Source organism: Streptomyces zaomyceticus (assembly GCF_014656215.1).
In the GTDB taxonomy this organism is placed as follows: Bacteria; Actinomycetota; Actinomycetes; order Streptomycetales; family Streptomycetaceae; genus Streptomyces; species Streptomyces zaomyceticus.
In genome coordinates, this window is the sequence record NZ_BNBZ01000008.1 from 230687 (window position 1) to 277975 (window position 47289).

General features: G+C 72.6%; 32 protein-coding genes and 1 pseudogene (1 of these 33 running past the window's edge). 13 read left to right on the forward strand and 20 right to left on the reverse strand.

The annotated features are described in order from the left end of the window. Positions 1 to 56, reverse strand: the 5' portion of a protein-coding gene (locus IE311_RS14005; protein WP_189831972.1) for a CoA transferase. The gene continues 1792 nt to the left of window position 1, outside the view; 56 of the gene's 1848 nt are visible here — the first part of the coding sequence; its start codon is at positions 54 to 56; its stop codon lies off the left edge, out of view. Positions 57 to 198: 142 nt separating this feature from the next. Between IE311_RS14005 and IE311_RS14010 the strand changes: the two genes are divergently transcribed. Then, on the forward strand, positions 199 to 1383 hold the full coding sequence (locus IE311_RS14010) for an acyl-CoA dehydrogenase family protein (RefSeq protein WP_229901906.1): 1185 nt from the start codon (positions 199 to 201) through the stop codon (positions 1381 to 1383). A 154-nt stretch (positions 1384 to 1537) separates the two neighbouring features. On the opposite strand, the gene IE311_RS14015 is transcribed toward IE311_RS14010, so the two are convergent. Beyond that, entirely contained in the window at positions 1538 to 2758 is a 1221-nt protein-coding gene (locus IE311_RS14015) for a sugar ABC transporter permease (RefSeq protein ID WP_308439809.1), read from the reverse strand. Then, complete coding sequence (locus IE311_RS14020) at positions 2755 to 3972, reverse strand: MFS transporter (RefSeq protein ID WP_229901915.1); 1218 nt, start codon at positions 3970 to 3972, stop codon at positions 2755 to 2757. The genes IE311_RS14015 and IE311_RS14020 overlap by 4 nt, the downstream gene beginning before the upstream one ends. 238 nt (positions 3973 to 4210) lie before the next feature. Here IE311_RS14020 and IE311_RS14025 point away from each other — a divergent pair, with 238 nt between their 5' ends. The 3 genes from IE311_RS14025 to IE311_RS14035 all read left to right on the forward strand — a co-directional run bounded on the left by IE311_RS14025 (position 4211) and on the right by IE311_RS14035 (position 6443). After that, positions 4211 to 4990: a hypothetical protein gene (locus tag IE311_RS14025; protein ID WP_308439810.1), complete on the forward strand. Its 780-nt coding sequence runs from the start codon at positions 4211 to 4213 to the stop codon at positions 4988 to 4990. 137 nt (positions 4991 to 5127) lie between these two features. Further along, on the forward strand, positions 5128 to 5811 hold the full coding sequence (locus tag IE311_RS14030) for a sigma-70 family RNA polymerase sigma factor (protein WP_189831975.1): 684 nt from the start codon (positions 5128 to 5130) through the stop codon (positions 5809 to 5811). A 332-nt stretch (positions 5812 to 6143) separates the two neighbouring features. Beyond that, the gene (locus tag IE311_RS14035) at positions 6144 to 6443 is read left to right on the forward strand and encodes a hypothetical protein (protein WP_189831976.1); all 300 of its coding nucleotides are present in this window, start codon (positions 6144 to 6146) and stop codon (positions 6441 to 6443) included. 7 nt (positions 6444 to 6450) lie between these two features. Here IE311_RS14035 and IE311_RS14040 read toward each other — a convergent pair whose 3' ends face one another. From IE311_RS14040 to IE311_RS14050, 3 genes are all read right to left on the reverse strand, one after another. Next, complete coding sequence (locus IE311_RS14040) at positions 6451 to 11448, reverse strand: DNA repair ATPase (RefSeq protein ID WP_189831977.1); 4998 nt, start codon at positions 11446 to 11448, stop codon at positions 6451 to 6453. Between the two features lie 142 nt (positions 11449 to 11590). Beyond that, positions 11591 to 13645, reverse strand: a complete 2055-nt coding sequence (locus tag IE311_RS14045) for a flotillin family protein (protein ID WP_229901907.1) — start codon at positions 13643 to 13645, stop codon at positions 11591 to 11593. 182 nt (positions 13646 to 13827) lie between these two features. Further along, a complete protein-coding gene (locus tag IE311_RS14050; RefSeq protein WP_189831978.1) occupies positions 13828 to 14052 on the reverse strand; it encodes a hypothetical protein in 225 nt (74 codons plus the stop codon). A gap of 227 nt (positions 14053 to 14279) precedes the next feature. Here IE311_RS14050 and IE311_RS14055 point away from each other — a divergent pair, with 227 nt between their 5' ends. Continuing rightward, the gene (locus tag IE311_RS14055; protein WP_373313849.1) at positions 14280 to 15356 is read left to right on the forward strand and encodes a PucR family transcriptional regulator; all 1077 of its coding nucleotides are present in this window, start codon (positions 14280 to 14282) and stop codon (positions 15354 to 15356) included. A gap of 5 nt (positions 15357 to 15361) precedes the next feature. Here IE311_RS14055 and IE311_RS14060 read toward each other — a convergent pair whose 3' ends face one another. The 3 genes from IE311_RS14060 to IE311_RS14070 form a co-directional block, all read right to left on the reverse strand. Then, the gene (locus IE311_RS14060; RefSeq protein WP_189831980.1) at positions 15362 to 15976 is read right to left on the reverse strand and encodes a DUF998 domain-containing protein; all 615 of its coding nucleotides are present in this window, start codon (positions 15974 to 15976) and stop codon (positions 15362 to 15364) included. 130 nt (positions 15977 to 16106) lie between these two features. Further along, a complete protein-coding gene (locus tag IE311_RS14065; RefSeq protein ID WP_189831981.1) occupies positions 16107 to 18152 on the reverse strand; it encodes a serine hydrolase domain-containing protein in 2046 nt (681 codons plus the stop codon). A 162-nt stretch (positions 18153 to 18314) separates the two neighbouring features. Then, positions 18315 to 18707 (reverse strand): hypothetical protein, encoded by a 393-nt coding sequence (locus IE311_RS14070; protein ID WP_189831982.1) that lies wholly within the window; start codon positions 18705 to 18707, stop codon positions 18315 to 18317. 183 nt (positions 18708 to 18890) lie between these two features. On the opposite strand from IE311_RS14070, the gene IE311_RS14075 reads away from it, so the two are divergent. Both IE311_RS14075 and IE311_RS14080 read left to right on the forward strand, forming a co-directional pair. Beyond that, on the forward strand, positions 18891 to 19364 hold the full coding sequence (locus IE311_RS14075; protein ID WP_189831983.1) for a GNAT family N-acetyltransferase: 474 nt from the start codon (positions 18891 to 18893) through the stop codon (positions 19362 to 19364). 34 nt (positions 19365 to 19398) lie between these two features. Continuing rightward, the gene (locus IE311_RS14080) at positions 19399 to 21357 is read left to right on the forward strand and encodes a sensor histidine kinase (protein ID WP_189831984.1); all 1959 of its coding nucleotides are present in this window, start codon (positions 19399 to 19401) and stop codon (positions 21355 to 21357) included. Between the two features lie 7 nt (positions 21358 to 21364). Here the strand turns inward: IE311_RS14080 and IE311_RS14085 are convergent, their stop codons facing one another. Continuing rightward, positions 21365 to 21973, reverse strand: a complete 609-nt coding sequence (locus IE311_RS14085) for a response regulator transcription factor (RefSeq protein ID WP_189831985.1) — start codon at positions 21971 to 21973, stop codon at positions 21365 to 21367. Positions 21974 to 22257: 284 nt separating this feature from the next. Between IE311_RS14085 and IE311_RS14090 the strand changes: the two genes are divergently transcribed. Beyond that, positions 22258 to 22875 (forward strand): RNA polymerase sigma factor, encoded by a 618-nt coding sequence (locus tag IE311_RS14090; protein ID WP_189831986.1) that lies wholly within the window; start codon positions 22258 to 22260, stop codon positions 22873 to 22875. A 3-nt stretch (positions 22876 to 22878) separates the two neighbouring features. Continuing rightward, a complete protein-coding gene (locus IE311_RS14095; RefSeq protein WP_229901908.1) occupies positions 22879 to 23232 on the forward strand; it encodes a hypothetical protein in 354 nt (117 codons plus the stop codon). 84 nt (positions 23233 to 23316) lie between these two features. Here IE311_RS14095 and IE311_RS14100 read toward each other — a convergent pair whose 3' ends face one another. Then, entirely contained in the window at positions 23317 to 25035 is a 1719-nt protein-coding gene (locus IE311_RS14100) for a hypothetical protein (protein WP_189831987.1), read from the reverse strand. Between the two features lie 143 nt (positions 25036 to 25178). Next, positions 25179 to 25652, reverse strand: coding sequence for a hypothetical protein (locus IE311_RS14105; protein WP_189831988.1), 474 nt, complete (start codon positions 25650 to 25652; stop codon positions 25179 to 25181). Between the two features lie 506 nt (positions 25653 to 26158). Between IE311_RS14105 and IE311_RS14110 the strand changes: the two genes are divergently transcribed. After that, positions 26159 to 29458 carry a S8 family peptidase gene (locus tag IE311_RS14110; protein WP_189832021.1) on the forward strand — a complete coding sequence of 1100 codons (3300 nt, stop codon included), beginning with the start codon at positions 26159 to 26161 and terminating at the stop codon, positions 29456 to 29458. Positions 29459 to 29551: 93 nt separating this feature from the next. Here IE311_RS14110 and IE311_RS14115 read toward each other — a convergent pair whose 3' ends face one another. The 4 genes from IE311_RS14115 to IE311_RS14130 form a co-directional block, all read right to left on the reverse strand. Further along, positions 29552 to 30637, reverse strand: coding sequence for a hypothetical protein (locus IE311_RS14115; protein WP_189831989.1), 1086 nt, complete (start codon positions 30635 to 30637; stop codon positions 29552 to 29554). A 34-nt stretch (positions 30638 to 30671) separates the two neighbouring features. Further along, a complete protein-coding gene (locus tag IE311_RS14120) occupies positions 30672 to 35453 on the reverse strand; it encodes a DUF6531 domain-containing protein (RefSeq protein WP_189831990.1) in 4782 nt (1593 codons plus the stop codon). 114 nt (positions 35454 to 35567) lie between these two features. After that, positions 35568 to 36833, reverse strand: coding sequence for an MFS transporter (locus tag IE311_RS14125; protein WP_229901909.1), 1266 nt, complete (start codon positions 36831 to 36833; stop codon positions 35568 to 35570). Next, positions 36830 to 38263: a glycoside hydrolase family 1 protein gene (locus tag IE311_RS14130; protein WP_189831991.1), complete on the reverse strand. Its 1434-nt coding sequence runs from the start codon at positions 38261 to 38263 to the stop codon at positions 36830 to 36832. The genes IE311_RS14125 and IE311_RS14130 overlap by 4 nt, the downstream gene beginning before the upstream one ends. 299 nt (positions 38264 to 38562) lie before the next feature. Between IE311_RS14130 and IE311_RS14135 the strand changes: the two genes are divergently transcribed. Then, positions 38563 to 40278 carry an RICIN domain-containing protein gene (locus IE311_RS14135; protein ID WP_189831992.1) on the forward strand — a complete coding sequence of 572 codons (1716 nt, stop codon included), beginning with the start codon at positions 38563 to 38565 and terminating at the stop codon, positions 40276 to 40278. Between the two features lie 609 nt (positions 40279 to 40887). On the opposite strand, the pseudogene IE311_RS14140 reads toward IE311_RS14135, so the two are convergent. The 3 genes and pseudogenes from IE311_RS14140 to IE311_RS14150 all read right to left on the reverse strand — a co-directional run. Then, positions 40888 to 42138: pseudogene (locus IE311_RS14140) on the reverse strand (PAS domain-containing protein); the annotation flags it as partial. Between the two features lie 563 nt (positions 42139 to 42701). Beyond that, positions 42702 to 43100 (reverse strand): hypothetical protein, encoded by a 399-nt coding sequence (locus IE311_RS14145; RefSeq protein WP_189831994.1) that lies wholly within the window; start codon positions 43098 to 43100, stop codon positions 42702 to 42704. Then, entirely contained in the window at positions 43100 to 44056 is a 957-nt protein-coding gene (locus tag IE311_RS14150; RefSeq protein ID WP_189831995.1) for a PAS domain-containing protein, read from the reverse strand. The genes IE311_RS14145 and IE311_RS14150 overlap by 1 nt, the downstream gene beginning before the upstream one ends. 823 nt (positions 44057 to 44879) lie before the next feature. Here IE311_RS14150 and IE311_RS14155 point away from each other — a divergent pair. Both IE311_RS14155 and IE311_RS14160 read left to right on the forward strand, forming a co-directional pair. After that, positions 44880 to 45374, forward strand: coding sequence for a BlaI/MecI/CopY family transcriptional regulator (locus IE311_RS14155; RefSeq protein ID WP_189831996.1), 495 nt, complete (start codon positions 44880 to 44882; stop codon positions 45372 to 45374). 304 nt (positions 45375 to 45678) lie between these two features. Further along, a complete protein-coding gene (locus IE311_RS14160) occupies positions 45679 to 46374 on the forward strand; it encodes a response regulator transcription factor (protein ID WP_189831997.1) in 696 nt (231 codons plus the stop codon). A gap of 45 nt (positions 46375 to 46419) precedes the next feature. Here the strand turns inward: IE311_RS14160 and IE311_RS14165 are convergent. Next, positions 46420 to 47289 (reverse strand): class E sortase (locus tag IE311_RS14165; RefSeq protein WP_229901910.1); only part of this gene is annotated, 870 nt, incomplete at its 5' end.

The window sequence follows — 47289 nt, forward strand, 5'->3', positions numbered from 1 at the left end:
ACCCGGACGTCGAGCGGGCTGCGGACCACGGTGTGCGCGGTCGCTGGTGACGCCATGCCTCTCCTCTCCTGGCGCGGCGACGGCCGCGCGCGGGGACTGTCTCGATCGCGGGAACCGGCGGGCCGGTGCGCCCGACCACTTCCACGGGCAGGCAGTCGGACGCGTGTTCTGTCGAGTTCCCGGGAGAGGGAGGAAACCGTGATCGATCATGACGTAACGGATGTCGACCTGCTGCGGAAGCGGCTGTCCGCGTTCGTCCGCGACCGGGTGTTCCCGTGCGAGCCCCTGCTCGACGCGGGCGGGCCGTCCGCCGCGATCCAGCGGGACCGGCTGCGCGCGGAGGCGCGTGAGGCAGGGCTGTGGGCGCTGCCCCTGCCGTCCGAACTGGGAGGCGGTGGACTGTCGTTGAGCGCCTATGGCGCGCTGGCCGAGACGGAGGGCGCCAGTGACCACGGTCCGGCCGCCGTGGGTTCGGCGTCCCTGCTCGATGCGACCATGCTGACCCGGCACGCTTCGCCGCGGGTGCGGACCGAGCGACTCCCCGGCCTGGTCTCCGGGGAGCTCCGCACCTGTTACGCGATGACGGAGCCGGACACGCCCGGCACCGAGCCCACGCTCGCGTCGACCCGGGCCGAGCGACGGCCCGGAGGCGGCTGGAGCGTCACGGGCCGGAAGTGGTTCGTGTCGAACGCGGCCGACGCGGACCTGGTGACCGTGCTCGCCCGCACGAGCGGATCGGCCGGTGACCGCGAGGGCCTGTCACTGATCCTCGTGCCCACCCGCTCCCCCGGCTTCCGGGTCGTGCGCGAGCTCCCCGTCCTGGGGGCCACCGGACAGTACGAGATCGAGTTCGACCGGGTCGAGGTCGACGAGGACCATGTCGTCGGCGAGCCCGGGCGTGCGCTCGCCGTCGCGGGAGAGCGTCTCCAACTGGGCCGCACCCTGCGGGCGTTGCGCTGGGTCGGCCAGGCACAGCGGGCCTTCGACCTGATGTGCGAGCGCGCCGGCGCGCGGCAGGGCATCCGAGGGCCGTTCGCCGACCGCCAGCTCGTCCAACAGCATGTCTTCGAGGCGCTGTTGGCGCTGCGGACCACGCGACCGCTCGTGCACGAGGCGATGGCGCTGGTCGCCGAGGGCCGGGACGCCCAGGTGGAGGTGGGCCTGGCGAAGACGGCGGCGGCCCGCACCCTCCAGGATGTCGCGGACCGCGCCGTCCAGGTCTTCGGCGCCGCCGGCCTCGGTCCGGACACGCCGCTTCCCGCGCTGTTCCGCACGGGGCGGACGGCCCGGATCCTCGACGGTCCCGACGAGCAGCACATCGCGTCGGTCGCCCGGCGCGTGCTGCGGAGCCGGCGGGACCGGGCCGTCGTGCCCGGCAGCTGAGGCCGGGCCCCGCCGCCCTGCCCGGCCGAGGTCGAGCCGGTGGTCGCACGGCCCGAGGTCGACCCGGTGTTCACACCTGATCGAGGTCGACCCGGCCCTCGTCCGTGCCCGAGGTCGACCCGGTCTTCATCCGTGCCCGAGGTCGATCGGACCGTCACACCTCGCCGAGGTCGACGCGGCCGAGGAGCGCGGAGAGGCCGAGAGCCAGGAAGAAGTCGCCCCAGACCAGTTCGTGCCGGACGGCCGTACCACCGGGCGCGTCGTAGCAGCCGTCGAGGAGCATGCCGACCGGCCGAGGACCGCCCGGCCGCGTGAGGTGGGCGTCCGCGAGCCGGTGCAGGACGGCCACCGCTCGGGCCGCGCACGCGGATGCCGAGGGCACCCCGGGAACGAGCGCGAGCTTCAGCAGGGCGACCGCGGTGATGGCCGCGGCGGAGGTGTCACGAGGACCGTCGGGGTGCCGGGTCTCGGCGGGCGGGACGAGCGGGCCGGTGAGGAACTCGCAGCGTTCGATGAGCAGTTCGGCCGCCTCGGTCAGCAGCCCGGAGCCCCCCGAGGGAGTCCCCCCGAGGAGCAGGCCGTCCGCGACCGCGAGGAGGAGCCAGGCCTCGCCGCGGGTCCAGCCGGGGGCCGGCTCCGGTTCGGGCTCCCAGTCGTGCTTGTCGTTCCTGCGCCAGGACGGGCGGGGCCTCCGGGAGCCCTCGCCGGGCAGGCACAGCTCCAGGTGGCGGTGCAGATGCGCGACGGCGGCCGCCCGGCCCTCGGGCCCCGCGGACGCCAGCAGGGGCACGAGGCCGGGGACTCCGTCCGCCCGCGCCCGCAGCCGGGGCCCGCCGAGAGCCGCGCCCCAGGGGACCAGGCCGAGCTTCGGCTCCCAGGCGGCGAGGGCGGCCCGCGCCGCCCGCTCGCGCAGGACTCCGGCGGCCTCGTCCCCGGTGGCCAGGGCGGTGCCGTACCAGAGGATGAGGCCTCGGGTCGCGGTGTCGGCGTCGGTCCAGGGGGCGAGCCCGGCGGTGGCGGCGGCCGCCGCCGAGCGATGCCCGTCGCCCTCGGTGTGGCGGGCGCGCAGCCACAGGAGCCCCGCCCAGAAGCCGCCGGTCCACGACCCTCGTCCGGTGGTCGTCCAACGGCCGTCGGCGGGGTCCGCGTACAGCGGGAAACGGGCGCCCACCTGCTCGGCCGTCTGCCCGACCCGCCGGGACAGCCGGTCGAGAGCCTCCTCGACCCAGCCGCCGTGCACACCGGAGAGCTCCGGGTCGGGGTGCGCTCCGGAGCGCCCCGGGCCGAGGTGCGCTCCGGACCGCCCCGGCTCGTCCTCGACGCCGCTCCGCCCCCACCCGTCGTCCAGGTCCCTCCGCCCGCGCTCCTCGCTCACGCCGGAGCACCCGCCCTCGTACGGCGCTCCCGCAGCGCCCATACCAGGGCGACGGCAGCCGCGACGGCGAACTCCACCGCGACCAGGATCCAGCCCTGCCCGTACCGACCGCGCTCCGCGAGCAGCCCGAACAGCGGGGGCCCCAGGGCGAAACCGGCGAAGAACCCGGCGGCGACCAGCGCGGAGTCCCGGCCCGCGCGACCGGGCGCCGCCCGCTGCATCACCAGCACCATCGAGACCGCGTTGCCGGAGACGGCGAACACTCCGACCGCGACGGCCGCCACCCAGACGAGGGGCTCGGCGCGGAGGGCCGCGGCAAGGAGCAGGGCCGCGGCCACGGCCCCGCCCGCGAGCAGGCCCGGCAGCCAGGGCGCCCGGCCTGGTGTGGCGGCGCGCGACCAGCCGACGCGCCCCGCGATCCCGGCGACGCCCAGGACGGCGACCAGCGCCCCCGCCACGGCCGGGCCCATGCCCAGCCGCTGGGCACCGAAGAGGGAGAGGTAGGTGTTGACGGAGGCGATGCCCGCCCCCAGGAAGAGCGAGAAGGCCGCGAGCCACCGCACGAGCCCACCGGCTCGGGACGGTGCACCCAGGGCGGCGCCGCCCTTCGGCGGCGCGTCGGCCGGCAGCGCGCGCCATGCCCACACGGCGGCGAGGAGCGACGATCCGGCCGCCACCCACACCGCTCCGCGCCAGCCGATCACTCCCGCCGCGGCGGCGAGCGGCAGCCCGGCCGCGAAGGCGCCGAGCTGGACCCCGGACTGCTTGGTGCCGGTCACCGCGCCCCGCCTCGGTGCGGGGACCGCGGCCAGAATCGCCTTGTTCGTCGCCGGGTTGGCGAGGGCCTGCGGGAGTCCGCCGAGCGCCACGGCCACGAGCAGCAGGGCCGGGCCCGGGGACGCGCCGATCAGGGCGAGCGCCCCCGCCGAGGTGCCGAGCAGCGTCACGAGGGCGCGGCGCGGGCCGACCCGGTCCACGATCCGGCCGCCGGCGGGCGACAGCACGGCGGCCGTGCCGAACCCCACGGTGGTCGTCAGACCGAGGAGCGTCTCCGAGACACCGAGCCGGTCGACGAGACGCGGGCCGAGCGCCCCGATCAGGAAGAGCTGCATCATCGAGAAGGCCATGGCCGTCGTCAGGAGGGCGGTCAGCCCGGGCACCGTGCCACCTGGGACCCCGCCCGGTGCGGCCTCCGCCGTCTCCGCGCCCTTCACGCTCCTCACGTGGTGCCCCCTCCCCGTTCGACGGCCGGTCCCTCCGTCGTCGACCTCCAGAAGTCGTTCCGAGCCACCGTCGGGTTCCCGAGACGCTCTTGTGGGACGCACCACAGTCGCGTACGCATGACACGACAGGTCGAAGGGGGCGGCCTCGGCGCGAGCTTGCCCGCCCTGAGGACTCCGGAGAGAGTGCGAGGATGGGCGGGCCATGACACCGGGCCGATGTTCGCGAGGAGTGCGGGCCGCGACATTCGCGGCCGTCTGTGTGCTGCTCGCGGCCACCGGCCACATCGTCATGTCGGGCCGGGCCGTGCCCGGTTGGACGCTGCTCCTCGCCTTCGCGGTCACCATGACGGCGGCCTGGGGCCTCGCGGCCCGCGAACGCGGTCTGCTCGCCGTCACGACGGCCACCGTCGCGGTCCAGGGCCTGCTGCACTCGGTGTTCTCCTGGGCCCAGTCGCCCGTCGTCGCCGTACCCACGGCGTCCGCTCCCGGCGCGTCCGCTCCCACAGCGACGGATCACGCGCGCATGGGCCACATGGATCACATGAACCCCCTGGGACACGGCGGAACGGCGCACGGCGCCATGGGCCACGGGGTCACCGGACACGAGGCCATGGGCCACGGCCTCATGGGGCACGGGGTCACGGGACACGGGCTCGTCGCGCAGGCCGGGACGGCCGTCGCCGAGACTCCCGCCGCCCACGACATGACAGACATCGCCTCGTCCTCCGGCATGCTGTCGGCGCACCTCCTGGCCGCACTGCTCAGCGGTCTGTGGATGGCGTACGGCGAACGGGCCGCGTTCCGTCTGCTGCGGGCCCTTCCCGCGGCGCTCCTGCGCCCCCTGTGGTTCCCGGCCCTGTGGACCCTGTTCGCCGCCGTCGTCCCCGTACCCCGGGACAGGCTCCGTCTGCGTCCGGTGCGCGCCGGTGACGAGCGTGCCCCACGGCGACTCCTCCTCGCCCATTCCGTCATCTCCCGAGGTCCCCCACGGGCGTTCGCTGTCCACTGACAGCTGGATCCCCGAGCACGACGGCGCGGTGCCGTCGCTCGGGCATCGGCCGCGCCCTTCCGGCCCGGCCGTACCCGTCACCGGCGCCGCGCTTCACGCGCCGCCGGATTCCCCTTGCCTCGTAAGGACTTGTGGCGATGACTCCTGCCCACGACACCCTCCACCAGGGACCGACGAGACCGTCCCGCCCCACGCACACGGCCGACTCCGACGCGGCGACGACCCTGCTCGCGCTGGCGGCCAGGGACGGCGATCCCGCCAAGGCCGACCTCTTCGTCCGTGCCCTGCACCACGACGTGCGGCGGTACGTGACGTACCTCAGCGCCGACCGTCAGGCCGCCGACGACCTCACCCAGGAGGTCTTCCTGCGCGCGCTGGCGTCGCTCCCCCGGTTCGAGGGCCGTTCCTCGGCCCGTACCTGGCTGCTGTCCATAGCCCGCAGGACCGTGGTCGACAGCCTGCGGCACGCGGCCGCCCGGCCCCGCCTCTCCGACCGCGACGACTGGCAGCGGGAGGCGGAGCACACCCAGCCCCGGGGCCTCCCCGGCTTCGAGGACGGCATCGCCCTCGCCGAGCTGCTGGCCGCCATCCCGGCGGAGCGGAAGGACGCCTTCGTCCTCACCCAACTCCTGGGCCTGCCTTATGCCGAGGCGGCCGAGGCCATCGGCTGTCCCGTCGGCACGGTCCGCTCGCGCGTCGCGCGGGCCCGCGCCTCGCTGGTCGATCTGCTGCGCGGCGAGGAGGCCCCTCGACCGGCGTCCGTACCGGCCGAGGGACCGATGCCGCGCAGGAGGTTCACCCGGGCACCCGCCCTCGCCTGACCTGCCGTGTCGTGCTGTGCCGTCGGGGTGCGGCGGTGCGGGGCCGCGGTGCTCCGCGGTCCCGCCCCGTCCCGGCGGCAGCCGCGAACGGGCGGAGGGGCGGGAATCCGAGCGTCCGGGGATCCGGGGATCCAGAGATCCGGGGATCCGGGGATCCGGGGATCCGGGGATCCAGGGGTCCGGGGATCAGGGTTCCGGGGATCCAGGGGTCCGGGGATCAGGGTTCCGGGGATCCAGGACCCGTGGAACCGAACCGCCCGTCCGTCCGACTCCTCCGGAGACGCGCGCCCGGGCCGAGGCGCGCGGAAGCCCGTGCGCCGGAGGGGTGGCTGATGGACGACGAGTCCCGGGAGTCCGGCTCGCGGGCGCGGACGGCGCCGCCCCGCGCCCTCTCGCCGCGGACGGCCGTGTGCGGCTTCCTCCTGCTCCTGGCCCTGGTCTTCGCTGGGTCGTACGCGCTCGGAGCGGCCGTCGGCCCGATCGGCCCGGGCGCCCGCCCGAACCCCGCCCCGGCATCGGTCTCCACACCGGCTTCGGCACCGGCCTCGCCCCCGAGCGGTACCCCCGGAGCGGGCGTCGCGCCGGCGGAGACCGACGCCACGGGTCATCCGCACGGGGGCGGCCACCGGTGACCGCTCCTCACTCGGACGCGGGTGTCGTGGTGGGGCGGGCGAGCAGCCGGCGCGGATCGGCCGCCCGCGTGATCGCCGTCTCGACGGCCGTGATGCGGTCGGCGAGCAGCCCGAGGGCGGCGACCGCCCGCGTCAGCGGGTCGTCCTCGGCGCCTCCGAGCATCCTGGTGCGGGCGTGGGCGGCGATGATCTCCGCCCAGCGCTCGGCCTGAGAGACCGTCATCGTGTCGCGGATGAGCGCGAGTCGGAGGAGGTTCGCCTCGGCTTCGGTGGTGAGCGTCTGAGCCTCGGCCGTGTAGTGGTCGTCGACGACGGCGGCGAGTTCGGCGTCGTTCATCGCGGGAGCGAGGCGGGTCGTGATCTTGTTCATGTTCCGGTACGAGCCCTGGAGCCGGAAGGGCGGCTCGGTGCGGGTCGAGTCCGAGCGGGCGGCGGACGCGATGTAGGCCGCGTTGACCGCGAGGACGGTCTCACGGGCCGCGAGCAGGTGGCGCAGGACGGCGAGGACACGGTCGAGTTCGGCGGGGGCGTAGGGATGGGCGAGGCGGTCCCGGCGTGCCGTGGGGTCGTCCCCCGCCAGGCGGGTGAGCAGTTCCAGGTCGGCGCGGTCGCGTCCCGCGAGCGGGGCCAGGACGGGGTGGGACGTGAGGGCGTTCTCGACGAAGCTGAGGGCGAAGGCCGCCTCCTTGCCGCTGAGCACGTCGCCGAGGTTCCAGACGTCGGCGCGGTTGGCGAGCATGTCGGGGATCCGGAAGCGTTCCCCCGACTCCGTGTAGGGGTTTCCCGCCATGCAGACGGCGAAGCGCTTGCCCCGCAGGTCGTGGCCGGCGAGCGTCCGGGTGGCGTCGCAGAGGGGGATGAACTTCTGGAGGAGCTCCGGTGAGCAGTGCTGGATGTCGTCCACGTACAGCAGGACGTTGTTGGCCGCCGCCAGGGCGAACGAGATCTTCTCCAGTTCCCTGCGCGCGGCGGCGTCGGGCGCCTCGTGCGGGTCGAGCGAGGTCGTGGTCCGGCCGAGGGCGGGGCCGTCGATCCTGACCAGGAGGAGCCCGAGGCGGTCGGCGACGTACTCGATCAGGGTCGTCTTGCCGTACCCCGGCGGGGAGAGGAGCAGGAGCAGCCCGTGGGAGTCGGTGCGCCTGGCGTCGCCGGCGGCCCCTATCTGCTTGGCGAGGTTGTCGCCGATCAGGGGGAGGTAGACCTCGTCGACGAGCCGGTTGCGGACGAACGAGGACATGACCCTCGGCCGGTACTCGTCCAGCCTCAGCCGGGCGCGTTCGGCCGCGACGAGGGCGGCCCGGTTCCGCTGGTAGGCACGGAAGGCAGGCACGTCCTCCGTCGCGAACCCGGTTGTGCTGAAAAGGAATTCATCGAGTCGCAGTTCCAACACCCCGCCCCGCACCCGTGGATGGGTACCCAGGAGGCCGGTGACCTTCGTCGTGGTGGCGGCGTCCACCACATATCGGTCGAGTTCCGGGGTGAGTTCGACGGCCACCGCCTCGACGAGCACGCCGTCGTCCAGTGGTTCGCCGCAGGCCGAGGCGTACGCGCCCAGCCAGCCTTCGACGAGCTGCCGGCGGGCGGCGGGGTCCGTCAGGGCGGCGAGGTCGTCGTCGTAGGCCGAGCTGCCGACGGCCCTGCGGAACTTCTCCAGGAAGGTACGCGCGGCCTCGGACACGGCGAACCCCTGCGGCCCCGAGGCCAGTTCCTCCAGGAGATACGCGGCGGCCGCCGCGTCTCCGGTCTCGGCGGCCAGCTCGTGCCGGAGCCCGTCGACGGACGAGGCGGCTCCGAAGAGGTCCCGGGCGCGGGACAGGGAGACCGCCCGGCGGGTCCACTGCTCCCGGGCACCGGCCGCGGGGACGCCCGCCCAGAAGATCTGCGCCGTCGCCCGTGCCTCCGCCCGGTGGCCGAGCGGCCCGGCGTTCTCCCTCAGCGCGAGCACGGCTTCGAGGATGAGGAGCGCGTCGTGGTCGTGGACGCCTCGCTCGTATCCCTCGTCGTAGGCGGCGGACGCGGTTCTGCGCACGAGCCGGGCCAGGGACCTCTCCGAACCGTCGGCCCCGTCCGCTCCGTCCCCGGGGTCACCCGGTTCTCCGGTGCCTCCGGGGTCCGTCGGGCCCCCGGGGCCCCCGCCCGCCAGGGCGTCGGCGCCGTACTCGGCGAGGAGGCGGGCCGCCAGGTACTCCGAGCGGTAGACCTCGGGCGACTCGGACGGGAGCGTGCGGGCCCAGTACGGCCGGGTCGCGGCGAAGTCGGGGTCTTCCACGGGGGCGCGGTAGTCCGTACCGGTGACGGCGAAGGCAAGGGTGTCCCCGTACGGGACGAGTGTCAGCTCGGTGGCCTGCCGGTTGACGGCGAAGTGGTGCCGGCCGAGCCGGACGGTGTCGCCGCCGTCGGAGAACAGGTCGGTACGGTCCCGCAGCGCACGCCCGGCCTCCTGGCGGGCGGCGGTGAGCCGGCCCTCCAGCTCCTCCGCCCTGACCCGGTCGCCGAGCTCGCGGAGCTGCGCGCCGGTGCGGCGGACCCTGGCGACCATGGGGTCGGAGGCGAAGTACGTGTGCACCTCGTCCGGGCTTCCCAGGTCCGAGGCCCGTCGGGTGATCGCCTCGAGCACCCGGACCGCCGAGTCCGCCAGGCGTTCCGCACGCCGGGCGCGGGCGTCCTGGAGCGACTGCTTGCGTGCGGCGAAGGCGTCGTGGATCTCGGCGCGCCGCTCGGCGACGTCGGCGAGGAATCCGTCGTGCTCGGCGAACCGGGATTCGAGGTTCTCCAGCTGGAGCAGCAGACGGGCGAGCTGGTCGTCGCAGTGCTCGGGGGTGTCGGACGCCGTCAGGGCGCCGGTGACGGTCTGACCGAGCAGGGCGAGTTCGGCGGCGAACTCGGCCCGGCCCTCGCCCTCGAGGAGCTCCGCGCGCCGTGCGCCGAGGACGGCGCCGGCGCGGTTGGCCGCGCCCAGGACTCCGGCGATCCGCTCCAGGATCGAGGTGCGGACGGTGGCGTCACCGACGTCGAGGCCGGCCACGATCTCGCTCAGGGTGCGCAGCCCGGTGGTCAGGGCCTCGAGCCGCTCGCCGACGGGTCCCGCCTCGGCGACGGTGGCCAGCGCTCCGGCCTCGGCCTCGATCCGGCCCACCTCGGTGTGCTGGACGGCGAAGGCGTCGTCGCCCCGGAGAAGGGCGACGGCCCGCCGTGCCGCCGAGGTGATGTCGCCCTCGACGTCCCGGGCGAGGGCGTCGATGGCTGCGGTGTCGGCGTACCGCATCTCCTTGAGGGTGATCAACCGTCCTTGGGCACGCCGGAGTTCGGTGATCCGCGCGATCCACTCCTCGGCGGTGGCGGGCATCTCGCTGCGGACGAGCCGGACGAGCCTGCCGACGCGCTGCCCGGCTTCCTCCAGGGCCTCGGCCGCCTGCCGGGTCAGGGCGGTCACGGTCGCGAACTCGCCGAGAACCTGCTCGGCGGTGGCGCGCACCTCGCCGAGGGGTGTACGGAGGTCCCCGGCCTCCGGGGAGCCCAGCCAGTGGTGGGCGTCGCCCGCGCGGACGGAGGCGGTGACGAGTGCCTCGTACACCTCCCGGCTCGGGCTCGACTCGGTGGCCTGCCGGGCGATCGACAGGCAGTCGGAGATGCCCCGGACGAGGTCCGCGTTGCCGATCCGGGCCAGCGCCCCCTCCCCCGTACCGCTCGCGTGGGCGTGGGTGTCGGCGACGTACGGAGTGCGCCAGATCTGTACGGGGTGGACTCGGCCCGGCTCGCCGGTGGTGGTGCGCAGCACGAGCATCGTGCCGTCCTCGAAGAGCGCGTACCCGCCGCAGGTGAGCGGGGCCGCGATCTCCTTGCGGATGAGGTTGTACGGCAGGAGGAGGAAGCTGCCTTCGCGCTGGTCGTGGAAGACGTGGAGGAGGTCCTCGCCGTCGGGCGACCGGACCACCCGCTCGAAGGCGGGCCCGTCGGCCCCGGCGGGGCCGAGCGTCCCGGTGGCGGGGACCTTCCCGGTGCCGGAGGTCTTGCCGCTTCCGGAGGTCTCCGCCGTGGCGAACGTCCTGACCGTGCCGGAGCCGAGGCAGTATCCGCCGGGGAACACGATCCCTTCGTCCCCGGGCAGCCGAAGGCAGGCCTGCCCGATGCCGTCCACCCTGGTCACGGCCCCGGTCGGCGTGTTGACGACGAGGTGGCGGTACGCCTCCTCCTTGTACGGGCGGACGCGCACCAGGAGCAGATGCCCCACGACGGCGTACGAGACGTCGGCGTCGGCCAGGGACTGCAGGGGCTCGTCGACCGGCTCGGCGTAGACGCCCTCGTCCGTCTCGGTGTCGTTCTCGGTCTTGACCGTCAGCGTGCCGCCGGCCGTGGCGAGGAAGACACGGCCGCCGAGCGAGATGTGCGGGGTGCGGCCGGGTACGTGGTCGTCGCGGGTCGTCCCGATCCAGTCGACGTCGTGCGACGGCGGCAGGACGTGATCGCGTTCTCCGCGCGCGTCCAGGAACGCCGTCTCGCCCGACGGACCGACCGACCACCGCAGGACCCGGAGGTCGTCGGCCTGCTCCCCGACCCGGAAGACCGCGAGGATGCGGCCCTCCACACGGCGCAGGCGCACCAGGCGCGCACCCCTGAAGTAGCGGTGGAGCGCCGTGAACTCCCTTACGAACCCGGGGTCGTCGAGGAGTCCGGGGACGGCGTCGTCGGCCAGCGGGTTCAGGTCGCGGTCGTACAGGGTGAAGACCTCGGCGACCGGCCGCTCGGCGTTCCCCGCGGCGGGCGGCGTGTGACAGCCGAGGAGCAGGATGCCGTCGTGCCCCTCCCCGACGGCGACGACGTCCCGCGGCACCCCGTTGCGCTCGGTGAGCAGCCGGCCGGTGCCGGTGAGGTCGAGCTCGCCGGAGCCGAACTCGGCCGTGCGGGCCCGGTTCAACGCCTCTGCGCGCCGGGCCAGTTCGGCGGCCTGTCCGGCCAGCCGGTTGCGCAGCACGGCGTACGTGTCCTGGTCGATTCCGGCGCTCATCCGGCTCTGCTCCCCTGTGATGGTCCGCTCCGCGGTGCTGTGATGGATGGGGGTCCGGTGCCGTGGACTCCCCCCGGGCAGGGGGAGTCCACGGCACCGGCCCCTTGGTGACCGCACCCCCGTGGCGGTCAGCTCTCGACGGTCAGCTCTTGATCGCGCCGTTGAGGGCGGCGGTGTGGCCCGCCCCGGCGCCGGTACCGCCCGCCTCCACGCCCGCGCTGCCCGCCCGGCCGGCCTGTCCCGCGTCGAGCACACCCGACCTCATGACCTTCGCCAGCAGCGCGGAGACGCTGAGGTTCTGTACATCGGCGCTGGACAGCGAGCCCAGGACCTTCGTGAGGTCCTCGGTGAAGGAACCCTCGCCGTCCAGCCAGGGGCCCGCGAGGGCCTGAGCGGTCCGGGAGTGGTCCATGAAGCCGTCGACGGACTTGCCGAGGGCGATCGACTGGACGAGACGGTCGAGGAAGACGGACTCGCCGCCGACGATGTTGATGTCGGCGTGCTCCAGACCGGTGGCCAGGACGGTCGCCTGGGCCTCGGCGACCTGCCGCTGCACCTCCAGACCGGCGAGCCGGATGTCCTTCTCCGCCTCCAGCCGGAGCCGGTACTCCTCGTGGGCACGGGAGGCCTCGTCGAGCGCGGCCATCGCCGCCGCCTTCTCGGTCAGACCGGCGGCCTCCGCCTTCAGCTTCTCGCCGATCGCGGCCGCCTCCGCGAGGGCCTGCTCGCGGTTGCCGACGGCCTCGGCACGCATCCGCGCCTCGGTCGCCCCGGCCTCCGCACGGCCCGTCTTCTCGATGGCGTCGGCCTCCTTCTCCCGGACCTGCACCGCCGCGAGCCCCTCGGCCGCCGCCTGCGCCTGCACGCCCTCGGCGAGGCGGATCTTGGCACGGGCCTCCATGTCGGCGGCCCTGTTGCGGGCCTCGGCCAGGGTGAGCTCCTCGGCGGCCCGGTGCACCGCGGCCTGCTCCGCCGCCTCCGCCGCCTTGATGTCCTTGACGAGCCTCTCCTGTGCCTCCGCCTCGGCCGCGATCACGATCGCCTGCCGGGTGCGCTCGGCCTCCTCGACCGTACGGAGCCGCTTGATGGACTCCTCCTGCTCGGCGACCGTACGGTCCACCGCGATCCGCTCGCGGATCACCTCCGCGATGTCCCGGCGCTCCGACTCCACCTCCTTCTCCGCCGAGATACGGGTCAGCTCCGTCTCCCGGTCGCGGGCGATGACCTCCAGGAGACGGTCCTTCTCGATCCGCTCGTTCTCGACGGCGATGACCCGCTCACGGTTCTTCTGCGCGACGGCGACCTCGCGGGCCTGGTTCTCCCGCTGGATGCCGAGCTGCTCCTCGGTCCTGAGGAACGCGCTCTGCGCCCGCAACCGCTCCTCCTCCACCACCCGGGCCGTCTCGGCCTCCTCGCGGGCGCGGACCGTGTCGATCTCCCGCTTCTGCTTGATCTCCGCGTCCGCCTGACGCCGTTCCAGCTCGAGGATGGCCTCGCGGGCGTCGACGTTCTGGCGGGTGATCTCCTTCTGCTCGTGCTGGCGGAACTCGTTCGTACGGACGTTCTCGACGGCGGTCAGTTCGGTGATCTTGCGGATGCCCTGGGCGTCGAGGATGTTGCCGGGGTCGAGCTGGGTGAGCGGGGTCTGCTCCAGGTAGTCGATCGCCGCGTCCTCCAGGCTGTAGCCGTTGAGGTCGATGCCGATGATCTCGATGATCCTGAAGCGCAGTTCCTCCCGCTTGGTGTAGAGGTCGGTGAAGTCGAGCTGCTTGCCGACCGTCTTGAGCGCCTCGGAGAACTTGGCGTTGAACAGCTCCTGCAGGGTGGCCTTGTCACTCGCCCGCTCGGTGCCGATGGCCTGGGCGACCTTGATGACGTCGTCCACGGTCTTGTTGACCCGGACGAAGAACGAGATCCGGATGTCGGCACGGATGTTGTCCCGGCAGATCAGCCCGTCGCGTCCGGTGCGGGAGATCTCGATGGTCTTCACCGAGATGTCCATCACCTCGGCCTTGTGCAGGACAGGCAGCACGATCTGTCCGGTGAAGGTCACGTCGACCTTCCGCATCTTGGAGACGATCAGGGCCTTGCCCTGCTCCACCTTCCGGAACAGCCGGGTGACCACGAAGAGGAGAGCGACGGTGACGATCAGGACGACGGCGACGAACACGCCGATGCCCGCGGTCAGGAAATCCATGAGAGAACCCCGTGTCGATGGAGGCGGTCGATGGAGGAGAGGGGAAGCGGAGAAGGAAGGGGAAAGGTGCCTGGCTCGCGCGGCATGAAGGCACGGACCGGCGACAGCCGGAGCGAGAGGAGAGGATCCTTCGCGGCGGGCGGCGCCTCGTGGGGGAGCGCCCGGAGGAACCGGTGGCCCGACTACGCGGACGCGGTCACGTGGCGTGGACCGGGAGGCACTGCCGGCAGCGCCCGTTCATCGGGGACCAGCTTGGCGAGCAGCGGCACGAGGGAGAAGGCGAGGAGCGGGCCGCCGGGGTCGACCGGACCCCTCGGGCCCATCTGAGCAACCCGGCGGACCGGTTCGGCCCGACCGGCCCGGCCGAGGGCGGGGAAACCGAGGGAAGGGCCGAGAAGCTCTCGCATGGCTCGCTCCCCCCGTCTCCCCACGATTTCCGACTACCGGCATCGGGGCCGCGCCCACGTCCTGCCGTCACACCATTCTCCGCCATGGATGCGGCTTCGGTCATTGCCGTGATCCAGCAGTCCTTAACGCCTTCTTGATGCCGGTGCCGAGCACTCGCGAGCCGCGTGGGACGCTGGGGACGCACGTCAGGAACTCGTCACGACGTGCCGGAGGACGGGGAGGGGCCGTGACGGAGCAGGGCGCGGCGGAACGGAATGCCGCAGCGGACCATCTGGAGGGATACGCGGAGATCCTGACGGGCGTGAGCGCGACCGGCCGCAGGCTCACCCGTGAGGAGCGGGACGCGCTGCGGTCCCGCGGGGAACGGGCGGCGGAGGCCGGCATCGGGCTGCGCGCCCTCGTCCGGGCTCATCTCTCGGCCGCTCAGCGCGTCCTCCCCGATCTGTCGCCCGGTGCCGCCGGGCATCTCCTGAGCGCCGTCGAGCAGGCCGTCGACGTCTTCGCCGAAGGCCACGAGCGGGCACAGCGCCTGGCCATCCGTCAGCAGGAGGCGGCACGGCGGGAGTTCATCGACGACCTGCTGCTCGGTCGCAGCGACCTCGGCCGGACAGCCGAGCGGGCCGAACGCTTCGGGCTGCTCCTCTCCCATGCCCACGCGGTGGCCGTCGCCCAGGGGCGGGAGCCGTACAGCGACGGTTACGAGGTCACCCGTACCGTCGAGTCCTCGCTCGTCGCCCGGTTCGGCAACCGCCGCATCCTCCTCACCACCAAGGACGGCCGGCTGATCTGCGTCGCGCCCGCCGACGAACCCGACGTGCTCGCCCACTTCGCCAAGCAGGCGTACGCCGCGACCGACGGCGGCCAGGTCGCCGTCGGCAGACCCCATCCGGGCCCGGGCGGGGTCGTCCACTCGTACGAGGAAGCCCTCAACGCCCTCGACCTCGCAGCCCGCATGGACCTGGACGACCCGGTCCTGTACGCCGCCGACCTCCTGGTCTACCCCGTCCTGACCCGGGACCGGCAGGCCATGGCCGACCTCGTACGCACCGTACTCGGTCCCCTCCAGGAAGCGCGGGGCGGCGCCCGCCCCCTGCTGGAGACCCTCGCCGCCTACTTCGACACCGGTTGCGTCAGCGCACAGGCGGCGCGCCGACTGAGCCTGAGCGTGCGCGCCATGACGTACCGCCTCGCCCGCATCCACCGTCTCACCGGCTCGGACCCCACCGACCCCGTCCAGCGGTACGCCCTCCAGACGGCCGTGATCGGCGCCCGGCTCCTCGACTGGCCCGACCAGCCGCTGTGAGCCGGTCATCGCTTCGGCGGCGGTCTCTCGCCGTCGGCGTGGCGGAGGCAGGAGGCGACGACCACCAGGGGCCATACCGACTGGACGCAGGTCACGAGCCGTTCGACGACCCCGGCGACGCCGGCGGAGCCCGGCCGGTTCATCTCGACGAGGAACCAGAGTGCGCCGAGGCCCATCAGAAGGGTCGCGAGGACGGAGGGCGCCAGCCGTAGTCCCCACGGCACGGCGCCACCGCGTTCGGCGGCCAGTACCGGCCAGACGGCGAGCAGGGCGAAGCCGACCGCGGCGACCGCCCCGTGGTTCAGCGACCCCCCGCTCCTCGGCACCGGGACCACCGCCACCACCAGCGCCGCCACACCACCGCCGGCGAGCGCCACCCGCCCGGCGGGCGCGGCGGGTCGCAGCCACCAGGCGGTGAGCAGGTGACAGACGCCCAGGGCGAGGAACGCTCCGGTCATGACCCAGGACCCCGCGGCCCCGTAGGCCGCGAGGACGCTGATCGTCTGCGTGACGGGATCGTAGCCGGGACCCTCGAGGAGCGCCGCGATGGTCCAGCCTCCGATCAACAGGGCGGGAGCAGACCCCGAGGACAGCAGGGCCCACCTGGGAACGGATCGCATCGGTCCACGGTAGGACGGCGGATTCCCTCCCCCTCGCGTACACGGCCGACCGGCCGAAACGTTCACTCGGAGGTCGACGCCGGCCCGAGGGACCTGCCCGTCAGGCTGTCCTTTCCGGCTGCCCCGTCGGTCAGGTGAACGGAAGCCAGACCAGGTGGTAGTGGAGCAGCATGCCCGTCGTCGCGACCGCGGCCGTCGCCGTGACGGCGAAGAGAAGGCGACCCGTGACGGTCCACCATCCACGGAGCCACGCGGCGACCGCGCCCGCCACGACGGCGAGGGTCAGGCAGAGCAGGGCCGTGCCCAGGGCCGTGACCGCGGACAGGAGGGGCGAGCCCAGAGGGACCATCTCCATCATCGCGTTGCCGTCCGCGACGACCGCCGCGAGCGCGGCCGCGAACGCGACCGAGGTCAGGCCGGCCGCCGCGCCCGCCGCACGGGTGGCCCTGGCCGCGGGCGGGTGCGGGGTCCGGCCGCGGGAGCGCCGCAGCAGGGCGACGGCCGGAAGGACGAGCGCGCCCGGGGCGAGCGCACCCATGCCGAGACCGAGCAGTCCCAGATGAAGGGCGGGTGACTGACGCCACGCCAGTCTTTCGTACGCCGTCGACGGTGTTGCCGAGGAGACCAGCACGCCGTCTTCGGTGAAGGCGAGCGTCGCCTGCTGTCCGCCGCGTTCCCGGAAGAGGCCGTTGCCGAGCGCGATCCAGCGCTGCCCGGGCCGGTCCGGGTCGGGCGAGAGACCGCTCGTGCGCAGTCCGCGTTCTCCGTCCTTCTCGACGGTGACACCGGCGACCAGGCCCTCGACCGACATGAGACCGGTGCGGCTGACACGGGCCGGGCGGTACGTACCGGTGTACGAGTCGAGGGCGGGGTCGGCGGAGGGTCCGGGGTCCGGGGCGGTGGAGTCCTCGTCGGCGGCGGTCGGGTTCCCCGCCGCCGGGCGCTCCGGCACCAGGGCGTCCACGATGCGGTTGATCAGGTCCTTGGCGTCCCAGGCGGCGCGGCCGTCCGTACCGTCACCGTTGAAGACGACGAACACCCCCACGTCCCGGCCGGGCACGAGGAGCAGATGGGAGTGGAAGCCGGGGATGTCGCCGTCCTTGAACCAGCCGGTCCGCCCGCCGCGCCGCCACTCCTCGAAGCCGTAGCCGACCCCGGGCAGCCGGGGGTCCTGCCGGTGGTGCGCCTGCCGCATGAGGCGGTTCGCCGGAGTGTCGTCCGCGAGCTGGTCGGTCATCCAGCGCCCCATGTCGGCGGCGGTGGCGACGGCCCCCGGCCCGGTCGGACTCCAGGCACCGTACTGCCCCTTGTCCTCGGTCCAGCCGGACGGACCGCCGGGCCGGTAACCGCGGGCGAGGCGGGCGGCGATCGGGCCCGGCTGCGGCTGCGCGAACGTGGAGCCCGTCATGCCCAGCGGCTTGAGGATGTGCTCGTCGACGTAGGCGGGAAAGGCCTGGCCGGAGACGTCGGCGACGAGCTGACCGGCCAGCGCATAGGCGTAGTTGTCGTAGGCGGCGACCGTCCCCGGGGCTCGGATCCTGGGCGGCCGACGCGTCACGAGGCTCTCGGCGAGCGGTTCGACATCCTCCGCACGGGCCCTGTTGCGGCCGACGAGGTCGCTGTCGAAACCGGCGGTGTGCGTGAGGAGCCGGTCCAGGGTGACGGGGCGCCCGGGGTAGGTGTCGGGCACGGTGACCGCGCGGAGGTAGTCGTTGACGTCCGCCTCCGGGTCGACCTTGCCCTCGACGACGAGCCGGGAGGCGGCCTGCGCGGTGAACAGCTTGGCGAGCGACCCGAGGAAGAAGGCCGTACGGCCCGGATCGACCGGGGTCCCGTTGGTGACGTCGGCGACGCCGTACCCCTTGGAGAGGACCGTCCGGCCGCCGGAGACGACGGTGACCGCCGCACCGGGGATGCGGTCGTTCGCGAGGTGGTCGGCGACGGCTCGGTCGACGAGGGAGGCGAGGGCTCCGCTCCGGGCGCCGCGAGCCCCGCCGGGGGCGCGGGCCTCGATGCGGGCCGGAGCGGCCGGGTGAGGGGAGGAGTGAAGGGCCGTGCGGGCGGAGGCGGGCACGGCCGCGTGAGCCGTGGCGGGGAAGACCGGTGCGGCGGATCCGATCGTCGTCATGATCGTGGCGGCCGTCGTGGCAAGGACTCGTATCGGCGTCGTACGCATGTGTCGACGATCTCGTCCGGGCCCGGGGCGGCGGCAGTGCGGGACGCATCGAGCCCTGTGTATTTCACATGGGTCGGGCGGGCGTGGCGCACCGGGAAGGGAGCCTCCCGATCCAGGCGATCGGAAGCGGGGCGCTCCGACACGGAAGCCGCGAACGTCGGCTCACGTGGAGAGGTGACGTCTGACGAAGGGTGCCGTGCCCAGGACGAGTACGGCGAAGGCGACCAACCGCTGGAGGCCGGGCTGATCGGCGATGCCGCTGCCCTGGATGCCGTAGATCGCGTACCAGTTGGCGATGAGGTCGGTCGCCAGGACGACGCAGGCGAGATCCGCGCCTCGACGTCTTCGTCTGATCAGAAGCACCGCCGCGAGCGGGTCGAGGAGAGCCAGCGAGGACCAGTAGAGGTTGAGCCACCTCGGAGCCCAGTCGTAGGCCTGAAGGCCGTGGTGAAGAAGGTCGGTGACATGCGTGACGGTGCCGACCAGCAGGCCTGCTGCGACAGCGCACACCACGATCACCACCCAGAGTGGGGTGCGGTGCGTCGAAGTGGTCACACACCGATCGTCGCAGCCGCGGGTGTCTCCCCGTCAGGCAGCCGGTCGGGAGACCGGGAGCCGGTGGGCACGAGACCTCGTCCACCGCCACCACGCCACCGTCTCGTCGCGGCGATCGGCCCATGACCGGGCCCGAAGGGAATTCGTTTCACCCGGCAGTGGCACAACCGGGACACTCACCCCGTGACCACAGACTGCACCGTGCGCCCGGCCCGGCCCGAAGACGCGCGCCGCCTGGCCGAGCTGCGCTGGATCTTCAAGGAAGAGGACCACGAAGGGCAGGCACCGGCCTCGGCCCGGTCCCCGGAAGAGGCGGAGCGGTGGATCCGTGACCGGCTCGACGGCGGCCACTGGCCGGCCTGGGTCGCGGAGACCGGGGACGGCATCTGCGCCCATGTGTTCCTCTGCCTGGTCGAGAGGCTGCCCGAGCCGTACGGCGACAACCTCCCGACCGGCTACGTGACGAACTTCTTCGTCACACCGCCCCGACGGAACAGGGGAACCGGGTCGGCGCTCCTCGAAGCGCTGACACTGCACGCACGCGGCGCCGGGTTCGAATCCCTGATCGTCTGGCCGTCGGATCGCAGCGGCCCCCTCTACCGACGCTCCGGGTTCCAGCCGTCGGAGGAGCTGCTGGAGCTCCCGCTCGACACCTGATGAGCCCCTTCCGAGGGCCCTCTACTGTGACCTCATGAACGGGTGGGGGAAGGCATGTCCGCGCAGGTCGGCACGGGAGTTCGGGGAGGACGGCTCCTCCGACGGATCCGACGGCGGCCCGGCCCCCTCGATCGTCTCCGTGGTCCTCGTCGTCGTCATTCTCGGGTTCTCCTTCGAACCCGGAGTCCTCCTCCCCCGCCCCGCCGCCGTGCCGATGCTGTTGCTCCAGATCGTCACCTGCCTGCCCGCGACGCGGCGGCTGCGCGGAGCCTGGACCCTGGCCGCGCAGACTCTGCTCGCCCCCTGGTCCGGCCTGCCCGGATTCCTCGGGGCATCCGTGCTGCTGATCGTCGAACAGCGCGTCCGATGGGCCCTGTTCGCGGTCGTCGTGCTCGCCGGCGGGCTGCTCGCACCGGGCGACGGCGGTCTCCACTCCGTCCTCAACGGCATGGGCAACGCCTTCGCCCACGGGCTGATCATCTACGCGCTGACGCGGCTCACCGACCTCTACACCGAACTCCGTACCACCCGGCACGCACTGGCGCGGGCCCGGGTCGTGGCCGAGCGCGAGCACGCCGGGCGGATGCTCGAAGCGGCACTGGGAACAGCCCTTGCGGAGGTCATCCGGTTGGCCGGGCAGGGCACCCGGGCGGCACCGGAGTTGACGGCGGTGGCGCGTGCCGCGGCGGAGCGGGTGCGGGCAGCGCCGCCCCCGCCGTCGGCCGATGTGGCGGACGTTCCCGCGCGGGCCCTGACGCCCCGGCCGGCCTGGCCCATCGTCGTCGCCACCCACCTCGAGTACCTCGTCGTGGGTGCGGCCTTCCTGCTGGACGACGGGGTCACGGGCGTACGGTTCGGCGTGTACGCGGCCGCGTTGGCGACGGTCGTCGGGCTGCAGGCGTACCACTCCCTTCCCCGCGCGCCGGGAGTGCGTCCCCGGTTCGCGGCGTGGACGCTGGGGGCACAACTCACGCTCGCCCTCGGCGTACTGGCGGCTCCGGACGGCCCGTACCCCCAACTGGTGGGGTTCGCCGCGGCATCGGTGCTGATCGTCCTGCCGGGGCGCGTCGCCTGGCCGGCGGCGGCCGCGCTCACCGCCCTCGTCGCGGTCACGGCTCTGGTGCGGACGGACGGTCCCGGAGCCCGGGGCACCGTGCCGCTGGTCCTGGACGTCGTGGTCATCGCCGTGGTCTTCTACGGCCTGGCGCTGCTCACCGCCCTCGTCCATCAGGTGCGGGAGGCCCGCGGAGCACTGGCCGCGCTCGCCGTGGCGCGCGAGCGTCGGCGTATCGCCCGGGACGTGCACGATCTGCTGGGCTACGGGCTGTCGGGGATCGCGCTGAAGGGTGAGCTGGCGGTCCGTGACCCGGACCCGGAACGCGCCGCCGGCCATCTCGCGGACGCCGCGGCCCTGGCCGGCCGGGCGCTGGCGGATCTCCGGGACATACCCGGGGACGGCACGCGGCTGGACCTCCGCGAGGAAGTGGACTCCGCGGACGAGGTGCTGGGCGCCGCGGGTGTCAGGCTGCGGGTCCATGGCGAGCTGGATTCGCGCGACGGGGCGGAGGCGCTGTTCGCCACGGTGTTGCGGGAGGCGGTGACGAACGTCCTGCGGCATGCCCCGGGAGCACGGTGGTGCGAGGTGAGGTTCGGCTCCGGCACGCTCCGGGTGACGAACGACGGACGGGCGCCCGGCTTTCCCGCGCGGGAGGAGAGCACCACCGGGGGTGGTGGCAACGGGCTGCGGAATCTGCGGGAGCGGGTGGAGGCGGTCGGAGGGGTACTGGAGGCCGCGCCGGCCGCCGACGGCCCGAGGGACGGCAGCGGCCGGGGCCGCGGCTACATCCTCACGATCCGACTGGCCTCCGCGTCCGCATTCCGTCCCGCGCCGGCCGCGGCGCCCGTCTCCGCTCCCGGATCGGCGGCCGATTCCGCGCCCGACTCCGCGTCCGCGTCCGCGTCCACGTCCTCACGCGTCACCGCCACGGAATGACGCCCTGTCACCCCAGCCACCCCTGTTCCCGGGCGATCCGCACCGCGTCCAGCCGGTTGCGGGCGTCGAGCTTGGTGACGGCGGCGCCGAGGTAGTTCCGTACGGTTCCCTGGGTGAGGTGCAGTTCACGCGCGATGTGGCCGAGCTCCGCACCGGTCGCGGCCAGTCGCAGCACATCGGTCTCCCGAGGGGTGAGCGGACTCTCCTCGGCGGTGAGCGCCGCGACGGCCAGGGCGGGGTCGATGACGTGCTCCCCGGCCGCCACCCGGCGGATCGCGGCGGCGAGCCGGTCCGACGGGGCGCTCTTGAGCATGAACCCGCCGACCCGCGCGGCGAGCGCGGACCGCAGTGCCTCGGGGCGGCTCAGCCCGGTGAGGATCATGACCCGGCAATCGGGAAGCGCGACGGAGAGGTCGCGGGCGGCCGACAGACCGTCCGCACCGGGCATCTCCAGGTCGAGGACGGCGACGGTGGGCCGGTGGGCCAGGGCGGCGGAAACGACCGCGTCCCCCCGGTCGACTTCGGCGACGACCTCCATGTCCGCCTCCAGGCCCAGCAGGGCGGCCAGCGCCCCACGGATCATGTGCATGTCCTCGGCCAGCAGAATACGGATCACGGTCACCTCCCCCAAGATCGTAACGGCCGCGCCGCGGGCCCCCCGAGGTGCGGGAGAAACTTCGGCGGGAGGCGAATCCTCTCCGCCCCGCCCCGTCTCTCATCCGTGTACCGGCCGAACGGGCCGGCGGAACCGGGAGGAACACCCATGATGATCACTGGCCTCGTCGTGATCGGAGTCCTGCTCGTGGGGGCGTGCAGCTGGCACCTGCTGCGTCGCTACAAGAGCCGGGTCTGACCGACGCCCCCGCGGGGAGCAGGGCGTCTTCAGGAAATGAGGAATACATGAAGCAGCGATTCTCCTGGCCCGACGAGCGGTTGATCAAAGCCGCTCAGAACGGCGACATCGCGTCGCTCACCACCGTCGTCATGGAATCGCAGCCCCATGTGCGCAGGTTCGCCCTGTCGCTGTGCGCCACGCCGCAGGACGCGGAGGACGCGGCGCAGGAGGCGCTGATCATCCTGTACCGGAAGATCGGCACCCTGCGGGCGACCGGCGCGCTGGCCTCCTGGATGTTCCGGATCGTGCGCAACGAATGCCTCCGGCACGTACGGCTGCTCATCTCGCGGCGCGAGGAGGTGTCGGTCGAGCCGGAGGCGAGCGCCACGGAGCGGTCCGCCGAGGACGCGGTGCTGCACAGGCTGGAGGTGGAGCGGATCGCGGCCGCGGTCGGTGCCCTTCCCCCTGAGCAGCGACAGGTCCTGATCATGCGGGACGTTCAGGACCTGCCCGGAAGGGCCGTCGCCCATTCGCTCGGTCTGAGCAACGCGGCGATGAAGTCCCGGCTGCACAGGGCACGCGCGGCCCTGCGCCGCTCTCTGGCGGCGACCGACCAGGGTCCGGGCCTCGCGCCCGGCCAGGAGGCCGGACGAGCCGTCGAGCAACGAGTCGGAGGGGAATGAGTCATGACCACGAACACCACAGTCGGCGCCCGGGACGCGCAGAGCGCGAAGCACGGGGCCGCCACCCGGTCCGGGGAGCCCGGCAGGGACTTCGCCAGCAAGTCCGTCCCGCGCCACCTGGCGCGCGGCGCCGTCGGGTTCGGGCTGATCATCGGGTCGATCGCCCTGGTGCCGGTCGCGGGCCCGGCCACCCTGCTCGCGGCCCCACTGGCCCTGATCGCCTTCCGCGGCTGCCCCACCTGCTGGATGGTCGGCCTGGCGCAGACGATCTCCCGCGGCCGCCTGGAACGCCAGTGCGTGGACGGCGTCTGCGTCATCACCAGAACGCAGCCGCCGACACAGCCCTCGAACCGGTAATCCGGTTCGGGGCCGAGGGAGGAACGTTCAGGGGCACGGCAAGGCGGGGCAGGCTGCACAGAGCAGTGTGACGTGGTTGCGGTCCTAGTCGACACCGCGAGTCGAGGCCTCGGCTCCGGTCGGAATCGCGGAGGTCGTACCCCTACCCTCGCTCCTGTCGGCCACCTCGACGGATGTGTGGTGGCGCCGTCGCAACTCATCCCGTTCGGCGTCCGGGATCGCCATCGACTCGGCCAGCACGCCGGCCAGCGCGTCCACCCGAGCGGCGTCGATCCCGGTCTGGAACACCCATCGGATGTTCTCGTCACGCGTGATGAGGTCGATCGTCAGGCGCTCGCCCCTGTCCTGTGCGGTCGCGGCCCGGACGTATCGGACCTGGTCGATCGGAATGTCCTGACGGATCTCGCCCTGCTCGAGGAACGCGTTCGCCCTCGCCGTGATGACGCGACGATCGGTGACGGCGACCAGTGTCTTCGCCGCCGTCTTGTCTCTCGCCGCCGCCAATTTCTCCTTCGCTCCGCTGAGGATCGAGGAAATCGGGCCGAGGGCGTCGAGCTGATCGGGGAAGCCGAGGACACGGAGGGTCTCGCCGTCCTCGATAAACCATCGCAGGATGCGGAGATACGGATCGAGATCCAGCGATTCGGGCGCGCAGACGGCGTCCGGGACGTCGAGCGGCGGGGCCGGCGGTTGGAGCGCGTCGGCGAGCGGCTCGATCGCCTCCAGCAGACGGGCGGAGGTCTGGCGTGCGGCGATCGCGTCCCTCCGCTTGCCCGGCAGAGCGAGCGTGTCGCGTCCGGGGAGTTCGGCGATGAGGCGCAGCTCCCTCGTCAGCGAGTGGACGAGGCTCCCCGTCTCGGCGAGAGCGGAGTCGAGCTCCTCGCGGGTGTCGCGCACGATGACGTCGACGAGCCGGGCCTCGTCGGCGCATTCACGTCCGGCGTCTCTCGCCCGCGCGGCACGGAGCGCCTGGTACCCGGTCCACGCCCTCACGGAGGACAGGAGGGCGTGAGCGTCGAAGAGGATCGCCTCGGCGTTCGTCTCCAGATAGTCGCGGCGAGCATGCGGGTCGGCCGGCCGGATCTGCCCGATGTGGTCTCTGACGTTCCGTCGGTATAGATCGAGTTGCTTGTCCAACAGCGCTTCGCTGCCCGCGACGGTGTCCCACAGGGACGTCGGGACCGATCCGACCTCTCGTGCCTGGTCGACGACCCTGTCGACGGCGGCGATCAGCCCCTTGAACTCGGACCACTGCCCGCGGCGGACAGTCGTGAGTACCTGGCTCGTCAGCGCGATGTTGGTTCTGACGAGACCGGTGATCTCACTCAGCTGCATCTGGAGGGCGACCATGGCCAGCGCCGGCCCGATCGCGGCCACGGTCTGCGCCGTGCTCACGGCGGACACGGGGATGAGGCGAGCCTGAGCGAAGCCACTGGTCGTGAGCACCGTTCCGAGGTTCGCGCCGTCCTTGACGGCGAGCGTTCCGCCGGCTTTCAGGAGGGCCTGTGTCGCGTCGCTGAGCCTGTAGAGCCCCTGCGCGCCTGCGAACGCGCTTCCGAGGTTGCCGGCCACGGTCGCCGTATTGCCGATCGAGGCGACGACCGTGGAGATCTGCTCCCGGTCGGCTGCCGACACGAGCCCGAAATCGACGAGATCGAGCTCAAGTTCAGCCGGTACCTCACCGAAGACGACAGCAACTCCCGGGAGCACTTCCGCCAGGACCGTCGAGGGCGTCGACGCCGTCGGTGCCGACAATGCCGTCGTTGCCGTTGTCGAGTCCGAAGGTTCCGAAGGGTCCTGCATGTGATCGCCTCCCCGCGGGAGCGCGCCGTGGCCGGACGTCGTCGGGGCCCCTGCCGAAGTCTACGGCGCGACAGCCCTCCACTTGCGGGTTCCGATACCTGAGGGCGCAGGACGACGCCCGACGGCCCGACAGTCCGCTGTTCTCACGCGGGTGCGTCCGGTCGCGGTTCCCGCAGGTCGGTGGGCCAGGGGATCTCCTGCAGGACGTCCTCGGGGGTCGGTGCCGCGTCCGGGTACTGGCGGCCGAACTCCGCCAGTACCGCGTCGTCGTCGGTGCAGAGGTCCCAGCTCGTGCTGTCGAACTCCCTCAGCACCACCCTCAGTTCATCGCCTTCGTAGCCGGCGAAGTCCCCGTCGATGAACTGCCGGTCCGGGGCGACCCGTGCGAGCAGTTGCAGGGTGCCGATTCCGGCACCGGCGGAGGCTTTCTCGACCTCGCTGGTGGGGATGTCGTGGATCTGCACCTTCCAGGTGAGGCCGAGCCCGAACCCGCCGAGGCGCACCAGGAGTTCCGCAAGGGTGACGTAGTGCCGTGCGGCGGCCCCGCCCTGCCGGGGAGGGACGTCGCGCCAGGCCGCGAACGTGATCGATCGGAATGCGGCAGGGGACCTGCTCATCGGTGCGGGCTCCGTTTCCTTGCGGCGAACCGGGAACGAACGTCCCCGGCGTGGGACTCCGCCCCCACTCTTCCCCACGCCCCGGACGGTGCTTCCTCCGGATGCGGATTACGGCCAATGGGAACGACACCCTCCGATCACGACGGCGGCCATCGCCGCATCACGTGCGGGGACTGCGATCCGGCGGGGTCGAGGTGAGTCCGTGTCGCGCAAGCATCGAGCGGCGGTCACACGGTCGTCACATGGCCGTCGTGGTCCCATCAAACTCCGCGACGTCCGGGTGGCTTGAAACCATGCGGATCAACCGTCCGCGCCCGTACCGGCGTTGATCACGTCCTCCCGGCCTCACATACTGCGCTGACCGGAGACGGGGTGCCGTTTCGCCCCCGGCCGGAATCGACCATTCGACCTCATCCCAAACTCCTGGGGGAGTCTTGCGCGCACAGGTGCACAGAGCACGCGCCTTCACCATCGCGGCGGCCACATCGGTGGCGCTGGTGGCAGGCATGACCGGTCCCACGACGGCGATCGCCGTGAACGCGACGACCGCGGCGGACATCACGAGCACGGGCGGCAACCAGCGGATCCCGCTCGTCACGGGCGACCGTGTGGTGGTGAACGCCAAGGGCCGCATGGTGGCCTTCGAGGCCGCCGAGGGCCGTGAGCACATACCCGTACAGATACAGCGCCTGAAGGGCCGCACCCTGGTGGTGCCCGGCGACGCGCAGCGCCTGATCTCCGCGGGCAAGCTGGACGAGCGGCTGTTCGACCTCGAGGTGCTCACCGACGCGCGGCTGCGCAAGAGCCATCGGGACGGGCTCAAGCTGATCGTGCAGTACGAAGCGGGTGCCGGCGCCGCGCGGGCCGAGGTCCGCACGGCCGGTGACACCCAGCCGCGGCGCACCTTCCCGACCATCGACGCCGACGCCATCCGTACGTCCCCGGACGACGTGGCCCGGGTGTGGGAGGCGCTGACCGACCGCCGGGCGAGCGGGGCGCGTGCCACCGCCTCCGGCATCGCCAAGGTGTGGCTGGACGGGGTGCGCTCGGCGCGTCTGGACGGCAGCGTCCGTCAGATCGGCGCCGACAAGGCGTGGGAGTCCGGCTACGACGGCACGGGCGTCAAGATCGCCGTCCTCGACACCGGTGTCGACAGGACCCACGACGACCTGAAGCCCCAGGTGGTCGGCGAGAAGAACTTCTCCGCCTCCCCCGACGCCGTGGACCGTGTCGGACACGGCACCCATGTCGCGTCGATCGCCGTGGGTACCGGCGCGAAGTCCGGCGGCCGGTACAAGGGCGTCGCCCCCGGCGCCAAGGTGATCAGCGGCAAGGTCCTCGACGACGAGGGCTTCGGCGACGACTCCGCCGTCATCGCGGGCATGGAGTGGGCCGCCGCGGAGGGCGCGGACGTGGTCAACCTCAGCCTCGGCGGTCCGGACAGCCCCGGCGTCGACCCGCTGGAGGCCACGGTCGACAGGCTGTCCGCGGAGAAGGGCATCCTGTTCGCCGTCGCGGCGGGCAACGACGGCGAGTACGGCGCCGAGACGGTGGGCTCGCCGGGCAGTGCGGACGCCGCGCTGACCGTGGGCGCCGTCGACAAGGACGACAGGCTGGCGCCGTTCTCCAGCACCGGCCCGCGGGCCGGCGACGGCGCCGTCAAGCCGGACCTGACCGCGCCGGGCGTCGCCATCACCGCGGCCGCCGCTCCCGGCAGCGCCATCGACACGGACCCCGGTACCCCGCATCCCGCACCGGGGTACCTGCAGATCGACGGCACCTCCATGGCCACCCCGCATGTCGCGGGCGCGGCGGCGATCCTGAAGCAGCTGCACCCGGACTGGAAGTCCGCGGAGCTCAAGGGCGCGCTGACCGGGTCCACCAAGGACGTCGGCCTCACCGCGTTCCAGCAGGGCTCGGGCCGTGTCCAGGTCGACAAGGCGCTGGCCCAGAGCGTCGTCGCCGAACCGGTGTCGCTGAACTTCGGCATGGCGCAGTGGCCCCACGCCGACGACCGGCCCGTCACCCGGAAGGTCGCGTACCGCAACCTCGGCACCCGTGACGTCACCCTCGACCTGTCGGTGTCGACGGTGGACGCGAAGGGCAAGCCGGCCGCGGCCGGGTTCTTCACCCTCGGCGCCTCCGAGGTGACCGTGCCCGCCGGTGGGAGGGCCGAGGTCGACCTCGTCGCGAACACCGCCGTCGGCGACGTCGACGGCACCTTCTCCGGCTATGTCACCGCCACCGGCGCGGGCCAGTCCGTCCGTACGGCCGCGGTGGTCGTCCGTGAGGTGGAGTCCTACGACGTCACGCTGCGGACCCTCGGCCGTGACGGCGCCGACGCCCAGAGCTTCTCCAGCACGCTGACCGGTGTCGGCGGCCCCGCCGCGGGCTTCGGGACCCGTATCGACAACGAGCCGGGCGCCCGCACGGTCCGGGTGCCCAAGGGCTCCTACACCTACAACACGGCCGTCTACGAGGACCCGTCGGACTTCACGAAGGGCACCGACTGGATCGCCCAGCCGAAGCTGGAGATCACGGGAGACACGACGCTCACCGCCGACGCGCGGACCACCAGGCCGGTGGACCTCACCGTGCCCGGTCTCGACCGGGCGGACTACGGCGGCACGTACTACGAGGTCGCCACCGAGGCCGGCCGGGTCGGCAACGGCTGGGTCCTCCGGGGCTTCACCGGCTTCCGTACCGCTCACCTCGGTCCGGCCGTGACCGACGGCTCCCTCCTGCAGACCTGGGACGCGCACTTCGTCAAGGACGCCACCACCCAGTACTCGGTGGCCTTCGGCGGCGGGACGAACCGGGTCACGACCGGCTACACCAAGCACGTGAAGGCGAACGAGCTGGCCACGCTCAAGGTCGGGCTCGGCGCCTCCGCCCCCGGGAAGTCCGCGCTCGTCTCCCCGTACCCCCGTATTCCGGGCGCGCCGGAGGGCAACGGGTACTCCGACCCGCAGGCGGCGCCGGGCACCCGTACCTTCCTTGTCTCCACCGGTGACAAGGTCGAGTGGCTCACCCGGTTCAACCAGCTGGGCGATCCCGACCAGTGGGGCTACCCGGCCTTCGAGGGAGGCTACGAGATGCTCCGGCCGAAGCGTTACGAGGCCGGCAGGACGTACAAGGAGTCGTTCAACGCGGGTGTCTTCGGTCCGCTCCTGGGCGAGAGGACGGGCGTGTTCCGCACCGCTCCCGACCCGGTGACGGGCGTGCAGCAGCTCGTCGGCTCCGTGCCGCTCTTCGCCGACGGTCAGGGCAACACGGGGTTCACGCCGGGCACCACGGCCACGACGACGCTGTACCGCGACGGTGTCGAGGTCGGCGTGAACGACGACCCGCTGACCGGCTCGAAGCCGTTCGCGGTCGACGGCACCGACGCCGAGTACCGGCTGGTGACCTCCGCGGAACGCCCCGCGAAGGCCGCCGCGGCCTCCACCCGCGTCGAGACCGGCTTCACCTTCCGCTCCCGGCAGGTCGCGGCCACCACGGCGCTTCCGGTGTCCACGGTCCGCTTCGCGGCCCCCGTCGACCTCGCCTCGCGCGCCCCGGCTCTCGCGCCGGTCGTGGTCCCGGTGACCGTGCAGGGCTCGGCGGCCGGGAGCAACCTCAAGTCGCTGAAGGTGTCGGTGAGTTACGACAACGGTGGCACCTGGAAGCCGGTGAAGGTCGTGAACGGCCGGATCTCCGTGAAGAGCCCCGCGAAGGACAGCGGGATCTCGCTCTCCGCCGTGGTCACGGACAAGCAGGGCAACACGTCGACGCTGACCGTCCACAACGCGTGGATCGGCAAGTGACGCCGCGATAGCCGGTCCCACCGGCCACGGTGTCGCCACCCCGGGTGGTGACACCGTGGCCGGTGCCGCAGGTGCCGGCCGACCGGGGCGCGGTCACTGGAAGCTGAGCCGGTGCGGGTGCGTCGGGTCGGCGGGGCAGGTGTGGACCCGCATGAGGCCTCGGCCCAGGTAGACGCCCACCGGGTCGATCACCCGCGGGTCGTCCGCCGCTTCGCGGTCCTCGACCGGAAGCCAGCTGCGCGAGGCTCCGTCGCACTCCACGGCCGCCACGGTCAGCAGCGGCGGCATCGGCGTCCCGCACGCCGCGCAGTCGACCGGGGCGGGGTCGGTCAGATGCCAGGAGGCGAAGCCGCCGACCTTCCAGCCCGGAGCGATCGAGAGGTCGCTCCTGTAGTCGATCTCTTCGGGCTCCTGGGCGCGGGCGGCGGCCATGGCGGCCTCGTACTCCTCGTACGTCGCGTAGTTCGCGGGTGTCGCGGAGTCGTAGGCGTCCTCGGATTCGTCCTCCTCGTCGAGGAGGCCCTCCTCCCAGGCGTCGATCTCCTCCTGGAGCTCCTCGTCGAGCAGCCCCTCGTACGGGTGCTCGACGACCTGTTCCGGATGGACGACGCAGGACGTGGGCACGCACTCCTCGCGGCCCGCGACCGGCGGTTCCGGCTGGGGGGAGAGGACCGCGCCGACGTCGGCCGAGCGTCGCCACTTCAGTACGACGTCGAGGGTCCGGTCCGGTCCGTGGACCTCGAAGGGGCACCAGAACACCTGGAGCAGGTCGTGGTCCTCGGGACCGACGAGGTCGGGCACGTCACGGGTGTGGAGCTGGGCGACGGCCAGCATCGGCAGCGGGTCGTCGTCCCGGAGCCCGGGGGCGTGGTTCCCCCGTGTCATCCCGTCGAGGAGCCGCTGCTCCTCGACGGTGAAGTCCCGTCCCCGCGCCTCGTCCTGGATGCGCCTGCGGAGCCGTACGTCGGACAGCGAGTGCCCCGTGCCCTTCGGGTGTACGGCGGTGCAGACCGGCCACGGTTCGTCGGCCGGCCACAGCAGCGGCCCCGCGACGGAGCTCTCCTCCGGCTTGGCCGTGCCGTGGCGCGGGTGCAGCCGGGTCGTCGTCCGCCGGTACGCGGCGAGGGCCGGGAACAGCGCTTCGATGTCGACGGGACGCGGGGGCGTGGTGCGGGTCATGGCGCGGTTCCTCCAAGGCGGTTCGGCTTCGATGCTATAGCCCGGGCACGGCGGTCCGGACTCCCGCGGCGGGGTTCTCCAGGCTGTGGGTGAAGGAGAATCCCTTGTTGCCGAAGGCCGTGAACTCCAGCCGGATCGGGATGGGGTTGGCCCCTTCGTAGATCGGCTTGATGTGGTACTGCACCACTTCCTTGTTCTTCGTGACCTGGTCGAAGATGACCTGCTCCACCTGGTCGCGCTGGTCCGGCGAGTTGGTCGGGGTCTGGGTCTGGGTGACGAGGTTGTGCCAGGCCAGTCGCCCCTTGCCCGCGCCGCCGAGCCGGTCGGCGAGGAGATGGCCGCGGGCCTCGTTGAAGGCGGTGCCGTCGCCGCGCCAGCCCGGCGGCTTGAGCTTGCCCGCCTCCGTGCCCTTCTTCGCGTCGACGATCTCGGGTCGCAGGCACGCGTAGACGCCGGTGGGCCTGCCCAGGTGGTCGAGCCGGCCGTACCGGATCGAGCCGTCCCAGTCGTAGGCGTCCATCTGGCACCGCTTGGGCGCGAGGCCCAGCGGGTCGGTCCACACCCATGGGTTGACCACATAGGTGGAGGGGTTGGGCGCCGGGGCGAGGCCCAGCGGGTCGGGGCTCGTGAAGCGTGCGGTGTCGGGGTCGTAGTGGCGGAAGTAGCTGGAGTGGAGGCCGGTCTCGGGGTCGGCGTACTGCCCGGGGAAGCGGAGCGGGGTGTAGGCGGTGGCGGCCCGGTTCCAGCCGGTGGTGCCCCAGCAGGTGGACCTGCTGCGCCAGGCCGTCTCCCCGTCCGGGGAGACGAGTTCGGTGGGGGTGCCGACCAGGTCGGTCACGACGGCGAAGAAGCGCGCGTCGACCTCGCCGTCGTCCAGCGGCCTGCGTTCGTACTGGGCCAGGGGCCGGTGGCCCTCGTACTCCCAGGTGAGGACGGTGCCGACGGTCTCGTCGTACTGCTCGACGAGGAGCGGGCCGTCCCAGGTGAAGCGGGTCGTCTCGACGATCGTGGTGCCGTCGGCGGCCATCCGGTGCTTGGCGCTGCGGCGGCCCAGCGGGTCGTAGGCGTAGGTCCACAGGGTGCCGTCGGGCGTGGTGCACGAGACGAGGCGGTCCTCCGCGTCGTAGGCGTACCGCCACGCGTCGGGCTTGCGTGAGAGCCGGGTGCGGCGGCGCGTCACGACCCGTCCGGCGGCGTCGTGCTCGTAGTGGACGTCGCCCGCGGAGACGAGATGGGCGCCCTCGTAGCGGCGCCGACCGCGGGCCTCGGTGTGTCCGGCGGCCTCGGGCCACTCGGCCGAGGTCTGGTTGCCGGCGGCGTCGTACGCGTACCGCTCCACCCAGTCGGGTGCCTCGACGGACAGCGGCCTGCCCACCGGGTCGAGGGTGATGCGCTTGTCCCGGCGTGCGCGGTCGCCGACGCTCTCGCCGAGCGCGACGGGGTAGCCGTCGGCACGGTAGGCGTAGTCGCGGGAGCGCACCGGCTCGGGCGAGCCGGGTGCGGACAGTGTCTGGCCGACGGGCCGGCCGATCCGGTCCCAGACGGTGGTCAGCGTGGTGGGTGTCCCGGGGGCGCCCCAGCTGCGGGTGAGTTCCCGGCCGAGGGAGTCGTGGGTGAAGGTGAGCGCGTGGCCGTCGGTGGAGAGGGAGACCCGGTCGCCGGCCGCGTTGTACGTGAGGTGGCTGACCGCGCCGGTGGGGGTGACGCGGGTGACGGGGCGGCCGGCCGTGTCGTAGGTGTGGCGGAGGGTGCGTCCGTCGACGGTCTCGGCGAGGGGCCTGCCGAGCGCGTCCCGCTCGATGGTGAGCAGGGATGTGGCGGTGCGGGCCTCGACCAGCGCTCCGGAGCGGTCGTAGGCGTAGTGGGTCTCGGCCCCGTCGGCGTTCCGCGTCACCAGGCGGTCCATCGCGTCCCAGGCGTAGGTGACGGTCCGGCCGAGGGACGTGGTGCGGCTGGTCAGCCGGTTCGCGGCGTCGTAGGCGTATGTGAGGGTCCGGCCGTCGAAGTCGGTCTCCGCCTCCAGGCGGCCGGTCGCGTCGTAGCGGTAGTGCCAGTCCTGTCCGAGGGCGTTGGTCACCCGGAGCAGTCGAAGCTCGGTGTCGTACCGCAGTTCGTGGCGAGCGCCGTCGGGCGCGAGGCGGGCGAGGGGCTTGTCGAAGGGGCCGTACTCGGTGCTCCACACGCCGCCGGCGGCGTCGGTGTACGCCAGGCAGTTGCCCTCCGGGTCCCAGGTCCAGGATTCGCGCGAGCCGTCGGACGCGGTCCGGTTCCTCAGCCGGTCGTCGTGGTCCCAGTCGAATTCCTCGCGTCCGCCGGACGGGTCGGTGATCACCAGGGGCCGGCCCCGGTGGTCGCGACGGACGGTGGCCACCCCGCCTTCGGCACCGGTGATCTCGACCGGGAGTCCGGCACGGTCGGATCGGATGCGGAGGGTGTTGCCCAGGGCGTCGTCGACGGAGGCGACGGCGCCCGTCGGCTCGTGGGTGAAGCGGGTGACCGCACCGTCGGGGCCCTGGGTGGAGGTGCAGTTGCCGTGGTCGTCGAAGGTCTGCCGCCACGGGGTGCCGTCGGCGGTGATCACCTCGAGGGGCTGGTTGCGCTCGTCGTAGCGGGCCGTCGCCGTGCTCCCGTCGGGCAGCCGGACCTCCACGAGGTTGCCCGCCTCGTCCCAGGTGAGTTCGGTGGTGTGGCCGAGGGGGTCGGTGCGGCTGAGCGGGCGGTCGTACGCGTCCCAGGTGAGGTGGGTGGTGTGGCCGAGGGCGTCGGTCTCGGCGACGACCTGGAGCCGGTCGTCGAGGACCAGGGTGCTGGTGGCGCCCGTGGAGTCCGTGTACCGCGTGATGCGGTGGCCGGTGTCGGGGTGGACGTCGTAGGCGAACCGCGAGGAGAGGATGCCGTCGGGGCCGACGGTGCCGGTGACCCGCCCGTCGGCGTCGTAGACGTAGCGGAAGGTGGTGTCGTTGCGGTCGGTCCACGAGGTGACCCGGCTGTCGCCGTCGTACGTGAAGGTCATGGCCGCGCCGTCGGGGCCGGTCAGCCGGGTGAGGTCGCCGGAGGCCGAGTAGGAGTACCCCAGCAGCGCGGTCGGTTCCCCGGCCCCGCGGACGGCGAGGCCGGTGACGCGTGAGGCGTCCGCGGAGATCTGCACGAGGTAGCCGCCCGAGTGCGAGACGGCGGTCGGCGCGCCGTCGGGGCGCCGTGCGAACTCGATCCGGTTGCCGTTGCGGTCCTCGATGGCGGAGAGCCAGTAGCCGGTGGAACTGCGGTAGGGGCTGCCGGTGTAGACCCGTATGTGGCCGCTGTGCGGGTCGTGGATCTCGTACGAGGTCTCGTCGCCGTCGACACCGCCGTGCAGGAGCGGCAGCCGGTCGCCCTCCAGGGGCAGCACGCGGTCCTCGTCCGGGCGGGGCAGACGGGGGTAGATCAGGACCGCGCCGTCCTCGCGGGCCCAGACGGCGCCGCCGCCCATCGCGTCGACCTCGATGCGCTCGTCGAGGGTGGAGGCCCAGCTGCGGCCGAACCAGAGGCCGTAGCGGTAGGTCGAGACATGGGTGCGGCGCAGGACGAGGGGCAGGACGCCGGGCAGGCTGAGGTCGGTCTGGGGCAGCAGCATCTTGCCCGTGGCGACGTCGACGGGGTCGTTCTTGCAGACCGCCTTGTCCAGGGAGACACCGTTGGCGCGGGGGTCGGCCTTGGCGTCGTTCACGGAGTTGGGCCTTGTCCTGACGTCGTCGCCGCGGTCCCTTCCGCCGGGGACGTTGCCCTTGCCGCCGTTGTCGTCGTGGTCGCCCTTGCGCTGGCGGGCGAAGCGGTCGCGGAGGTTGTCGTCGGTGTTCTTGTGGTCGACGGAGATCTGCTTGACGGCCTTGGGCAGCGTCTGGCCGACGTGGTCGCCCATGTTCTTGGCGGCCTTGGTGAGGGCCTCCAGGGCCTTGTCGGCGATGGGGTCGATCGCGTCGGCGATGGAGTCGCGGCCCCGGGTGCGGCCGTGCGCGGTCTTCGCCTTCGTCAGCTTGCCGGCCGTCTTGCCGTGGATCCCGGCGCTGACGGTGTTGAGCTGGGTGGAGGCGTGGGTGTGCTCGGCGTGCTCGATGTGCAGGTTCTTCAGCCCGCCTCCCTTCGAGCCGCCACCACCGCCGGCGGAGGCCAGGTTCATGGCCTCCTTGCCTGACTGGACGCCGTCCTTGAAGCCGTCCTTGCCCGCGTCCTTCGTCTGGTCCAGGTCGACGCCGTCCTGGAGGCCGATCGCCACCGCGCCGAGCTGCACGACCAGATCGGCCGCCATGCCCTCCAGGGCCGCCACGGCCGGCTCGGTCATCGCGGCGATGACGTACCCGACGGCCTCCTCCACGCACTCCTTGATCAGCCGCTTGATGACCTCCTGCGTGGCCCGCATCGACGCCGCGCCGATCAGTGCCGACAGACCACCGGTCACCGGGATGAGGGAGATCGCGATACCCGCCTCGGCGGCCAGGTATCCGAGCTGGACGATGGCCGCGAGCTTCATGCCCTCGATCGCGCCGGCCGCCGTGTCCAGAGCGCTCGCGATCGTGCGCGCCGCACCGGAGATGTCCTTGATGTGCTTGGTCTTGATCTTCGACCAGTGCTCGTTGAGCGCGTCGAGCGCCTCGCCCTCACCGGACGACAGCAACCGCTCGAAGTGGTTGTTCGCGAGCTGGCCGTCGTCCTCCAGATCCTCGGCGAACTCCCGGAGCGCGTCCGCCATCTCGCGGTACGCGTCCTCGTCCACGTTCGGCCACGCGACCCCGATCAGATCGAGCAGCGTGTCAGCCCAGTCCGGCACCGTAACAGCCACGTCTCATTCCCCCCGAGAGACTCGTCGAACAACCCAACGTTCATACCATGGCAGGAGTTGACGACTTGTTGGAGACCGGGGGCGCACGCCCGGCACGGTCGGGCGGCGCCCGGCTCAGGGGACCGAACGGATGCGGCGCACCAGGACCGACCCCGCGAGGGCCAGGGCGCCGGCGAGCCCGTACAGGGCCGTGTACCCGCCGAAGTGGGTGACGACCGGGGCCGCGATCACCGGAGCCAGCACCTGGGGAAGGGCGTTGGCGATGTTGATGACGCCCAGGTCCTTGCCCCGGTCCTCCGCCGTCGGCAGCACGTCGGTGAGCAGGGCGAAGTCCACGGCCGTGTACACACCGAAACCGAGGCCGAGCACGAGCGAGGCGACGACCGCGCCGGTCCAGGTCTGCCAGACGGCGAGCAGCAGGGTGGCCGCGGAGATGACGAGCCCCGACCACATGACATACGGCTTCCGCCGGCCGCTGCGGTCCGACCGGATGCCGCCGATCACCACGGTGGAGAGCAGGGTGAGGGCGTTGAGCGCCGTGAGGATCAGTACGCCGTTGTCGGCGTCGCCCTCGTACCGCACGGCGTCGGTCAGGTAATAGAGCAGGTACATCGTGCTGATGGAGTACGACAGGTTCATCAGGAAGCGGGTGAGCCAGGCCCACCCGAAATCGGGATGGCGGCGCGGATCGATCCAGAAGCCGCCGAGGAACGTCCTCCACCGGAAGTCCGGCCGGGCGGCGCGGGCGAGCGGGGTGTCGCGCCGCATCAGCACGTACGGAACGGCCGCGACCACCGTGAAGACGGCGCAGGCCAGATAGCCGGCGACCACCCCGCCCGCGACCGTGGCCAGCGCCGTACCCACGAGGATGCCGACGACCTGGGAGACGCCGAGCCATCCACCGACCAGCCCGCGCCGCCGAGGCGGCACCTGGTCGGGGACGGCCGCGGTGAGGGCGGCGAAGGCCGCGTTGAGGGCGAGCTGGACCAGGCACCAGCCCACGATCACGATCGCGACGCTCTGCGCTGCGGCGAGCACGAGCAGCCCGGCCGCCCCGCCCGCCACTCCGCCGGCCACCCAGGGGATGCGCCGGCCCACGGATGCCGTCGTACGGTCGGAGAGCGCCCCGAAGACGGGGTTGGCGACCATGGACACGGCCGCTCCCACTCCTGTCACCAGGGCGAGGGTCGAGGCCTTGTGGTCGGGGGTGAGTGCCTCGGCCTGCCGCGCCAGGAGCAGTTGCAGCGGGCCGAACCAGCCGACCCACACCCCGACGCCGGCGAGCGACAGCGCGCCCACCCACCGGCCGTCGGCGGGGGCCCCGGTCTTCGGGGTTCCCGTTTCCGGGACCGGCCCGGACGCCGTCCCCCCGGCGGTCATCTGCCGCTCTTGATCAGGTCGCGGTACCAGGCGTACGACTCCTTGGGTGTCCGCGCCAGGGTCTCGTAGTCGACGTGGACGAGGCCGAACCGCTGTCGATAGCCCTCCGCCCATTCGAAGTTGTCGAGGATCGACCAGATGAAGTAGCCGCGGACATCGGCTCCCTCCTCCATGGCCTCGTGCAGCGCGCGCACATGGCCGTCGTGGTAGGCCACCCTGCGGGCGTCGTCGATCCGTCCGGTCCCGGGGTCCGGGCCGTCGCCGTACGAGCAGCCGTTCTCGGTGATGTACAGGGGCGGCAGTCGGTCGCCGTAGCGCTCGCGCAGGGTGGCGAGCAGTTCGCGCAGTCCTTCCGGTACCACCGGCCAGCCGAAGTCGGTGAGTTCGCGCCCTTCGATCTGCCGGATGGCGAAGGGGAGGTCCGCCGGGATGTCGATGCCTCCGAAGGAGGAGCCCGCTCCGGAATCGACGATGCCGGCGTCGGCGGCGGCTCCGACGGAAGCGTCGGTGGCGGAGGCGTCGGTGGCCGGCTGCGGAGCTCCGACGAGCATGGGGTTGTAGTAGTTGATCCCGTACCAGTCCAGGGGGGCCGAGATCGTCCTGAGGTCCTCCGCCACCGGGCCCGGGAGGAGCTCGGCCAGGCCGTCCGGGTAGGAGCCGGTCAGGAGGGGGTCGGCGAAGAGGCGGTTGGTGAGGGTGTCGTACAACGCGGCGGCCGCGCGGTCGTCGTCGCTGTCACCGGCGGTCCAGACGGGGCTGTGGGAGACGGCGATGCCGATCCGGCGGGCGCCCGCGGCGCGCAGGGCCTGCACCCCCATGCCGTGGGCCAGGAGCTGGTGGTGGGCGGCGGGCAGGGCGTCGAAGACGAGACGGCGGCCGGGCGCGTGCTCGCCGAGGCCGTATCCGAGCAGGGTGACCTCGGCGGGCTCGTTGATGGTGATCCACATGGGCACCCGGTCGGCGAGCCGCTCCGCCACCACCGAGGCGTACTCCGCGAACCGCCCGGCGGTGTCCCGGTCGAGCCAGCCGCCCCGCTCCTCCAGGGCGAGCGGGGTGTCCCAGTGGAAGAGCGTGGGCACCGGGGCGATCCCCGAGGCGCACAGCTCGTCGACGAGCCGGTCGTAGAAGTCCAGTCCCCTGTCGTTGACCCGGCCGTGCCCCTCGGGCAGGACCCGGGACCAGGAGACCGAGAACCGGTAGGCGCCGACGCCGAGTTCGGCCATCAGCGCCACGTCCTCGCGGTAGCGCCGGTAGTGGTCGGTGGCCACCTCGGCGTGGGAGCCGTCCTTGACGCGTCCCCGCTCCTCGGTGAAGGCGTCCCAGGAGGAGGGGCCGCGGCCGTCGGCCGTGAGCGAGCCCTCGATCTGGAAGGCGGAGGCGGAGACTCCCCAGAGGAAGCCGGCCGGGAACTCGGGTACGGGCGCTGCCATGGAGACTCGCTTCGCTCGGCGGGTGCGGGTTGCTCACGGCACTTTCGGGTCCCCGGATCCACCCTGTCAATGGAAAGTGAACAAGTCTCAGCTTTTAGCGGCGCCGCGGCCGGTCGGCGGGCCGGGACGCGCCCCGCACGCACGCGGACGCGGGAATCCGCCGGCGCGTCCGAACACCCGACGGCCGCACCGGGGCCGCCCGACGCGTGGAGTGAGGAGTCTGGGGCGACCCTGTGACCTGCGTGGAGACCTGGTGAAGAAGATGATCATGAGAGGTCGGCGCCGCTTAGCCTGCTCGAATGAAACTCATGTTCGGACGAAGAAGTCGACTCGCCCGGCTCGCGCTCGGCGCGGCCGTGGCGGCCTCCGTCCTGCTTCCCGCCCAGCCCGCCCAGGCCGCCTCGGGCCTGGACCCGTTCGCGGCGAACTTCAAGCTCACCCGCGTGGACGGGGACAAGACCGCCCTCATCGACTCCGCCGAGGCCGCAGGTGTCGCCAAGGCTCAGGTCACCGACGTCCTGGGGACCCGTACGGGACGTCCAGGGCTGTGTCACGCCACCGGACTGAACGGCGCCCTCAAGCCCGACGGGTTCTGCTGGGACGACGAGGACGACCGGTCCAACTACGCCGACGGCGCCGGTGGCTGGATGCCGCAGGGCTTCGCGGGTTCGCATGCCGCCACCGCCGACGGGTTGTATGCGGGCCGCTCCCTCACCGCCACCGCCTGGTACCACGGCACCTACGTCGAGACGCGCACGCCGAAGACGGTCGAGGACTACGCGCGGGTCACGATCACGGAGTCGACCGGCGGCCAGGTCAAGTACGGGCACATCGCCCTCGTGGAGCCGGTCGCCGGCAACTTCAAGCCGCTCGAGTACACCTCGCACTCGGACGGCGTCGCCTGGTACGGCAACCGTCTGTACGTCGCCAACGGCGCGGAACTCCAGGTCTTCGACCTGACGCGCATGTGGCGCATGAACGACACCACCTCCTCCCTGACGCGCCTGAGCGGGGGCAAGACCTCCGCCCGCTACCACCTCTGGGCGATGCCGCTCGTCGCCCGCTACAGCACCATCAGCACCGCCGCGGTCGACAACCCCTCCACCGCCTGGGTCAACAACAGCCCCCGCGCCTGCGGTCCGGCCGTCAACCAGGAGCTGTGCCTGAGCAGCCTGAGCGTCGACCGCTCCGGTGCGACGCCCGCCCTGGTCTCGGTGGAGAACCGGAACGGCGCCGGCGCCCGTATCGTCCGCTGGCCGCTGTCGGCCCTCGGCACCGGCCTTCCCTCCACGGTGGCCTCGGAGACCACGGGCTACACCTCGCCCGTGTGGGGCATCCAGGGCACGGCCACGGACGGCACCAACTACTACATGAGCGGTACCTGCCCGACCTACTGGCCCGGCGGCACCGACCTCTACTCCTGCATCCACGTGGCCAAGCCCGGCGAAGCACCCCACGTCCTCACCCAGGCGCCGCAGTTGACCCAGGGCCTGTCCTGGGACCCGCTCGCCAAGCGGCTCTGGGGCGCCAACGAGGCACTGGTGGACTCCAGCGGACCGCGCAGGGTCGTGTTCAACGTCGAGCCCGACGCCGGCAAGCCCGTCGACGGCTGGAGCTGGCTCACCAACTTCCATGTGGCGGGCTCCGTCTGCGCGACACCCCAGGGCAACGGCACCGCCAACGGCACCCCGATCACGGTGTGGACCTGCACGGGATCGGACACCCAGCGGTGGAAGTACGAGAACGGCCTGATCGTCCACCGGGCGAGCGGCAAGTGCATCACCCCCGAGGCCAACGGCGCGAACACCAACGGCGCTCTGCTGACCCTGTGGACCTGCAACCCCGCCAGTGACGTCCAGCGCTTCTCCCCGTCGGCCGACGGCAGTGCCGTCAACGCCTACGGCAAGGCCATCACGCCGAAGGGCAACTCCCTGGGCAACGGCGTCTGGCTGACCCTCTGGACCGGGAGCAGCCCCACCGCCGACGTCCAGGACTGGGTGGTGAAGGGCTTCTAGGCCCGCGCTTCCTCCCGGATCCCGCCGGGCTGCGCGGGTCCGGCGGATCCGGAACGCACGGCCCGGCTCCTCACCCGCTCCCCCGGCACCTGAAGGGGCCGGCCCGCACCCGGGCCGGCCCCTTCTCCTCGTCCCCGGGAACAGATCGCCCGGACCACCCGCATCCACGGGCAAGCCCTCGCCCTCCGCGGGCCGGAGGACGCGCGGGATGCCACACCGTGGATGCCACACCGTCGAGGGAGCCGGTCAGGCGGAATGGCGTCTGACCCTGGCGAGAAGGTGGACGATGCGCTGCTGCGCCGCCTCGTCGCCACCGCTCCGGGCGCGCGACGCGGGCTCGGCCGGGACGGCGTACGGGCGGGAGCGCGCGGCCGTCCGGTCACGGTGCGCGCCGACCGCCGCGCCGATGATCCAGGAGCCGGCGACCGGGTCCTGGACCGCCCTCGGGAGACGGGCGTGCGCGAGGTGCGGGGCCGCCGGCACGGGGGCCGGCGGGAGCGCGGGCGCGTGCGGGATCCGGATCACATGGGTGAGGCCGGAACCCCGGGGGTGTTCCCGTGCGGTGAGGTCTCCGCCGTGGGCGTCGATGATCTCGCGCGCGACGAGGACGTGAGCGGGATCGTTGACGGCCCGGGGGCCGGAGATCTCGATGCGCAGATGGCCGCCGCGCAGCGCCGCCGTGATGACGACGGTGGTGTCGGCCCGGGGCACGGCCCGGTGGTGCGGGCGGGCCGGGTCCGCCGAGGCGACTCCGGAGGCGTCGGCGATCAGATGGGCCAGGGCGGTCGCCGCGCGCGCCGGATCGAGCGCGACGACCACGGGCGGGGCGTGCACGGCGAACTGCGTCCGACGGGACCCGGTGAGTGTCGAGGCCTTGTCGATGCCCGCGGTCACGATGGTGCCCAGAGTGGTGGGGTGCCGGGTGACGGAGTCCACCGCCGCTTCCCGGCGCCGGTCCTCCGGGCCGCTCGCGGCGATCGGACCGGGTTCTTCCGGCCGGGACCCGGCGAGTACGGCGCTCAGTTCGGCGTACCGGGCGGCGAGGGCCGCGTACCGCTCCGCCTGCTCCTCGCGCTCGGCCGTGTGCCGCGCGATCAGTTCCTCGTAGGGTCTGCGGTCGGTGAAGGTCATCACGGCGCCGACGAGCCGGTCCCCGTCGCGAACGGGTGCGGTGGTGAGGTCGACGGGTACGCGGCGGCCGGCCCTGGACCACAGGACCTGGCCGCGCACGCGGTGCTTCCGGCCGGACCTGAGGGTGTCGGCGAGCGGGGACTCCTCGTACGGGAACGGGCTGCCGTCCGCGCGCTCGGCGAGGATCAGCGGATGCAGCTCGGCGCCGTCGAGTTCGTCGGTGCGGTAGCCCAGGATCTCGGCGAAGGCGGGGTTCACGAGGACGACCCGGCCGTCGGTGTCGGTGCCGACGACGCCCTCGGAGGCGGCCCGCAGGATCATCTCGGTCTGCCGCCGCGAACGGGCCAGCTCCGCCTCGGCGTCGAGGGTGTCCGTGAGGTCACGGACGACGATCACCAGCTCGTGATCCGGACCGGCACCGGTCACCTCCACCGGGAACTCGGCGCCGTCGGTGCGCCGGGCGATCGTCCGCGCCGGCCCGGTCCGGCCCCGCTCGTCCGCCGGATCCGGGTGGCGACCGGAGCCCGCGACCGGCCGCGGGTCGAACGCCGGCAGCAGCTCCGGCAGCCCTCGCCCGACGAGCGCGGTGCCGGGGGCCTCGAACATGTCGAGGGCGACGGTGTTGGCGTTGACGACCGTGCCGTCGCGGTTGACGAGCACGACGCCGTCGGGGAGGGCGTCGAGTACGGCGGCGAGGCCGGCGGCGCCTCGGGGGAAGGGCAGGACCATGGCGACGTTTCCTTTCCGGGCCTGGGAACCGGCAGGGGGTGGTGCGATGCCGGGCGGTCGGGACGCCCGGACCTGCGCGGTGACGAGGGTGGGAGGGCTGGTCGTCTCCGGCGGCGCGTGTCGGGCGGGATCCGGAGGAGACGGCCCAGCGGCGGTGCGGTGAGCTGCTGAAACCTAACCACCCGGTGATGGCATATGTGCGACGCGCGGGCATCGACCGGTGATCCTTAAGGGTCTCTTGAGGACATGATCAGGCAGGGATGAGGCTGCGCGACGAGCCGCCGCCGATCTTCGTGAACGCGACCGTCGCGAGGGCGACTTCATGGCATGAACGGGCGTCGTACTCCTTTCCGCATATGACATATGAGGAGCGCGCGCGTGTCATACTTCTCCTGCGTGCACGGGGTCCTCCGGTTTCTCCGAGGCACCTCGCCCTGCCCGGCGTCCCCCGCTGGAGGGCAGGGCGCCACCGGCACGCATTCCGCACGGCGCGGACTCCCCGGTCTCCCCCGTCCGGCCGTCCGCGCCGTGCTCCTCCTCCCCTCCCTTCGCCCCCGCGGCGGCTATGCCGTCAGGGAGCGGTGACGTCCCGTGGGCCGAAGAGCGGCCACGGCCGACTCGCCGGTGCCGGTGCCGGTGCCTGTGCCTGTGCCGACATCGCCCTGGCCCTCGTCCTGGACGGCGGCGGGCAGCTCCAGTACGTAGGTGCCCGGTCCCGCGAGGGCCGCGGCGGCCCGCACCCCCGCCTGCACCACGTCGTCGATCAGCACCGTCCGCCGCCGCGGTCCCAGCGGCGTGCTGTCGTGGCCGTACGGCCGGGACCGGGTTTCCACGAGTGCCATCGTCATGCGCACATCGGCCGCCAGGGCCTCGAGGCTGACGGTGGCCTCGGGCCACAGCGGGCGGGAGCTGTCGTCCGCGAGCCGGCCCATCTCCGCGTGCAGGTGGCGCAGCGCCCCCATCAGGGGGCCGGAGAGAACTCGGAGAGCTCGCGCGCGTGGTCGACCGCCAGGTCGGCGCGCTGCTGTTCTCGTTCGAGTTCGGCCTTGTGGTGACGGGTGCTTCGGGTCTGCGCGGCGACGTACTCGTCGGCGAGCCGCTCGTAGGGGCGGCGGTCGGTGAGCGCGACGACGGCGCCGACGATCCTGCCCTCCTCGGTCACGGGACGGGCGGAGACGTCCGCGGTCAGGCGGGTGCCGTCGCCGGTCCTCAGCTCCTGCGCGGGGAGTCTGCTCGCGCGCCCGGTTCGCAACACCTGGGCCGGCGGGGCCTCCTCGGCGTCGAGGGGTTCGCCGTCGTACCCGAGGAACGTGAGCAGGGACAGGAGTTCGCGTCCCCCGAACTCGGCGGCCTTCCCTCCGAGCAGCCGGGCGGCCGCCGGGTTGACCAGGTCGATCCTGCCCTCGGCATCGGTCCCGATCAGTGCCTCGCCGGCGGTACGGAGCACGGCCTCGGCCTGGAGGAGGGAGCGCGACAGCGCCGCTCGGGCGTCCTCGCCCGACGTCACGTCCCGCAGGGAGATGGCCAGGGAGGAACCGTAGGGGATGCTCCCGTAGAGGGCGTGCCGGTCCAGCCGGACGGTGCTGATCTCTGCGGCGAAGCTCCGGCCGCCCGCCGCCCGCGCGGTGGTCCGGAGCAGTGCCCTGTGCGGGATTCCGGGGTCCTCGGGGGCCGCCGGCGGCCGGGTCAGGTTCCAGTCGAAGGACGGCAGGAAGTCCAGCACCCCCCGCCCCTCGACCGTGTGCCGTTCATGTCCGAGCAGGGCGGCCGCCGCCTGGTTCGCCCTGACCACGGTTCCGTTGTCGTCGACGATCGGCACGGCGTCGGGAAGGAGGTCCACCACCTCCTCGTGAGGCCGGGCCGCTTGACGTACCGGTCGCTCGGGGGAGAGCACCGCATGGCTGTTCTCGAGGTTCACCGCTGATTTCCTCCTGCCTGTCAGGCCGTCCGTGGGCTCTCGTTCGTCTTCGAGGCCGGGCATGGGCGGTGGCGGGCTTCCCGCCCGCGTCTCCCGGCATCCCCGTCCGGGCCTTGTCGTCGCCCGCCCACCACACCGGCCATGTGCTCTGTGCCGCGGTCACATGGAAGCACGGGAGGGACGGCCGAACATGTCTGTGTACCTGCGCTCAGGAGCGTCTTAAGGGAGGCATTCGTCAGCCGTCGAGGTATGCCATAGGTGCCGGTGCCGCGGTTGCGGCAACCGGACCGCGCGTGCGTCGGGACGGGGCCTCGTCGGCCACGGTCGCCCCGCCCGTGCCCCCGGGGCCCCGGTGGTTCCACCGGCCGAAGCGGGCGTCTTTGTTTACCCCGCAATTTCTCAGGCTTGAATTGGCCATATGGCCAATAGCATCGCCCCATGGCATGCCGATACCCAAAAGCCGAGCATGTGAAGGCGATGCCTTACAGTGGTCGTCGGCTTACGCAGCCGACTGCGCGCCACGCGCCACCCGGTGCACTCGGATTCCGCGTCCTCCTGTGGCATCCGTGGCGCGACCGCGAGTGCGAAGGGAGCGCGTTCCATCGGCAGACACAGCGACGTGTCACGGCTCCGCACCCTCGCGTCGACGCCCGGCTGAGCCCGGGACGAGTCGGGCACCGCGCGACACCACCGATGTGGGCCCTCTCCGGAGAAGCGAAGAGCGACGACCGGAAAGCGCGGCAGTGGAATGCGAACAGCCGAGAGCGGAAATGCGACGGGGCGACGCCATGTGCGTCCGACCTCATTCGACGAAGAGGGAATCATGCCGGGAGAAACGGAACTGACGTCCGCGTACAGCAGCAAGGTCGCCGATGATCTCGAGCACAATGTGGCGGAACAGGAGCGGATCCGGGGCGAGGTCGCACGTCTGACGGCCGAACTCGACGAGCTGATGCACGACCACGGCGTTCTGCTCAGCCTTCGCCAGGCGCTTCAGTCCGGTGCTCCGGCATCCGGCCGCCAGGTCCCTCGACAGAAGGCGTCCGGGAAGACCGGAAAGGGCGCGAAGAGTGGAAAGAATTCCGGCGCCGGCAAGGCCGCCACACTCGTCGAACTGATCCGTGATCACCTCGCCGCCGCCGGCGCTCCCTGTTCCGCGTCCGAGGTGACGACCGCCCTCGGCGAGCAGCACCGCGACCGGCACATCCAGACCACCGTCGTACGCACCTCCCTGGAGAACCTCGTCGCGAAGGGGTACGCGCACCGCACCAAGCAGGGGTCCTCCGTCTTCTACACCGCGGCCGCACCCGCGCACTAGCGGATCGGCCCGGTCTCTCCGCGGACCTTCACCGGCGGCACATGCCATCTTAGGTGGCCGTGCGCGCCAGAGGTGTTAACGCGGACTTTCCGATGCCTTAAAGATCCTTAACGGGACAGGTGTACGAGGGCGGGTGTGCGGGAGCAGGCGCACGGGAGCGGGTGTGCGGGGCGGGGGTACGTCCCGGCTGCGATGCACCGGCCCGACCCGCGGCCCGGACGCATGAAGATGCCATGTCCTCAGTCCGTGCCCGACACCTGCCCCGGCATCACGACGCATATGTGTGTCACGTAACGTGCGCCACATGGCAAAGGTGCTTCTCGTCGAGGACGATCCGTCCGTTCGCTCCGCCCTGCGCAGATGTCTCTCGGACGCCTCGTACACCGTGCGGGACTGCGGGACGGCCCTGGGCGGGCTGCGCGCCGTCCTGGACGAGCCGTTCGACGTGATGGTGCTCGACCTGGGCCTGCCCGACCTCGACGGCCTGGAGATGCTCAGGATGCTCCGTACCGTCTCGGACATTCCCGTCGTCGTCGCGACGGCCCGGCGCGACGAGCGCGAGATCGTGCGGGTGCTGGGCAGCGGGGCCGACGACTACCTCGTGAAGCCGTTCTCCGCGGAGCACCTCATCGCGAGGATGACCGCGGTGCTGCGGCGGGCGGCCTCCGGCAGCGGGGGCCTCTTTCCGGACGTCGTGAGGGTGGGCGGGCTCGTCGTCGACGCGGCGCGCCGCAGGGCTCTCCTCGACGGCTCCCCGCTCGACCTGACGCGCAAGGAGTTCGACCTCCTGGAGTTCCTGGCACGGCGCCCCGGGATCGTCGTGGCGCGCAGCGAACTGTTCCGGCAGGTGTGGCTTCAGACGTACCGCGGGGAGCGCACCGTGGACATCCATCTCTCCTGGCTGCGGCGGAAGTTGGGGGAATCGGCGGCCCGGCCCCGGTATCTGCACACGGTCCGCCACGTCGGGATCAAACTGGAGTACGCGGAGGCGCTGGTCTGACGCGTTCCGAGGGGCGGCCGGGGCCCCGTCCAGCGCCCCGGCCCGTCATCCCCCGAGCGCTTTCGGCTTTCCCTGGCTGCGGGGGCGTTCCTCGACCAGCCTGCCCCACACGATCATGCGGTAGGTGCTGGTGAACTCGGGTGTGCAGGTGGTGAGTGTGATGTAGCGGCCGGGTTCGGTGAAGCCGGATCCCTTGGGGACGGGGTCGATGACGGAGACGTTCGAGGGCGAGGTCTGGGGCAGGATGCTCGCCATCTCGTAGGTGTAGTAGGCGTTCTGCGTCTCGACGACGATGGGGTCGCCGGGTTCGAGGCGGTTGATGTAGCGGAACGGCTCGCCGTGGGTGTTGCGGTGGCCTGCGACGGCGAAGTTGCCCTGCTTGTCGGACGGCATGGCCGTCTTGAGCTTGCCTTCGCCGTAGTGGCCGGCCATGCCCTTGTCGAGGACCTTGGGCTTGCTGATGCCTTCGGCGACGGGGACGACGACGTCGAGTTTGGGGATGTACATGATGGCGAAGCCCTCGCCGGGCTCGAACGCCCCGGGCTTGCTGTCGTCCTCGCCCTCGCCCTTGGCCCAGGTGTCCTCGATCTGTTCCTTGGCCCGGTCGGTCTCCTGGCCGGCGAGGACGTTGGTCCACCACAGCTGGTAGGTGACGAAGAGCAGCATGACCACGCCGAAGGTGATGAAGAGTTCTCCGACGGCCCGGCTGGCGACGACTCCGACGCTGTCCTTCGCGGCCCGGGCGGCGCGACGCGCCTCGACGCGGGAGAGGGGGGCCGCGGGCGGATCGGCCTGCGCGGTGCCGGACGCGGTGGACGCGCCGGCGGGCGGGCCGCCGCGGCGGCCCTTCCCCCGGCCGCCCCGGGCGGCGGCACGGCGGCGCTCGGCCCGGCCGGGCCCGGGAAGGGGCTCCAC

What these genes read in the sequence shown, in the direction of transcription:
- IE311_RS14030 (WP_189831975.1), top strand. Translation starts at nt 5,128, where the DNA reads ATGACTCCTGCCCACGACACCCTCCACCAGGGACCGACGAGACCGTCC.
- IE311_RS14035 (WP_189831976.1), top strand. Translation starts at nt 6,144, where the DNA reads ATGGACGACGAGTCCCGGGAGTCCGGCTCGCGGGCGCGGACGGCGCCG.
- IE311_RS14040 (WP_189831977.1), bottom strand. Translation starts at nt 11,448, where the DNA reads ATGAGCGCCGGAATCGACCAGGACACGTACGCCGTGCTGCGCAACCGG.
- IE311_RS14045 (WP_229901907.1), bottom strand. Translation starts at nt 13,645, where the DNA reads ATGGATTTCCTGACCGCGGGCATCGGCGTGTTCGTCGCCGTCGTCCTG.
- IE311_RS14050 (WP_189831978.1), bottom strand. Translation starts at nt 14,052, where the DNA reads ATGCGAGAGCTTCTCGGCCCTTCCCTCGGTTTCCCCGCCCTCGGCCGG.
- IE311_RS14060 (WP_189831980.1), bottom strand. Translation starts at nt 15,976, where the DNA reads ATGCGATCCGTTCCCAGGTGGGCCCTGCTGTCCTCGGGGTCTGCTCCC.
- IE311_RS14065 (WP_189831981.1), bottom strand. Translation starts at nt 18,152, where the DNA reads ATGCGTACGACGCCGATACGAGTCCTTGCCACGACGGCCGCCACGATC.
- IE311_RS14080 (WP_189831984.1), top strand. Translation starts at nt 19,399, where the DNA reads ATGAACGGGTGGGGGAAGGCATGTCCGCGCAGGTCGGCACGGGAGTTC.
- IE311_RS14090 (WP_189831986.1), top strand. Translation starts at nt 22,258, where the DNA reads ATGAAGCAGCGATTCTCCTGGCCCGACGAGCGGTTGATCAAAGCCGCT.
- IE311_RS14095 (WP_229901908.1), top strand. Translation starts at nt 22,879, where the DNA reads ATGACCACGAACACCACAGTCGGCGCCCGGGACGCGCAGAGCGCGAAG.
- IE311_RS14100 (WP_189831987.1), bottom strand. Translation starts at nt 25,035, where the DNA reads ATGCAGGACCCTTCGGAACCTTCGGACTCGACAACGGCAACGACGGCA.
- IE311_RS14105 (WP_189831988.1), bottom strand. Translation starts at nt 25,652, where the DNA reads ATGAGCAGGTCCCCTGCCGCATTCCGATCGATCACGTTCGCGGCCTGG.
- IE311_RS14110 (WP_189832021.1), top strand. Translation starts at nt 26,159, where the DNA reads ATGACCGGTCCCACGACGGCGATCGCCGTGAACGCGACGACCGCGGCG.
- IE311_RS14115 (WP_189831989.1), bottom strand. Translation starts at nt 30,637, where the DNA reads ATGACCCGCACCACGCCCCCGCGTCCCGTCGACATCGAAGCGCTGTTC.
- IE311_RS14125 (WP_229901909.1), bottom strand. Translation starts at nt 36,833, where the DNA reads ATGACCGCCGGGGGGACGGCGTCCGGGCCGGTCCCGGAAACGGGAACC.
- IE311_RS14130 (WP_189831991.1), bottom strand. Translation starts at nt 38,263, where the DNA reads ATGGCAGCGCCCGTACCCGAGTTCCCGGCCGGCTTCCTCTGGGGAGTC.
- IE311_RS14135 (WP_189831992.1), top strand. Translation starts at nt 38,563, where the DNA reads ATGAAACTCATGTTCGGACGAAGAAGTCGACTCGCCCGGCTCGCGCTC.
- IE311_RS14145 (WP_189831994.1), bottom strand. Translation starts at nt 43,100, where the DNA reads ATGGGGGCGCTGCGCCACCTGCACGCGGAGATGGGCCGGCTCGCGGAC.
- IE311_RS14155 (WP_189831996.1), top strand. Translation starts at nt 44,880, where the DNA reads ATGCCGGGAGAAACGGAACTGACGTCCGCGTACAGCAGCAAGGTCGCC.
- IE311_RS14160 (WP_189831997.1), top strand. Translation starts at nt 45,679, where the DNA reads ATGGCAAAGGTGCTTCTCGTCGAGGACGATCCGTCCGTTCGCTCCGCC.